Raw genomic sequence first — 45,701 nt, 5'->3', positions numbered from 1 at the left:
CCCCTGCCCACCCGCCGATGCACACGAGCGCCCGCCCCCGGACTCCGGACGGGCGGTCAGGGTTGCCTCAGCGACACAGATCACCGCACGTCCGACTACAGTGCGGCGGAGGATGGGGGTAGTCTCGGACAGACTGATTAAGTTACCGCTTAGTAATATCTCACCCCTCGCAGGCCCGAGGAGCCCCAAATGCAACTCGCCGCGATCATCGTGTCGCTGGTCCTGATGGTGGTCGGCGTGGCACTGTTCGGCCGCGCCGTCCTGCAGATCGTCACGTACATGCGCCTGGGCCAGCCCGTGCCGGCCGGAACGCGGACCAACGACCCCGTGGACCGCACCGTCACCGTGGTCAGGGAGTTCCTCGGCCACACCCGGATGAACCGCTGGGGCGTCGTCGGGGTCGCGCACTGGTTCGTGGCGGTGGGCTTCTTCACCCTGCTGCTGACGATCGTCAACGCCGTCGGCCAGCTCTTCCAGGCCGACTGGCTGCTGCCCGTCATCGGCGACTGGACGCCGTACAACGTCTTCGTCGAGTTCATCGGCACCATGACCGTGCTCGGCATCCTGGTCCTGATCGGCATCCGGCAGCTGTCCCACCCGCGCAGGCCGGGCCGCAAGTCCCGCTTCGCCGGCTCCAACTTCGGCCAGGCGTACTTCGTCGAGGCCGTCATCCTGATCGTCGGCGTCTGCATCTTCATGCTGCACGCGCTGGAGGGCGCCCAGCACCACGTGGACGGCTACGAGGCCTCCTTCTTCCTCTCGTACCCGGTGGTGTCGGCGCTGGAGGGCACGGACCTCGCCACGCTCCAGAACCTCACCTACTTCTTCGCCGCGCTGAAGATCGCCACGTCCTTCATCTGGATGATCACCGTCGCCCTGAAGACCGACATGGGCGTGGCCTGGCACCGCTTCCTGGCCTTCCCCAACATCTGGTTCAAGCGCGACGCGAAGGGCGGCACCGCGCTCGGCGGGCTGCTGCCGATGACCTCGGGCGGCGAGCCGATCGACTTCACCGACCCCGGCGAGGACGACGTCTTCGGCGTCTCCCAGGTCGAGCAGTTCTCCTGGAAGGGCCTGCTCGACTTCTCCACCTGCACCGAGTGCGGCCGCTGCCAGTCGCAGTGCCCCGCCTGGAACACCGGCAAGCCGCTCTCCCCCAAGCTCCTGATCATGTCCCTGCGCGACCACGCGCACGCCAAGGCCCCCTACCTGCTGGCCGGCGGCGGCAAGACCATGGAGGGCGAGGAGAAGGCGTCCGGGGAGCAGCTCGCCCAGGTGCCCGCGGCGGCACTGGCGGAGGCCGAACGCCCGCTGGTCGGCACCCTCGAGGCTGCATCCGACAGCGGCTTCGCCGCGGGGGGCGTCATCGACCCCGACGTCCTGTGGTCCTGCACCACCTGCGGCGCCTGCGTCGAGCAGTGCCCCGTCGACATCGAGCACGTCGACCACATCGTCGACATGCGCCGCTACCAGGTCATGATCGAGTCGGCGTTCCCCTCCGAGGCCGGCACGATGCTCAAGAACCTGGAGAAGAAGGGCAACCCCTGGGGCCTGGCGAAGAAGCAGCGCCTGGAGTGGCTCAAGGAGCTGGACTTCGAGGTCCCGGTCGTCGGCAAGGACATCGAGGACCTCACCGAGGTCGAGTACCTGTACTGGGTCGGCTGCGCCGGCGCCCTGGAGGACCGCGCCAAGAAGACCACCAAGGCCTTCGCCGAGCTGCTCCACATCGCGGGCGTCAAGTTCGCCATCATGGGCGGCGACGAGAAGTGCACCGGCGACTCCGCCCGCCGCCTGGGCAACGAGCCCCTGTTCCAGGAGCTCGGCATGGAGAACGTCATGACCCTCAACGCCGCCTTCGGCGAGGAGACGGACGACGACGGCAGGGTCACCGACGCGTCCAGGAAGCCCAAGTCGGCCAAGAAGATCGTCGCCACCTGCCCGCACTGCCTCAACACCCTCGGCAACGAGTACCCGCAGCTCGGCGGCGACTACGAGGTCGTCCACCACACCCAGCTGCTCCAGCACCTCGTCGACGAGGGCAAGCTGACCCCGGTCACCCCGGTCGAGGGCATCATCACGTACCACGACCCGTGCTACCTGGGCCGCCACAACAAGATCTACACCCCGCCCCGCGAGATCATCGCCGCCGTCCCCGGCGTCCGCAACGAGGAGATGCACCGCCACAAGGAGCGCGGCTTCTGCTGCGGCGCCGGCGGCGCCCGGATGTGGATGGAGGAGCGGATCGGCAAGCGCATCAACAACGAACGCGTCGACGAGGCCCTCTCCGTCAACCCCGACATCGTCTCCACGGCCTGCCCGTTCTGCCTCGTCATGCTCACCGACTCCGTCAACGGCAAGAAGAACGACGGCAAGGCCAAGGAATCCATCCAGGTCGTCGACGTCGCCCAGCTCCTCCTGGACTCCGTCAAGACCCCGGCCGACCCGACCGGCGAACCGGAGCCGGAGACCGAGCCGACCCCGGAGCCGGTGAAGTAGCACCGCCCCTCTCCCGACTCCCCAACGGCACCCCCGGGTTCGTCCGAACCCGGGGGTGCCGCCGTACGTCGAACACGTGCATCATTACCCGGTCGCCGGCAGGACCGGTGAGACACTCGGTCACCGGCGGGACCGGTGAGACACTCGGTCACCGGCGGGACCGGTGAGACGGCTCGACACGGACGAGGTGAACGGTGCGACGCCCTCGAAGAAGCACCCTGACCGGCACGGCCGCCGCCGGCTGCCTGCTGCTCCTCACCGCCTGCGGCCACGGCGGCCGGGCACCCGCGGGCGCCGCCTCCACCCCCGTCCGCGCCGCCCAGGCCCCCGCCCTCCTCCCGGTCCCCCGCGGCGAGGGCAGCAGGACCCCGGACGACTTCAACGGCGACGGCCACCGCGACCTCCTCCTCGACGACCTGGTCAAGGCCCAGAGCCACGCCGACGACGCGGGCATCGGCATCGTCTACGGCTCCTCGCACGGACTGGTCCCGGGCACCAGGCAGTTGCTCACCCCGAAGCAGTACGCGGCGCCGACGGACGGCCAGTTGCCGGCGGTCTTCGAGACGGCGGCGACCTGCGACCTCGACGGCGACGGCTTCACCGACCTGGTGGTCACCACCGACCCGCCCTACGACGGCCAGGGCCGCCCACCCGTCCCGCTCCAGCTCCTCTTCGGCTCCCCGTCGGGCCCCGCCGACCGCGCCGTCCCCCTCGTCGTCCCCGACCAGGCACGCCTGGGCAACGACTGGCCCGAGCGCCCGGTCTGCGGCGACTTCGACGGCGACGGCGCCCAGGATCTGGTCGTCCACGCCTCGGCAGGTCACCTCAGCTACCTGCGCGGCCCCTTCACCCGCAAGGGCGCCCCGCGCGCGGCCGCCGACCCCCTCCCCTCCCCCGGCGAGGCGCCGACCGGCCCCGCCGCCGACGTGAACCGCGACGGGTACGACGACCTGGTCGTCCGCGCCTCCACGGGCCCCGGCAAGGCGTCCGTCGTCCTCGGCGGCCCGAACGGCCCGACCCGCACCGGGGCCACCCTCCCCACCGGCACCGACATCGCCCTCGGCGCCTTCGGCCGGGGCAAGGCACTGGACGCGGCCGTGGGCAGCCCGTCCGGCACCTCACTCCGCTACGACCTCCCCACCGCGGCCCGCGGCACCGTCGACGCCCCCGGCCCGCGACTCCACGCCGCCGACTTCGACGGCGACGGCCTGAGCGAGCTGACCACCGAGGCCTCGGGAGAGGTCCGCGTACTCCCGGGCAGCAGGACCGGCCCCACCCCCCGGGGCACGGTCACGGTGAAGCCCGCCGCGCCCGGCACGACGCGGGTCCTCACGGCGGCCGACTTCGACGGCGACGGACGCGCGGACCTGATCCTGCGCACATACCGGGACGAAACGAAGGACACGATCGAGATCCACCCCGGCACGCCGAAGACCCTGCTGTCGCCCGCCCCCTCCCTCACCTTCTCGACCTCCCAGTTCCTCACCCCCTAAGGGCCGCGCGCCCAAACCCCGAGGCACCGCCCCCACCAACCCCGAGGGACACCGGGAAACCCCCGTAAGGGATGTCACAGCTCGGCCGCAAGAAGGCCCCGAACGGCCGCGCCCGGCACGTGACTCTCCGGGACCAGGTACGTTCGAAGGCGTGGCTGGATTCAGGATCGGACGCGGCCGGGACAACGGCGCTCCACACACGCGACCGCAACGCCCGCCGTACGGACAGCAGGCACCCCAGGGACCGTCGTACGGCGGCCCCGCGACGCCTGGTCACCCGTACCCGCAGCAGCCGTACGGAGGTGGCGCCCCCGGTCACGGCCCCGGCCCCGGCGGTTCCCCCTGGCCGCAGGCGCACGGCGGCGGGCACGGCGAGCCGGAGTACTTCGGCGACGGCGGCCACCACCCCGGCCCGCACGGCGGCCACGCCCCGCAGCAGGCCCCGTACGACCCGTACGCGGCCAACAACCCGGGCCACACCCAGGCGTTCACGGTCGACGATCCCTACAACCAGGGCGACACCTACCGCGCCGGCTCCGCCCCGGCCCCCGGCCCGATCGGCCCCCGCCTGCACTGGAAGGACCTCCTGAAGGGCGTCGTCCTCGCGCCCAACCAGACCTTCCTCCAGATGCGGGACTACGCGATGTGGGTCCCGGCGCTCATCGTGACCTTCCTCTACGGCCTGCTCGCGGTCTTCGGCTTCGACGGCGCCCGCGAGGAGGCCATCAACGCGACCCTCTCCAACGCGATCCCGATCGTCCTGACCACGGCGGTCGCGCTGGTGCTGAGCGCCTTCGTCCTGGGCGTGGTCACCCACACGCTGGCCCGCCAGCTCGGCGGCGACGGCGCCTGGCAGCCGACGGTCGGCCTCTCCATGCTGATCATGTCCATCACGGACGCCCCGCGCCTGCTCGTCGCGATGTTCGCCGGCGGCGACGCACCCTTCGTCCAGATCCTCGGCTGGGCCACCTGGGTCGCTGCGGGCGCCCTGCTGACCCTGATGGTCAGCCGCTCCCACGACCTCCCCTGGCCGAAGGCGCTCGGCGCCTGTGCGATCCAGCTGATCGCCCTGCTGTCGATCGTGAAGCTCGGCACGTTCTAGCTCGGCCCGCACACGACAAAGGGCCCAGGCGCGCGATACGCCCGGGCCCTTCCCCTTGTGTCCTCTTTCCGATCCTCTCCCCACCCGTCAGGCGTCGAGCACCTGCCCCTGCCGCCGCACGACGGGCGGCAGGACGGACCACGGAAAATTGATCCAGTCGTCGGTCCGCCTCCACACGTACTCGCACTGGACGAGCGAGTGGGACTTCTCGTAGATCACCGCGCTGCGCACCTCGGCGACGGTGTCGAGGCAGAAGTCGCGCACCAGCTTGAGGGTCTTGCCGGTGTCGGCGACGTCGTCGGTGATGAGGACCTTCTTGTCGGAGAAGTCGATGACGTTGGGGACGGGCGCAAGCATGACGGGCATGTCCAGCGTGGTCCCGACACCGGTGTAGAACTCCACGTTCACGAGGTGGATGTTCTTGCAGCCGAGCGCGTAGGCCAGCCCGCCCGCGACGAAGACGCCCCCGCGGGCGATGGAGAGCACGATGTCGGGCTCGTACCCGTCGTCGGCGACGGCCTGCGCCAGCTCGCGCACGGCGACACCGAACTGCTCGTAGGTCAGGTTCTCCCGGACATCACTCATGCGCGCGCCCTGCTCGTCACTGGCTTCATACCTGGGTCCGATGGAAGTTGAGGAAGGACCGGGAGGCGGTCGGCCCCCGCTGCCCCTGGTAACGGGACCCGTAGCGCTCGCTGCCGTACGGATGCTCGGCGGGCGAGGTGAGCCGGAACATGCACAGCTGCCCGATCTTCATGCCCGGCCACAGCTTGATGGGCAGGGTCGCGAGATTGCTCAGCTCCAGCGTCACGTGCCCCGAGAAACCCGGGTCGATGAACCCGGCCGTGGAGTGCGTGACGAGCCCGAGCCGGCCGAGCGAACTCTTCCCCTCCAGCCGCGAGGCCAGGTCGTCGGGGAGCGTGATGACCTCGTACGTACTGGCCAGCACGAACTCACCGGGGTGCAGGATGAACGGCTCGTCCCCCTCCGGCTCCACGAGCCGGGTCAGATCCACCTGCTCGACGGAGGGGTCGATGTGCGGGTACCGGTGATTCTCGAACACCCGGAAGTAGCGGTCGAGGCGTACGTCGATGCTCGACGGCTGCACCATGGAGTCGTCGAGCGGATCGATGCGCACCCGCCCGTTGTCGATCTCGGCACGGATGTCCTTGTCTGAGAGAAGCACGCACCGAGGATACGCAAGGCGCGCGGAGCAGCGACAACCGCCGCCGCGCCGCGCGCCAGGACCGTACTGCTACCGCTTGTCCGAACCCACCGGCACGGCACTCCGCAGCCGCGCACACCGCGGACATCGGACGAGCCGACCGGGGCCGAGTCGCTCGGCCTGCTGCATCGGGAACGAGCTGGCGGTGAACACGTGCCCATCGGCACAGCGGACGACGGTGCGCTCCATCAAGTCCTTCAAGTCCCTTCCCCAAGAGCCGCGTCTGGCTGACTACCCTGACGACAAAAGCCACAGTACGGGATGAAAGAGACGACCTTCCAGGCGGCACTCCGCCGTCACGCACACCCTCACGCACACCCTTTTCGAGCGCCCCACCGTACGCCCCAACTCGCCCCCACGGCAGCCGCATCCCACCCCCGAAACGACCGCGGCCCCACGGCGCGAACACCGGGGGCCAGCGATGGGGTAGAGTGAACGAGCGTCCGGACACCGACCGTGGTCGGCGTCTCACGCGGGTGTAGTTTAATGGTAGAACATCAGCTTCCCAAGCTGAGAGCGCGAGTTCGATTCTCGTCACCCGCTCCATGGAGAAGGCCCAGTTCAGAAACGTGGGCCTTCTTGGTGTTCCCGGTGATCACTCGTCGCGCGGAAAGCCTGTGAGGCCGCGCCTCACCATCGGCCCCTGGACCTCGACTTCCGCGATGAGGCAGCCCTCACCGCAGGTGCGTAGGTCAGTGGGTCACGAAGCGGTCAGGTGGTAAAGCATCGGCGGGACTTCGGTTTCGTGGTCTGGTGCCGATGATTCGCCAGTGGCGAGGAACAGGAACGTCTCGGTTTCCTCATCGCGTTCGGCCGGAGATCGTCTCTCGATGAGGTCGAGTGCCGCGTGGACTCCTGCCTCATGTCGGCCATGCGTCCGGCGAACGCCTCACTGCTGGTCCTGAACGCGGCAGCCGGCTCGGCGCAGCCGTGGAGAACTTCTTGACGAGCTCGAGCCGGGCGCCCGCCGCAGATTGGCCGCGTTCATTTCCGGAGTGCATTCCCGCGCCACCACGCCGATCCGCATCGGCGCCTCACCCATGGCTTCCATGTCCGTGAGGACGGAGTCCGTCTGGGTCTCGGCCTGCGCCAGCCGGTCGACGATGCCTGGCCCGTCGCCGCCGTCGTCTCCGTCGTCGGCCGGCGGGGGGGGGGGCGGAGACAGCCGCGTTGGCGTAGGGCACGCTCCTGGGCCCGCAGGTGATTCCCTACTGGTAGACGCGGCTCAACTGGTCGCGGGCTTCGTGAAGGCTCGACTCGGTCCTCCGGAAGCGGATGGTCCGCAACCGGGCCATGTCGAACGGCAGGTCACCACTCCCGCCAATGAGGATCACCGGCTTCCCTCGGCCGATACGGAAGCCCAGCTCGTACATGACGTTGGCGTTCGCGCCGCTGACGTCGGCGATCACGATGTCGTCCTCGTGAAGCCACCGGTGGATCTGGTCCGTGACCTCCCCGATGGCGTCGGCACGCAACGGAATGGTTCCCTGGTCCCGGCAGGCTGCACGGACGACCTCGTCGTAGACGCGCAGCGCACCCTCGTACAGGAGACGCTTCGGACTTCCGTACTCCGCGTGCTTGTCGCCGATGGGGCGCTCAACCAAGATCCCCGGCAGCGTCACTACCTCCGGCCCCGCTTGCTCAGCTGTTCGGCAGGCCGATATGACGACGGTCCGGCATACGACGACGGCCCGGCCTGTGACGAGGACCCCGCATGCGAATACCCGTAGCTACTGGAAAGATATGACCCCGTTGGCACCGGGTTCGCCGGATAGCCCTCGCCAGAATAACCACCGACTCCACCAGCCGTCCCCTGCACAGCGGAAGTACCCCAGGCAGACGAACTCCCAGGATACGACGAGGGAGGTTCGGAAGCAGTGATCGACATGCCGGCCATTCCCTGAGACACCTCAGCAACCCGACCTATTTCAGTCCTCTGATTACACCTTCCACCCGCCGCGTGTTTGTCAATGTGAATTCTGCCATTTTGGTCTTGGGTCAGTGTCAGACCTGCCTCCTGCAATGCCGCCGCCTCCAACGGTCCCGCCCTGTAGTCACTGCGGGTGAGGTCGTGCAGCCGATACCGCATTTCCTTTTCGAACTCACTGGCACCCTGCGGCACATATCCACTCGGCAGATGTCCCCGGGGCACGATGGGTACGCTTCCGTCGAGGCCGTAGAAGGCACGGACGGAAGCGGCTCGTTGCTCATCTGTCGGTTTAGGCATGAAGCCCTCCATGGCAAATAGCGGACATCGTCATCACTCAACGCACCAGCCGACCCTCTGGTTCAGAATTTCGGCGTGATCGGCCGTCGTCCGGTTTGACTACTCAGGTTGAATCGGCGACGTCCGGGCGGTTCAGGGCGGTTGCAAGTTCCGGGGTGTGCGGCTGGTCGGGTCGTGACGGCGAGGAGGTCGAGGGCGAGCTGGACGATCTCCAGCCGGATCTGTTCGTCGGACGATCCAGCGCAGGCCAAGGAGCGACAACGGGATTGCTGCACCAAGCTGGGGACCTGGCGGGACACCGCGCACGCCACGACAACCGGCGAGCCGGACGCCGATGCCGGTGACGGACAGAGTGTCCAGTCGCCCGAGTTCGACAACACCGAATCGGCAGGGCATACGGTCATCGAGGCCTCGAAAGGGCTTGACCGGGCAAGCCTGGAACTCGGTGGTACCGACATCGTCGATGACACCGTCAACGCGGTCGGCGGCGACGTCGGGGCCGAGGGTCGTGCAGTGTCTTATTGCGACAGCTCAGGCTTCGAGACCTTGGTCAGGTCGGCTGGGTAGTGCCGTGAGCGCATGGGGTTCGCCGGGTCGTTCAGGCCACGGCGGCGAGAGAGATTGTCCAGGATGACGTAGATCGGGGCGCGGTCCGGGCACGCGGCCCGGATCGACCTCCGTGCGGCCAGGGTGTTCACCGCACCCCTCTTGCGGCGGTTGACACCCCACAGCCGGTCGTCGCCGACGGAGTAGCAGCCGTGGAAGTACCGCACCCTGTGTGTGCGGCGGTAGGTCGCGGGATGGCGCTCGGGGCGACCGGCGGGAGCCCAGCCGGCTCCGGCGGTGGGCGGATGCCGAGCGGCCCGAACTCGTCGAACGCGAACACGCGGTCCGGGAAGCGTTCCAGCACCTCCTCGATACGGTCCAGCTTGGCGTCACGCTCGGGGTCGGGCGACTCCTTCCAGGTCTTGGTGCACTGGAAGGTGACGCCGTGTCAGGCGAGCAGGCGCCGTAACGCCTCGCGGCCGACCCGGACTGGCAGGACGGCCCTGGTGACCGGCGCGTCGCGCGGCACAGGACGAGCGATCGCGGTCCGGTTGGCGGCGAAGGGAGCCGCGGTCGTCGTGCACTTCGGCGCGGACGAAGACGCTGCGGCAGCGACGCCGAAGAGATCGGGCGTGCCGGTGGAACCGCGATCACCGTCCGGGCGGAACTGGGCGTGGACGACGACGTCGACACCCTCTTCACGGGAGTCGAGGCCGCACTGGCCGGGCGGCCGCTCGACGTCCTCGTCAACAACGCGGCAACCGCGCCCGCCGGGCCGATCGGGAGCACGACGCGCAAGGAGTTCGACCGCCTCTTCGCGGTGAACGTGCGAGCGCCCTGCTTCATCGTCCAACGCGCGCTGGGCCTGCTCCCCGACGGCGGCCGCTTCACCACGATCTCCTCCGTGGCGACCCGGATGGCCAACCCCTCCCAGACCTCCTTCGCCATGACCAAGGGAGCGGTCGAGACCATGAGCAAGACGCTGGCCAACGAACTGGACGTACGGGGGATCACGGTGAACGCGGTTGCTCCCGGCGCCACCCGGACCGCGACCAACGGGGCGTCCTTCGAAGCACCGGGCCTGGCGGAGCTCATCGCCCGGCACGACGTCGCTCGACCGGCTGGGCGGGCCCGACGACGTCGCCGACGTGGTCGCGTTCCTCGCCACAGACGCGGCACGCTGGATCACCGGGCAGGTCATCGACGCGAGCGGTGGCCTGTTTCTCGGACCGCGCGTCTGAGTGAGCTTCTTCAGCGGTGCCACTCCAGGGTGACTACGGCTTCGGCGATTGACGTCATGCGGTCCGGGCCGCAGCGGGCGCGGCCCCGGCGTCGGCAGACCGCCTTGTTGGGGCCCTCGACCGCTCGGACCCGCCTGGTCAGCGCGCGACGTGGGCAAGCAGTCAGGCCCCCGTGCCCGCGAGGCCGTCCGGTGAACCGGGGTGCCCGGTGTGCCCACCGAACCGGGAGGCGCCGCGGTCAGACCTGCGCCTGCCCTCCGTCGGCGAACCAGTCGGCGCCGTTGACGAAACTGGAGGCGTCCGAGGCCAGGAACGTCGCCACGGCGGCGATCTCGTCCGGGCGGCCGATCCTGCCGAGCGGCACATCCGAGGCGAGCTGGTGGTGGTCCGGGCCCACGGCACCGACCAGGCCCGGGGTCTCGGTCGGGCCGGGGCTCAGCACGTTCACCCGGAACTTGCGTTCCTGCGCGCCGAGCGCCCAGCTGCGCACCAGGTTGCGCACCGCTGCCTTCGACGCTCCGTAGACTTCCAGGCCCGGTCCGGGGCGGAGGGTGCTGGTCGATCCCGTGACCACGATCGAGGCGCCGTCCGACAGCAGGGGCAGCGCCTTCTGCACGGTGAAGACCGTGCCCTTCACGTTCGTACCGAAGGTCGCGTCGATGGCTTCCTCCGTGATCTCACCGAGACGCTGGGGGACGGCGCTGCCGGCGTTGGCGACAAGCACGTCGATGCGGCCCGCCTCCTCGCGCACGACCGAGTAGAGGTGATCGAGGTCCGCCTGTACCGAAACGTCCGTCCTCACGCCGGTGGCCGCCGGCCCGATCTCGGCGACGGCCGCGTCGAGCGGCTCCTGACGGCGACCGGCCAGGAACACCCGTGCCCCCTCCGCGGCGAACCGCTTGGCGATGGCGAGCCCGATGCCGCTGTTGGCTCCGGTGACCACCGCCACCTTGCCTGCGAGTACTCCCGTCATGGCGCACCTACTCCTTAGTTCTTGACTGGTTCGTCCATAACGCTAGCCGTTATGGACGAACCAGTCAAGAATGGGTAGGCTGGTCTCATGGCACGACCCAGGAAGTTCGACGAGCAGCAGGTACTGGAAACTGCCCGGGAGCGGTTCTGGTCGGGTGGGTACGCCGCCACGCGCATGGAGGACATCGCCGAGGCGACGGGGCTCGGCAAAGGCAGCCTGTACGGCGCGTTCGGCGGCAAACAGGAACTGTTCCACCGCGTGTTCGACGACTACTGCGGCTCCGTCGTCGATGCCGTGAGCCGGCAGCTGCGCGGCAACGACGCGGACGCCTACGCGCGGCTGTCCGCCCACGTGTACGCGGTGGCGGCCGCGACTGCCGCAGACACCGCCCACCGCGGATGCCTGTTGGCCAAGGGCGCCGCCGAGCTGGCCGAACACGACGAGACGGTGGCCAGGCGGGCGCGCGCGGCCATCGAGGCACTGCAGGCGCTGCTGGAGGGCGACATCGCAGCCTGCCAGCGCAATGGCGACATCGCCGCGGACGCGGACCCGGGAAAGCTGGCCGCGCTGGTGCTCGCCGTACTGCGCGGCATCGAAGCGCTGGGCAAGGCCGGAGCGAGCGAGGAAACGCTGACCGGTATCGCCCGGACAGCCCTTGCTGTCCTGCCCCGCCCCGCCCGCTGAGCTTCCTCGGTCCGGCCACCGGAGCGCGAGTTCGGCTCTCCCCACCGCTCTGCAGGAACTCCGGGCGGGTGGGACGGCGCTCGCTCACCTGGTGTCCCGGTGGCGCAACGTGACGTATCCGGTGGTGAGGGCCTCGGCGCTCCACAGGGCAAGGATGGCCGTACCGGTCCACGGACCGTACGCGCGCTCGAACGTCCGCCCGCTCTCGGGCACGCAACAGGGAGCGAACGCGTTCGTTACGATCGGTCCATGACTGCGAGGAAAGAGCCGATCAGCCGCCGGGAGCGGCCCGCGAAGCCTGCTCTGTCCCGGCGCTGGATCGTGGACACCGCCGTGCGGGTCATGCGCGCCGAGGGACTGGCGAAGGTCACCATGCGCCGGCTGGCCAAGGAGCTGGACACCGGTCCGGCCTCGCTGTACGTCTACGTGGCCAACACTGCGGAACTGCACGCGGCCGTGCTCGACGCCCTGCTGGGCGAGGTCGACCTGACCGGCTCGGGCGCGGGGGGCGACTGGCGCGAGCAGCTCCGCGCCGTACTGGCCTCCTACACCTCCGTGCTGTTCGCGCACCCGCAGCTCGCCCGGTCCGCCCTGGTGGCGCGTCCCAGCGGCGAGAACTACCTGCGCCTGGTGGAGCGCGTCCTGGACCTGCTGTCCCGCAGCGGCGCCTCCCGGGAGCAGGTCGCCTGGGGCGTGGACAAGCTGCTCCAGGACGCCACGGCCACCGCCGCCGAGCAGTCGGCGCAGGAACAGGACCCCATGGCCGAGGACGACTGGAACGCCACCACCCGGGCCCTGCGCTCCGTGGACGAGACCCGTCCGGCCATCAGGGCGCACATGCCCGCCCTGGTCAGCGGCTCGCCCGAGGACCGCATGGGCTGGAGTTTCGACGTTCTGGTCAACGGCATCACGCACACCCCCGTCCCCGGCACGAACGGCTGAAGGCCCCCGGCGCGAACGACTGAAGCCCCGCCGGCCGACTGGCCGCCCGCGAACGGGCCGGCGGCGGTCGCGTCGCGACACACCTTCTTGCGAACTTGTACGTGACGAACATGTTCGTTATCGTGGAGGCGTAACGGCCGGACCGCCGCACGCCCGACCGTTCCGTCGCCCCGCGGCGGGGCGGGCGGTGCGGGCTCCGGACCCCTTCCCGAGCTGCGGGTTCGTGCGCGCTCGGTCGATCAGTCGGAGGACCCCATGAGCACCCATCACCCCGTCGCGATCATCGGTGGGGGCCTCGGCGGCCTCACCGCCGCCCGCGTCCTGCACGTCCACGGCGTCCAGGCCGCCGTCTTCGAACTGGAGGCGTCCGCCACGGCCCGTACCCAGGGCGGCATGCTCGACATCCACGAGGAGAGCGGCCAGAAGGCGCTGCACGCCGCCGGACTCCACGAGGACTTCCTCGAGATCGTCCACGGGGGCGGCCAGGAGATGCGCCTGGTCGGCCCGGACGCCACCGTTCACGTCCGCGAGAAGGACGACGGAACCGGCGCCCGTCCGGAGGTGGACCGCGGCGACCTGCGCGACCTGCTCCTGAACTCGCTGCCCGACGGCACGGTCCGCTGGGGCAGGAAGGTCACCGCCGCCCGGGCGCTGGGCGACGGCCGCCACGAGGTGACGTTCGCCGACGGCTCCACTCTCACCACCGACCTCCTGATCGGCGCCGACGGGGCCTGGTCCCGGGTGCGGCCCCTGCTCTCCGACGCCACGCCCGCCTACACCGGCGTCTCCTTCGCCGAGACCGACCTGCACGACGCCGACGCCCGCCACCCGCGCAGCGCCGCCCTCGTCGGGGGCGGTTTCTTCATCAGCCTGGGCGGTCGGCGCGGTTTCCTCGCGCACCGCGAGACCGACGGCAGCCTCCACGTCTACGCCGCTCTGAAGGCCGACGAGGGCTGGCTGGACACCGTCGACTTCACCGACCTCGCCGCCGCCAAGGCCGCCGTCCTCACCCAATTCGAAGGCTGGCACGAGGATCTGCGCGGCCTGGTCGCCGACGCGGACACGGTCACCCCGCGCCGTATCCACGCCCTGCCCGTCGGACACCGCTGGGAACGGACCGCGGGTGTGACGCTCCTCGGTGACGCCGCCCACCTCATGTCCCCCTTCGCCGGCGAGGGCGCCAACCTGGCCATGCTCGACGGTGCGGAACTCGCCGAGGCGATCGCCGCCCGCCCCGGCGACACCGAGGCCGCGCTCGCCTCCTACGAACAGGCCCTCTTCCCGCGCAGCGAGGCGTCCGCGGCCGAGTCCGCCGCCAGCCTGGAGACGATGTTCGGCGACCGGGGACTGGAGCAGATGATCGAGTTCTTCACCGCCGGACCGGCCGCCGGGTGACCACCGCCGACAGCGCCATCGGCCACACCGCTGACCGCACCACCGACCACACCACCGGCCACACCGCCGACCGCACCACCGGCAGCGTCCACGCGATCCGGGAGAAAACATGACCGCGCCCGTCCCACGAGTCGTCACCGTACGGTCCGGCCTCGATCTGACCGTACGGGAGGCCGGAGAGGGCGGCCCGGTACTCGTCCTGCACGGCGCGCCCGGTCCCGCCGGCCTCACCCCCCTCGTCGACCACCTCGCCGCCGGGCACCGGGTCCTGGCACCCACCCATCCGGGCTGGGACGGCACCGTGAGACCCGCCGCGCTCGACTCCGTGGCCGCCCTCGCCGCCACGTACCACGCCCTGCTCGACCGGCGGGAGTTGGACGGCGTGACCGTGGTCGGCACCTCCTTCGGCGGCTGGATCGCCGCCCGGATGGCCGTGGACGACCGCGCCGGCCGCATCTCCCGGCTCGTCCTCATGGACGCCATCGGGCCCGAGATCCCAGGCCATCGAGTCAACCTGCCCAGTGGGCCGCCGCCCGGCACCCGCACGCCGGCGGCACCCGGCGGTCCGCCCGCCCGGACGCCCACCGCCCTGCGCGCCTACACCGGCCCGGACCTGCACGACCCGGGACTACTGGCACGCCTGTCCACGGTCACCTGTCCCGTTCTCGTGATCTGGGGCGCCGACGACACGGTCGTCACCCCCGACTTCGGCCGCGCCTACGCGGCCGCGTTTCCCTCTGGGCGTTTCACGCTCGTCCCCGGCGCGGGACACCTGCCCCTCCGCGAGGAACCCGAGGCAGTCTTCACCGCCCTCGACCGCTTCCTCGCCGAGCCCACCGCCTGAACCGCCCGGCCAAGCGCTCCCCGCCTCCCGGCCTCGGACGCCGACCCCGACCTCCACTGCCGACTGCCGTGTTCCGGCGTACTGGCGTACTGGCGGTCAGGCCGTGTCGGCTATCAGTGGGAGGTTCCGGTTGTCCAGGGGGATCGCTCCCGGTTCGCCGGTCGGGGCGGCCTCCGGTTTCGAGCACCTGCCTGCCGGAGCGACCGCGGGGTATCCCGTGGCTACCGTGACGCGGTATGCCAACCTTCTTATCTGCTTCGCGCTTGTCTGCTTCGCACTTGTCCGTTTCGCGGAACGGCAGGCGTTTCGGGCTCCTTGCCCTCGTGACGGCGACCGTGCTGGCCACCGGCCCGGCGGCGAGTGCGCGGGCGCCGGGCGAGTCCAGCGACAGCGGCTGCGGCGGGCAGGACGAGACCCGCCGGGCGCTGCGCCTCCTCACCGAGCACGACGGCATCACCGGAGCCGCGGTTCTGGTGACCGACCCTGCCGAGGACGGGCGTTGCGGACGCTGGTCCGAGGCCGCCGGGACGGCGGACCTGCGTACCGGACGGCCGATGGACACCGGTGACCGGCTGCGCGTCGGCAGTGTGACCAAGACCTTCACCGCGGCGCTCGTCCTCCAACTCGTCGCCGAGCAGCGGCTCTCGCTGGACGAGTCCGTCGACCGCCGGCTGCCCAGACTGATCCGGGGGCACGGTCACGACGGGAGCCGGATCACCGTGCGCCAACTCCTGCGGCACACCAGCGGACTGCCCGACTACCTCGAGAGTCCCGAGTGGGAACGCCCCGAGCAACTGCGGTACCGGCACTTCGAACCGCGCGACCTCGTGCGGCGCGCTCTTGAACTCCCGCGCCCGGAGGGCACCTGGCACTACGCCACCACCAACTACCTCGTCCTCGGCCTGCTCGTCCGCGAGGTGACCGGCCGTACCCCCGAGGCGGAGATCGACCGCCGTTTCATCAAGCCCCTGGGACTGCACGACACCTACTGGCCCGGTGACGACACCCGCGTCCACGGCCCCCACTCCCGCAGCTACTTCGTCGACGGCGACGGCCGGCGCGTCGACGGCACCGACTGGAACATGACCTTCGCCGGTGCCGGCGGCGCCCTGGTCTCGTCGCCGGGCGACCTGACGCGGTTCGCCACCGCCCTGTTCGACGGACGGCTGCTGCCCGCGGCCCAACTGGCCGAGATGCGGCGCACGGTGGAGGCCGACCCCGACCGGGTGTGGCCGGGCGCCCGCTACGGACTGGGCCTGATCTCGACGCCGCTGTCCTGCGGCGGAGTGTGGTGGGGGCACGCCGGTACGGTGCCCGGCGGTCACCGTGCCCTCGTCGCCGTCGGCCCCGGCGGCCGGAGCGCCGCCGTCGCCCTGAACCAAGTGCCCGACTCGCTCGAGGCCGAACTCGACTTCCTCGACGTCGTCGACAAGTCCCTCTGCGAGGGCAGGTCTTCCGGAAGGACGCCCGCATGACCACCCGTTTCCCGCACCGGCTCCGCTCACGCACCGCGGCCGGCGTCGCCCTGTGCCTGGCCGGGGCGTTCGCCGTCACCGCGTCGCCCGCGGCAGCGACCGGGACCGTGCCCACGACCGCCCGCACTGCCCCGGCCGGGCCCGCGACCGCGGACCCGCTCGCCCGCTACCACCGGCAGCACCTCGACTGGAGGAGCTGCCTGCTCGGGCCCGAGGACGAGACCGGCAAGGAACTCCAACAGGCGGGCGCCCAGTGCGCCGACGTCACCGTCCCGTTGAACTACGACGAACCGGACGGCCGCACCATCACCGTCGCGATCTCGCGGATCCGGGCCACGGACACCGCACACCGCGTGGGCGCGCTGCTGCTCAACGGCGGCGGCCCCGGCGGGCAGTCGCTCGGCGACCCGCCGTGGGTGCGCGCGGCGATGCGGCAGGTCGGGGAGCGGTACGACGTGGTGGGCGTCGACCCCCGTTTTGTCGGCCGGAGCACACCGCTGGACTGCCACTGGCCCACCGGCTCCTTCATACACGGGGCGGGGAAGGACCGCGCGGGCTTCGACCGTTCGGTGGCCGTGGCCGAGGACCTCGCCGATCGCTGCCGGACGTCGCAGGGCGAGGTCCTGCCGTACGTCACGACCCGGAACACCGCCCGCGACATGGACGTCGTCCGCGCCGCGCTCGGCGAGCGCAGGATCTCCTACCTCGGGTACTCCTACGGCACCTACCTGGGCCAGGTGTACGCCACGATGTTCCCCGGCCGCACCGACCGGGTCGTGCTCGACGGCGTCCTCGCGCCCGACCGCTACAGCCCCCGCCTGCTGCGCGGCACGGAACCGGCCAACCGGCACGCCCTCAAGGGCTGGGCCGCGTGGGCGGCAGCCCGCGACGCCGCCTACGGTCTGGGCCGTACCCCGGGCCGGGTGCTCGCGACCGTGGAGCGCGTCCAGGCGGCGGCCGGACACACGCCGCTGCCGATCGGCGGACACCGGGTGGACGACCAGCTGGTGCCCGTCCTCGTCCTCAACGGCCTCTCGCAGGACAACGACGCCGCCTACGCCGATCTCGCCCGCGCCGTACGGGACATGCGCCGCGCCGCCGACGGCCGCACGGTCACGCCCTCGCCCTGGCTGGGCGAGACGCTCGACTTCCTGCTGAGCGGATCCGACTCCGCGTACGGCAGTGTGCAGACGGCGGTCCTGTGCGGGGACGTGGCCGCGCCGCGCTCCCCCGAGGTGTACTGGCGCGATGTCCAACGGTCCCGCGCGAGCGACCCGTTCTTCGGTCCCGTGGCCAACAACATCACTCCGTGCGCCTTCTGGGACCCGCCGCGCGAACGCCCGACCACGGTGCGCGACGACTTCCCGGCCCTGCTCGTCAACGCGACCGGCGACCCGCGGACCACCTACCGGAGCGCGCAGTCGCTGCGCCGCATGTGGCCCTCGTCCCGCCTGGTCACCCTCCGCGGCGCGGACCAGCACGCCGTATACGGCGTCTTCGGCAACTCCTGTGCCGACGCGACGGTCAACACCTACCTGGCCACCGGCCGCCTGCCGACCGCGGACGTCACCTGCGACCGGTCGTCCGGCTGAGGGGAGCGGGGGGAGGGGGCGCGGCGGGGCGCCGTGGCGGCCGGTGGGTCGTGGTGGTCACCGGGCCGTGTCCCGCTTGGGCGTTGGCGGGCGGGACGCCTCGCGGACGGCTCGTTCTGCGTCTGTCAGGCGTTCGATCGGGGCGGTGTCCCGAAGCCCCGGTACGCACACCACGTCGTCGGCGTCCAGCGCTGCCAGTGAAGCGTCGACGACCTGGTCCACCGGCATGCCGCCCTCTTCGTGCACCCGCTGTTCGCGGCCCCCGACCGGCTCCTCGCCGCGCGAGCGGTGGAACTCGGTCGCGGTCAGGCCGGGGCAGAGCACCTGGACGTGCAGGGGTGTGCCGGCCAGTTCGGCGGCGAGGGTGCGGGTGAAGGTGACCACGTAGCCCTTCGTACCGCCGTACACCGCGCGCTCGGGCAGCGGTCCCGGCGGCAGGGAGCCGGCGAAGGCCAGTTGCGAGGCCACGTTGACGAGGGTGCCGTGTCCGCGCTCCCGCATGGCCGCGACCGCCGCCCGGGCCAGGACGGTGACGGCGAGGACGTTGATGTCCAGCACCTTCCGCAGCAGGGCCGGGTCGAGGTCGGTGAACGGGCCGTAGCCGTTGATCCCCGCGTTGTTGAGGAGGAAACCGATGTCGTCGCCGGCGGCCCGTTGCGCCACCCGCTCCAGGTCCGCGGGGTCCGAGAGGTCGGCCACCAGGGTCTCCACGCGGATGCCCGTACCGTCCTCCCGCAGTTGTCGGGCGAGGTCGTCGAGCCGCTGTGCCCTCCTGGCCACCAGGACGGTGTCCCACCCCCGTGCGGCGAGCCGCCGTGCGTACGCCGCGCCGATGCCGGAGGAGGCTCCCGTCACCAGGGCCGTGCCCTGCCGTGTGCTCCCGGTGCTCACAGTGCCTGCGGTGCCTGCGGTGCCTGCGGTGTCTGGGGTGTCTGGGGTGTCTGCGGTGCTCACTTGTGCGTCGCTCCTTGCTCTCCCGGCTCTCCTGCTCCCGCTCCGGCCTGCGGGGTGCCGCCGCCGTCCGGGCCGGGTACCACCTCCGGGCCGTCGAAGGCCTCGCGGGCGCGGGTGACGGCGGGCATGTGTTCCGCGGCCCAGGCGAGCAGCGCGTCGACGGGAGGTCGCAGGGTCTTGCCGAGGGGCGTGATGCGGTAGCTGACCGCCACGGGACGGGTGGACACGACCTCGCGTTCGATCACGCCGTTGCGCTCCAGGCGCCGCAGGGTCGCGGTCAGCGACTTCTGGGTCACCTGCGGTACGGCCCTGCGCAGCTCGTTGAAGCGGCACGGGCGTTCGCACAGTTCGCTGAGGACGCTGAGCGACCACTTGTCGAGCACCTGGTCGAGCAGTTCGCGGTGCGGAGGGGAGATGCGAACGGTGTCCATGGGGGAACCTGGTTTCGTTGAAGTGTCCTTCTTCCACCAAGTAGCTTACGGATACCTGGATCGGACCGAACAACAGGAGAGCGTCCATGGCCGTTCGGCACTTCACTCCGCGAGGCATGCTGCAACCGACTCCGTACCACCACGTGGCCGTCGGGACCGGCGCGACGCACGTCCATGTCAGCGGGCAGATCGCGCGCCGGGCCGACGGGACGCCGGTCGCGCCCGGCGATCTGGCCGGGCAGGTCTCCCAGGCGCTGCGCAACACCGCGGTCGGGCTGACGGGCGCGGGTGCGTCGTTCGCGGACGTGCTGCGGCTGACGTTCTACGTGACCGGGTGGCGTCCGGAGAAGATCGACGCCTTCATGGCCGGCGTGGAGGCCGTCGCCGGGGAGATCGGGCTCCCGCTCCCCATGCCGCCGGCGTCCCTGATCGGCGTGGACTACCTGTTCGAGCCGGACGTGCTCGTCGAGGTCGAGGCGACGGCGCTGGTCGGCTGAACGGGTCCTGCGGCGGGGCTCCCGGGGGGCCAGGGCGGGCACAGGGCGTGCGTAGGGCCTGCGCAGGGCAGCGTACGCACGGCGAGCGTGCGCAGGACGGGCGGACGTAGGGCGGGCGTGCGCAGGGCGGGCGTGCGCAGGGCGGGGTCAGGCCTCGACCGGTCCGGGGACGATGACGACCTTGCCGGCGACGGTGCGGGACTCGGCCAGCCGCAGGGCGGCGGCCGCGTCGGCCAGCGGGAAGGTCCCGGCGATCTGCGGGGTCACGCTGCCGTCGGCCAGCAGGCGCAGGACGCTGCCGAGGTCCTCGGCCAGGCGGCGCTGCCAGGAGGACCGGCAACGGCGGCTGCCCGCCCAGAAGTTGTAGAAGTGGGCGCTCCTGCCGTTGGGCATGGCGTTCCAGGCGCCGAGGCGGGCGAAGAGCTTGAGGACGGGGGCCTGGGAGTTGCCCTCCTCGTCCTTGGTCGCCGCGGTGCCGTAGGAGACGAGGGTGCCGCCGCGGCGCAGCAGCTTCCAGGAGTCCTCGATGCCGGGGCCGCCGACGTGGTCGAAGACCGCGTCCACTCCGTCCGGGGCGAGCTTGCGGATGCGGGCGTACATGTCCGGGTCGCGGTAGTCGACGGGGGTGACGCCGAGCCCCCGCAGCGCGTCGTGGTGGCGGGGGGAGGCGGTGCCGATCACGGTGATGCCGGCGTGGCGGGCGAGCTGGACGAGGATGGAGCCGACGCCGCCGTTGGCGCCCAGGACCACGATCGTGCCGCCGGCCTCGACCTCGGCGGTGCGGTGCAGCATCTGCCAGGCGGTGATGCCGTTGACGACGACCGTCTCGGCGGCGGACGGGTCGATGCCGTCGGGCACCGGCATCAGGTCGGCGGCGTCGACGAGGAGGTGGCTGGCCCAGGCGCCGGTCTTGGTGACCGCGGCGAAACGGCGCCCGACGAGCGCCGGGTCGGCCTGGGGGCCCGTCCTGACGACGGTGCCGACCAGGTCGTAGCCCGGCACGAAGGGGAACGGCGGCTGGTCGAAGTACTTGCCGCGGCGCATCTGCTGCTCGGCGAAGGAGACGCCGGTCGCCTCCATCCGCAGGACGACCTGGCCCTTGGCCGGAGCCGGCAGCTCGTGCGTGCGCAGCTGAAGGCCCTCGGGCTCGACCTCGCCCGGCAGCAGGATCTCGGTCGCGGTGACGGCGGTGCGGGCGGCAGCCGCAGTGCCTGCGGCACCGGCGGTGCGGGCGGTTGTGCTGTGGTTCATGGCGTTCCCCTTGTGACCGATCCGGTTCGGCAGCGAGTGTTTGCTTACAGTTGTAACCCTACGACCGTGCGGCCGACGCACGCAAGAGAGAACGCGGATAAGTTTTCGGCCGTAAGGTTACGGAGGATCGGTCGTCCGCTCCCGGGTGCCGTCGGGTTGTCCGCGAACCTCTCCAGAACTGTCCGCGAACCTCTCCGGGACTGTCCGCGATCCGTAACGGACGGATCGCCGGGCAACCTTTCGTCGTCCTGCCTGGTGGACTCGAGGTGATCGAGGGCGGGCGAGCAACTGCGGGAAGGCGGGGCGGACATGGCGCGGCACGGGGCGGGACGGGGCTGGTACGGCAAGGTGGTCGGGGGCGCACTCGGGGTGACGCTGCTGGCCGTCGGGGCGTCGGTGTGGACCGCGCAGGCCGACTCCGTCGGCAGTGCGGCACCGAAGCCGTCCGCGTCCGCCGGCCAGGGCGGCCCGGCCGAGTCCGTCGACGTGTCCATCGTGCACGCCTCGGACGCGGGGGCGCGCGGCGTCAACATCACCATCGACGACGGCCCCGACCCGACGTGGACCCCCCAAGTGCTGGACCTGCTCGACGAGTACGGGGTGAAGGCCACGTTCTGCGTGACGGGCGTCCAGGCGCAGACCTATCCGGACCTCGTGAAGCAGGTCGTCGCGGCCGGGCACCGGCTGTGCGACCACACCGTCTCCCACGACACGGCCATGGACAGGAAGCCCGAGTCCTACCAGTCGAAGGAGATCCTCGACGCCGAGCGCATGATCATCAAGGCGTCCGGGGGCGTACGGCCCCAGTACTACCGGGCGCCCGGCGGCGCCTTCACCCCCTACAGCCGCAAGCTCGCCGCCTCGCACGGGATGCGGCCGCTCGGCTGGAACGTGGACACCAAGGACTTCGAGCGGCCGGGCACGGAGGCCATCGTCGAGACCGTGAAGCGCGAGCTCTCCAACGGGCCGACGGTGCTCTTCCACGACGCGGGCGGCGACCGCACCCAGACCGTCGAGGCCCTGCGTCAGGTCCTGCCCTGGCTCAAGGAGCAGGGCTACTCCTTCGGGTTCCCGGTGCGCTGAGCCCCGGCGTCCTCCGGCTGGCACCGGGGACACCACACCGTGCCGCGGCCGCCGGTGCGCCCGCGACGCAGACCGGTGCCGCAGCGCGGGCAGACCGCGTCCGGGTCGTCGCGGTGGCCGGTGAGCCAGGAGCCGCGCGGCGGGACCCGGCCCTCGGGGACCGCGGCGCGCAGGGTGCGGCGCATGTCGGTGTGCAGGCGGCGGCGGTCGGCCGCGGTGAGGTCGGGCACCGGGTGGGTGGGGCGCAGCCGGGACCGCCACAGGATCTCGTCGGCCAGGAGGTTGCCGAGCCCGGCCAGGACGGTCTGGTCGGTGAGGGCGGTCTTGACGCTGCCGCGGCGCGCGGCCAGCGCGGCGTCGAACCCCTCACGGTCCACCGTCAGCGCGTCGGGACCCTGGCGGCCGAGCAGCCCGGCGACGCCCTCCTCGTCGTGGGCCAGCCACAGGCCCTTGAGCTTGCGCTGGTCGCGGTAGCGGAGCCGGTGGCCCCGGGAGAGGGTGAACAGGACCCGGTCGTGCGGGTGGAGGGGGTCGTCGGGGCGGCAGCAGAGCAGGCGGCCCGTCATGCCGAAGTGCAGCAGCAGGGTGGGGCCGCCGGTGCGCGCGAGCAGCCACTTGCCGTGGCGTTGCGCCCCGGTGAAGCGCCGGCCCTCCAGCGCGTCGTGCAGGCCACGCGCGCTCACTCCGTGCAGGACGCCCGTGTCACGGACCTCGACGTGGCGTACGGTCCTGCCCGTCGCGCAGGACTCGAACACCGCGCGGAAGCCTTCCACGTCCGGCAGTTCCGGCACGGGTGCCCCCTCTCCCGACGCCGCTCCCGGTTCCTGTCCCGGTTCCTGTGCTGACTCCTGTCCCGGTTCCTGTGCTGACTCCTGTCCCGGTTCCTGTGCTGACTCCTGTCCCGGTTCCGGTGCTGGTCCTGGTCCCGCCCGGTCCCGGTCCCGGTCCCGGTCCCGGTCCCATGGTGCGCCTGTCGTGGGCCGTGTGCATTCCGCCCGCCGGAGGTCGCCTATGTTGGCGGCCATGCAGGCATACACGATCGGCCAGGCGGCCCGGCTGCTCGGCGTGAGTCCGGACACCGCCCGGCGGTGGGCGGACGCGGGCCGGGTGGCGACCCACCGGGACGAGGGTGGCAGGCGGCTCATCGACGGGAAGGACCTCGCCGCCTTCTCCGTGGAACTGGCGCAGGGCGGCGGGAGCGGCGAGGAGGAGGTGTCCTACACGTCGGTGCGCAACGCCTTCCCCGGCATCGTCACCGCCGTCAAGCTCGGTGACGTGGCGGCGCAGGTCGAGATCCAGGCCGGCCCGCACCGGCTGGTGTCGCTGCTGACGCGGGAGGCCGTGGAGGAGCTGGCCCTGGAGGTGGGGATGGAGGCCACGGCCCGCGTGAAGTCCACGAACGTGCACATCGACCGCGTGTGAGCACCTCGCCACGCGTCACGGGCCGGGCGCCGGCCCCCGGCTCCGGAACGCCGCGTCCCGTGCGGGGAAGCGGCCGCACACCTGGACCGCCTCGACGCCACTGACGTACCGGCCCCCGCAACGGTCCTGGGGCAGCACCAGCTGGGATCCGGCGCGGTCGAGCGGGGTGCCGTCGAGGGTGGCCGCGAGGAGGACGGGAGCGCGGCCGAAGTCCGGGTCGATCTCCGCCCAGGACAGCAGGGCGTGGTGGCCGTCGGCCCCGCTCACGGCGATCAGGAAGCGCAGCCGGTCCTTGCGGCGACGGGGGTCGAAGTCGGGAGCGGCGTCGGTGAGGACGTCGTACAGCAGGGGGCCGGTGAAGCGGTGGTGCCGGACGCCGCTGGTCGCGCACTCGAAGGCGACCTGCGCCGTGTGCTGGGGCCAGGCGAGGAGGTCGGGGACCTTCAGCCGGGCCGGACGGTGCAGATCGCCGGTGATGACCATCTCTGCCGTCGGACCGGCGGCCGACACGGCGGCTGCGAGGGACTGGCTCACGGCTCCCACCTCCTTCCTGACGGTACCCGACACAGCACCCCGTACAAACGCACATGCCAGGCGATAGATCAATTGCGCCTGCTCATGCGAAGAGACAGGTGACTTACGGATGGCATCTGCGGCACTATCATCGGGATGACGGCGGGTTCCTTCGGGACCCGAGGCAGGACCTGAGGGAGTGGACCCGTGATGACCCGTTCCGCGCGCCGGACCCGCCGGACGCTTCAGCTGGCCGGAGCGGGTGCCGCCGCGCTGCTGGCGCTGAGTGCCTGCTCGTCCTCCGACTCCGGCTCCGGCTCCGACGCCGGTTCGGGCTCCGGGTCCGGGTCCGGCGGCTCGGACCAGGTGTCCGGGACCGTGAACGTCTTCGCCGCGGCCTCGCTCACGGAGAGCTTCACCGAGCTGGGCAAGACCTTCGAGAAGCAGCACCCGGGCACCAAGGTCGTCTTCAACTTCGGCGGCAGCGACTCGCTCGCCGCGGGGATCACCAGCGGGGCGCCTGCGGACGTGTTCGCCTCCGCCAGTCCGAAGACGATGAAGGTCGTCACGGACGCCGACGCCGCCGCCGGGACGCCCGCCACCTTCGTGCACAACCGGCTGGAGATCGCCACCCTGCCCGGCAACCCCGACGGCGTCTCCTCCCTCGGGGATCTCACCGGCGACGGTCTGAAGGTCGTGCTGTGCGACAAGACCGTGCCGTGCGGCGCCGCCGCACAGAAGGCGCTGACCTCCGCCGGTCTCGAACTGACCCCGGTCTCCTACGAGGAGGACGTGAAGTCGGCGCTGAACAAGGTCGTGCTCAAGGAGGCCGACGCGGCGGTCGTGTACAGGACCGACGTACAGGCCGCCGGTGACAAGGTGGAGGGTGTGGAGTTCCCCGAGGCGGCGAAGGCCGTCAACGACTATCCGATCACCCTGCTCAAGGACGCGCCCAACTCGGCGGCGGGCGAGGCGTTCATGGAGCTGGTGCGGTCCGCCGAGGGTCAGAAGGTGCTGACCGGGGCCGGGTTCACCGCGCCGTGACCCGTACGGATGGTCCCCGTACGAATGGCTCCCGTATGAATGTTTCTCGTACGGATAGTCCCCGTACGGCAGGTTCCCGTACGGAAGGACGGCCGCGGCGCCGTCGGTCTGTCGGGGGCGGGGCTCCGCTGCCGCTGCTGGTGCCCGCGCTGATCGGGCTGGCGTTCCTCGTGCTACCGCTGGTCGCCCTGCTGATCCGGGCGCCCTGGACGAGCATGCCCGAGCTGCTGACCAGTACCGAGGTCTGGCAGGCGCTCAGGCTCTCGCTGATCTGCGCCACGGCGGCGACCCTGGTGAGCATGGTGATCGGCGTGCCGCTGGCCTGGCTGCTCGCCCGGGTGGAGTTCCCGGGACGCGGACTCGTCCGGGCCCTGGTGACACTGCCGCTGGTGCTGCCGCCGGTGGTGGGTGGCGTCGCCCTGCTCATGGCGCTGGGCCGCAACGGGGTCGTCGGGCAGTGGCTGGACTCCTGGTTCGGCATCACACTGCCGTTCACCACCACCGGCGTGATCCTCGCGGAGGCGTTCGTGGCGATGCCGTTCCTCGTCATCAGCGTCGAGGGCACCCTGCGCGCCGCCGACCCCCGCTACGAGGAGGCGGCCACCACGCTCGGCGCCTCCCGCTTCACCGCGTTCCGCCGGGTCACGCTGCCGCTGATCGCGCCCGGTATCGCCGCCGGTGCCGTACTGGCCTGGGCGCGGGCGCTCGGCGAGTTCGGGGCGACGATCACCTTCGCCGGCAACTTCCCCGGCCGTACCCAGACCATGCCGCTGGCGGTCTACCTCGCCCTGCAGAGCGACCCGGAGGCCGCCATCGCCCTCAGTCTGGTGCTGCTGGCCGTGTCCGTCGCCGTACTCGCCGGACTGCGCGACCGCTGGATGACCGCCTCATGATCGACAACACCGACAACACCAACAACACCGCCAGCACCGCCAGCACCGCCAACATCGAGAACACCGAGAACATCGCCCCCGGGGACACGGCCGACGGGAACACCGCCGCCGGGGCCGACGCCGGTGCCCCGGCCGCCGGCGGGCTCGACGCGCGGCTCGTCGTCGAGCGCGGGGCCTTCCGGCTCGACGTGGCGCTGACGGCCGCGCCCGGTGACGTCGTCGCGCTGCTCGGCCCCAACGGCGCGGGCAAGACCACCGCCCTGCGCGCCCTCGCCGGCCTCGTCCCGCTCTCGGACGGCCACCTGCGGCTCGACGGTACGGAGTTGGACCGTACGCCGCCCGAGGCCCGGCCGGTCGGCGTGGTCTTCCAGGACTACCTGCTCTTCCCCCACCTGACCGCGCTGGACAACGTGGCGTTCGGGCCCCGCTGCCAGGGCGCGTCCAAGGCGCAGGCACGGGAGCGGGCCGCCGGGTGGCTGGAGCGGCTGGGCCTCGCCGAGCACGCCGGCGCCAAGCCGCGCCGGCTCTCCGGCGGCCAGGCCCAGCGCGTCGCCCTCGCCCGCGCCCTGGCCACCCGGCCCCGGCTGCTGCTCCTGGACGAACCGCTCGCCGCCCTCGACGCCCGCACCCGCCTGGACGTCCGCGCCCAGCTCCGGCACCACCTGGCCGACTTCGAGGCCGTGGCCGTACTCGTCACGCACGACCCGCTGGACGCCATGGTCCTCGCCGACCACCTCGTCGTCGTCGAGGACGGCCACGTCGTCCAGGAGGGCGCCCCCTCCCACATCGCCCGCCGTCCGCGCACCGACTACATCGCCCACCTGGTGGGCCTCAACCTCTACCGGGGGCGGGCCGAGGGGCACACGGTACGACTCGACGGCGGGGCCGCGATCACGGCCGGCGAGGAACTGACCGGGCCGGCGTTCGTCGCCTTCCCGCCCAGCGCGGTCACCCTGCACCGGGAGCGGCCCACGGGTTCCAGCGCCCGCAACCTCTGGCGCTGCGAGGTGGCGGGCCTGGAGACCCACGGCGACCGGATCCGCGCCGACCTCACCGGCGAACTCCCGCTCGCCGCCGACCTGACGACGGTCGCGGCCGCCGAACTCGGCCTGCATCCGGGGGTCACCGTCTGGGCCACCGTCAAGGCGACCCAGACCCACGCCTACCGGGACTGAGCGACCGCGGCAGGGGCGGCCGGTCACTTCCGGCCGCTCTTGTCGAAGACCGAGCGCGACCAGAAGTAGCCGAGTGCGCAGAGCGCCAGGCACCAGGCGGGCGCGAGCCACCCGTTGTGGCCGATCTCCGTGCCGAGGAGCAGGCCGCGCAGGGTCTCGATGGCGGGCGTGAAGGGCTGGTACTCGGCGACCGGCTGGATCCAGCCCGGCATCGCGTCGATGGGCACGAAGGTGCTGGAGACGAGCGGCAGGAAGATCAGCGGCAGCGCGTTGTTGCTGGCGGCCTCGGCGTTCGGGCTGATCAGGCCCATGCCGACGGCGATCCAGGTGAGGGCCGTGGCGAACAGCGTGAGCAGTCCCAGGGCCGCGAGCCACTCCAGGGCGGTGGCGTCCGTGGACCGGAAGCCGATCGCCGCGGCGACGGCCCCGACGAGGACGACACTGACGACCGACTGCAGCACGCTGCCGATCACGTGCCCGGTCAGCACGGAACCGCGGTGGATGGGCATGGTGCGGAAGCGGGCGACGATGCCCTCGGTCATGTCGTTGGAGACGGAGACCGCGGTGCCGACCGTGGTGCTGCCGATGGTCATGAGCAGCAGGCCCGGCACGAGGTAGGCGACGTAGGCGGAGCGGTCCGCGCCACCGGCGCCTCCCGGGCCCGTGCCTGTGCCCATGCCCATGCCCATGCTGCTCATGCTCATGCCCGCGCTCATCGTGTCGCCGAAGACGTAGACGAAGAGCAGCAACAGCATGATCGGGGTGAGCAGCAGGTTCAGGGTGAGGGAGGGGTAGCGGCGCGCGTGCAGGAGGTTGCGGCGCAGCATCGTGGCGGAGTTGCGTACGGCCGGGGCCGGACTGCTCATCGGGCCGTCTCCTTGGTCAGGGCGAAGAACACGTCGTCGAGGTCGGGCGTGTGGACGGTGAGTTCGTCCGCCTCCACGCCCGCGGTGTCGAGGCGGTCGAGGAGCGAGCGCAGCGCGCGCTGGCTGCCGTCGCCGGGGACCTGGAGGGTGAGGTCCGCGTCGTCCCGGGTGCTCTCGGGCAGGGCGGCGGCCGCGGCACGGTAGGCGTCCGGGGCGGTGAAGCGGAGCCGGACGTGGCCGCCGGGGACGAGGCGCTTGAGTTCGCCGGGGGTGCCCTCGGCGGCGATCCGGCCGTTGTTCAGTACGGCGACGCGGTCGGCGAGTTCGTCGGCCTCCTCCAGGTACTGCGTGGTGAGGAAGACGGTGACGCCGTCGGTGACGAGTTCGCGGATGATCTGCCACATGTTGTGGCGCGAACGCGGGTCGAGGCCGGTCGTCGGTTCGTCCAGGAAGATGACGCGCGGACTGCCGACCAGGGTCATGGCGATGTCCAGTCGGCGCCTCATGCCGCCCGAGTACGTGGACGCGGGCTTCCGCGCCACCTCCGTGAGGCCGAAGCGCTCCAGCAGCCCGGCGGCGACGCGCCGTCCCTCGCGCCTGGGGAGCAGGTGCAGGTCGGCCATGAGGAGCATGTTCTCCTCGCCGGTGATCAGCCCGTCCACGGCCGAGAACTGCCCGGTGACTCCGATCGCGGCACGCACCCGCCGACCGGCGGTGGCGAGGTCGTGTCCGGCGACCTGCGCCTGCCCGCCGTCGGCGGAGACGAGGGTGGACAGGATCTGCACGGTGGTGGTCTTGCCGGCTCCGTTGGGTCCCAGCAGGGCGAACACGGAACCGGCCGGGATCCGCAGGTCGATGCCGTCGAGGACGGTCTTGTCGCCGTACGCCTTGCACAGACCGATGGCGGAGACCGCCGATACGGGCGGTAAGGCGGAGACGGAGCCGGAGCCGGAGGCGGCGGAGACGGAAGAAGCCGAAGAGGTGGCCGGGGGCGGCTGTGTGCCGCCGTCGTAGCTGGATGTGGGCATGACAGACACGGGGACGGGTTCCTCCCGTTCGAAGGGTGGGTGAGGCAGTGGGCCGTCGCCCGGGGAGCGGTGCGGTCAGACCCGGGCGCGGCGGACGTCGACGTTGCCGTACCGGGTGCGGGCGCGGATCCTGACGGTCTCCTCGGACTTCTCGGGGGCGCCGGACTCGGTGAGCCCGTTGCGGACGTGCCCGCCGCGGGAGCTGATGTCGAGCCAGGCGGCGGAGCCGTCGCGGACGCCGACCTCGATGGCTCCGTAGGCGGTCTCCAGGCGGACCTCTCCGCGGGCCACTTCGTCCACGCGCAGCGTGCCGTGGGCGGTCGTCGCGACGAGCGAGGCCTCGGCGCGGGCGATGCCGATGTCGCCGTTGGCGTGCTTCACCCGCAGGTCGCCGAGGGCGGCGCCCACGGTCGTGGAGCCGTGCGAGTTCTTGAGGACGGCCGGGCCGTCGACGGTGCCGACGCGCACGCTGCCGGAGCTGGTGGCGATCTCGGCGGCGCCCTCTACCCGGTCCACGGTGACCGAGCCGTGGGAGGCGGTGAGCTTCAGCGGCCCGGTCGTGTCCAGGCGGACGTCGCCGCCCGACGTCCGCACCCGGACCTCGCCGAGCCGGCCCTCGCCGAGCACCTGGGTCCAGGAGCCGTCCATCTCGACGCGTGAGCCCGTGGGCAGTTCCACCGTCACGTCGACCGTGCTCATGGGACCGATGAAGCGGCGCTCCTTGGTGGCGATCGTCAGGACGCCGCCCGCATAGGAGACCGTGGTCTGCTCGGCGGCCCGTACGTCCCGGTCCCGCTTGGGGTCGCCGGGCCGCACCTCGACGACCGTGTCGAGTCGGTCGCTCGCGGCGAACCGGACGGAACCGGCACCCACGTGAGCGGTGACGGCGATCGGTTCGGGAGTGTCGTAAGAAGGCATGGCTGTACCGTCCTCGTGAGTCCTGGGAGCGTCCTCGCTGGTGGGACGCGGTATGACGTACTGCGAAGTGGGCGTGACGCGACGTGGCGTGCGCGGTGCGCGGCTAGCGCACCCAGCCCGTGAAGCTCTGGCCGACGGGACGTACCGGCCCCGTCGCCCGGGGGGTGCCGCCTCCGTCGACCGCGGCCGACACGGCCCGCACCAGCCAGGCGTTGACCGACAGGCCCTCGCGGTTCGCGGCCTCCTCGGCGCGTGTCTTCAGGTGGGCGGGCAGGCGCAGGCTGACGCGGGCGTTGCCGCCTTCGTCGCCGTCGGCGGGCGACTGCGTTCCCGGCGCCTCGACGGGCGCGGCGACCGGCTCCGCAGCTTGGCCGGCATCGGCGGGCGGCGGCGTCACCACGAAGTCGGGGTCGAGCCCGCGCAGCCGTACGTCGACCGAGCCGGGCGCGAGGTCGCGGGTGATCTCGTCCATCGCGGCGGAGAGCACGTTGAGCATGGCCAGCCGGGCGGCCGACTCCAGCGGCGCGACCAGCCGCTCGGCCACTTCACGGGAAGCGTCGCCACCGGCCTCGGCGGCCACCGCGAGGTCTCGGCGAAGGCTGTCGACATACGGGGTGAGGTCCATGACGCCATGGTGGCACCATCATGGCGTCATGCGCAACCCTTCATGGCGCCGCGCGTGGCACCACCACTCCTGCAAGCCTCCAACCTGCGGAAACGCCGGGAAACGCGAAGCGGAAGAGACCCGACAGGCCCCCGAGAGGCGCCACCGCCCCACCATTTGGCGCCACCGTGGCGTCGAGTGACGCCATGTGGCACCACTGTGGGGTCAGGCCGCTTCGAGGCGCGGTTCGGGCCGCGTCACGGCGGGCAGGGTCTCCGGCTCCGCCCAGTTCCTCGTGGTGCGCACATAGCCGTGGACCACCGAGCCCATGGCGAGCAGCAGCAGGGGGCCGAACACCAGGGGATGGCGGGCCATCTCGACCGGCAGCCAGCGGGACGCGGCCAGCACCGCCGCGAAGACGGCCACCCCGTGGGCGACCAGCCGAAGTCCCGCGGGGTCCCAGCCGCGGTCGAAGGAGCGCAGGGCCGCCTCCACGGTGACGGCGAACACCACACCGGCGACGAGGTCGATGCCGTAGTGATAACCGAAGCCCAGCGTCGCGGTGAGCGTGGCGACGAGCCAGAACGTGCCCGCGAAACGCAGAATGCGCGGCCCTTTCCGGGAATGCAGGAAAATCACCGTGGCCCACGCGGTGTGCAGACTGGGCATGCAATTGCGGGGGGTGACCCCGTCGTAGGTCCAGGGTTTGGGCGGGCCGACCGGCGGGAGCGTGTCCGGCCACAGCGGCGCGATCGCCCACTGCTCACCGCCCGTGCCGAAGGCCCCGGAGCCGTAGGTGAAGATCGGACCGACCACGGGGAAGATCATGTAGATGCCGGGCCCGAGCAGGCCTATCAGCAGGAAGGTGCGTACCAGGTGGTGGCGCGGGAAGCGGCGCTCGGCGGCCACGTGACGCAGCTGGTAGAGGGCGACGACGACCGCGGCCACCGCGAGCTGCACGTAGACCCAGTCGAGCAGGTGGGTGCCGACCGGCCCCGAGGCCCTGACCAGCCGGCCCACCAGCCAGGACGGGTTGCCCAGCGCGTGGTCGGCGACGGCCACGTAGGGGTCGAGCACCGCGGGACGGGTCTTCGCGGTGATCAGCAGCCAGGCGTCCCCCGTCTTCCGGCCGGCCACCAGCAGGAGACCCAGTCCGGCGCCCTTGAGCAGGAGGATCCGTTCCGCGCCGGTGCGGCGCGTGAGGGCCGTGACCGCGCAGCCGAGGACCGCCCAGAGCGCCCCGTTGCCGAAGGCGTGGCCGCCGGTGACCGTGGCGTCCGCCATCCACCGCACCAGGGCCACCACGGCGTCGATCCCCAGGGCCGCGGCGAGTGCGACGAACCGCTGCCGCCAGGTCAGCACCACCATCGTCAACGCCAGGCCCGCGTACAGCAGCGGCCCCGACACGGGGGCGAATATCACCTCTTTCGCCTGATTGGTCATCGGCCCGGGCAGGCCGTAGCGCCGTGCGGCGACCTCCAGTGCGACGAGGAACCCGAGGGTCGCCACACCCGCCACGGCCCAGAGTCTTACCCGTGGCCGATGCCAACCTATTCGCGAAAGTATCGGTGAAGGCATGTATCTCAATCTTCATTCTTTTCGGCTGTTTTCAGCCGTTGTGCCAATTCAGCCGATTCAGCCGCTTTCAGGCGGATAATGACCTTTCGGTCAACGGGAATGTTGCCGACCCGTCAGCTGGACAAGACGAAAAGATTACGCCAAGGGTTGCGACCCCCTTCCGCAGCGCACGGCTACAGCACACGGCGCGCACCCGGCAGCCGCCGCAGTCCCGCGGCGAGCAGGAACGCGGCCGGCACCGCGAGGACCGTCACCGTGATCCACAGGCCCGCCGCGGACGAGCTCCGGTCGGCCAGGGCGTACTGCACGGCGACCACCAGCGGCAGATGGACGACGTAGACGCCGTAGGAGTCCGCCGCCAGCTCCCTCGACCAGCGGGTGCCACCGGTCACCGCCGCGCGGAACAGCGTGAGCAGCCCGACGCACAGGGCCACGCACAGCGCGCTCTCGTACGCCGCCCACAGCGCGGCCGGTCCGTTCGCGCCGCCCGGTGCGAAGCTCCCGGCGTCGGCGCCGACCGCGAACAGCACCGCCACCCCGGCCGCTCCGCCGGCCAGCCACGTCCAGCCGACGCGGGCCTCGAAGCGGTCGAGCCAGTCGTGGCGGAAGGCGAGCAGGCCGGCCGTGAAGAAGGTGAGGTACTGCGGCACGCGCGCGGGCTCGACCTGGAGGAAGTCCAGGACGGGCACCCACTCGTCCAGCGGGTACCGCAGCCGGACGAGGAAGGTGGCGGCGGCGACGAAGACGGTCAGCGCGGCGAGCGCGAGATGGCCCGGCGGGGGCAGGCTGCGGCGGACCCGCAGGCGCAGCAGGCCGCCGAGGCGGCGCAGGACGACGTACACGACGGTGCAGGCGAGGAGGTTCTGGACGAACCACAGGTGCCCGAACTGCAGGTCCGGCCAGGAGGGCCCGGTCCAGCCCGCCGGCTTGTCGCCCAGCCCCAGGTACACGTCGGCGAAGTAGCGCGGGAAGGACAGGGACGGGTAGCCGCGGTAGTGCACGTAGTACGCGTACATCAGCCCGGGGACGATCGTCAGCGCGCCGACGAGGACCGGGATGCCCAGCCGTACGAGCCGGCCCGTCAGGAACCGCCGGGCCCCGCGGCGCTCGTACGAGCCGGGGACGAAGACGGCGGAGACGAAGAAGAACAGGCTCATGAAGAAGGCGCCGTCGACGGCCGACAGCGTGGCGAGGGCGGCGTTGCGCGGCTCGCCCTCGACGTACCACCAGTCGGCGGGGCCGTACGGCTGGGCGGCGTGGTGGACCACCACCAGCACGGTCAGGGCGATGCGCAGGTTGTCCAGCCAGTCGAGACGGCGGCCGCCGGGCCGGGGGCCGGAGGAGGGCGGACCCGGACTCCCGGCGCGGGAGGGCTGGTCGCCGGATGCGCGGGAGGGCGCGGGATCGGCGCCCGATTGGTGTGTGTACATGTGTTGAGCATCCTCAACACATGTACACCTCGCACTGGTGCTAGCCCCCGGGCCGCTCCTCCAGTGAGCCGTAGAAGCCCCGCAGGAGCAGGCGCTGGTTGGCCGCGCTGCGGTGCTCCAGGACCTCCGGGGCGAACATCGGGGCCTCCAGGTTGGGCTGCATCACCCGCTCCAGGAGCAGGGGGCCGAGGATCAGGCAGAGCATCTGGAACGGCGCCCACGCGCCGTCGGCGCCGCCGCCCTCCCGCGCGGTGCCGTGCACGGCGGACAGCCGCTCCAGCTCGGCCCGCGCCCCGCTCAGGAGCCGCCCGAACAGCTCCGCACTGGCCTCGCTGTCCTCGAGCAGCACCTGGCGCAGATAGCCCCTGAGTACCGGGTCCGCGCCGAAGAGGCGGGCCGAGGCCGCTCCCAGGGACTCCATCAGGCCGTCCGCCGGTTCGATGCCGGCCAGTTCGCCGCCGATCCGCTCCAGCACGTGCCGGTCGACCGCCGCGCGCAGGCCGTCCTTCGAGCCGAAGTGCCGGGTCACCAGCGCCGGTGAGACACCGGCCGCCGCGGCCACCGCCCGCGTCGAGGTCGCCTCGAAGCCGCGCTCGGCGAACAGTTCCAGGGCCGCCGCGCGCAACCGCGCCCGCCCGGTCAGGTCGCTCTTCTCCACCGCCCGCATGCCCGCAGCGTAGTCAACCGCCGAGGGCACGCCCCGACCGCGGACGCCCGGTCCCGGACGCCCGGCCACGGACACCCGGCCAGGCCCTGTCGGGTCACGCGCCACGCCCCGCCCGTCGCGCTCGTGACAGACCCGCCATATCGGATCCTCGCGGTGCCAGGCAGACTCTGCGCTGTAGGCCCGAAAACGGAGGATGACTCGCGCATGATCACGCTCACCAAGGAAGACGGTCCCGCGGACCTGGACGGGGTCACCCACCTGTCCATCGGCGTCTCCTGGGACCCCACGGCCGGCAGCAGCGGCGGGGTGCTCGGCAAGCTGCGCCGCAAGACCGGCACCGACCTCGACCTGATCGCCGTCGCCATGCAGGGCGCCGACCCCGTGCGCCTGGCCGGTCTCGACTCGCTCGACCCCATGGGCAACGGCTCGCTGCTCCACAGCGGCGACAACCAGACCGGTCACGGCGACGGGGACGACGAGACGGTGACCGTCGAGTTCGCCCGGCTCCCGGACGTCATCACGTCCATCGTGTTCGTCGCCGCCGCGTACAAGAAGGGCAGCTCGTTCCAGAAGGCCCGCAACATCAGCTTCAAGGTGTATGACGCGACCGGCGGGAGCACCCAGCAGGTCGCCGACATCTGGCCGAGCCTGCTGAGCCAGGACAACGGCTGCGCCGTGGCCAAGGCCGTGCGCGTGGGCGGCTCCTGGAAGCTGGAGGTCATCAACGACACCGGCAAGATCAAGCAGGGCGACGAGCACGCCCTGATGCGCTTCGCGGTCAGCAAGTAACCGGCCGGCAGAGGGCGGTGGGGCCGCGGGGGCCCCACCCCTCAGCCGGTCAGACCGAGTTCACCCGCGCGCACCCCGGCCTGGAAGCGCGACCCGGCGTCGAGCGCGGCGAGCAGTTCGGCGACCCGGCGCCGGTAGGTGCGCAGCGACATCCCCAACTCCCGGGCGGCGGCCTCGTCGGTGGCGCCCGAACCCAGCGCCCGCAGCACCGCCCGGCTCCCGGAGTCGAGGTGGGGCTGCTCGCCCCGCAGGAAGGCCGCCAGGTCGGTGGCGGCTTCCCAGGCCGCCTCGAACAGGGCGTACACCCCGCCGACCACGGCGGGATCGGTGGTCACCGTGTACGCGCGGCCGGTGGGCGCGTCGGCTCCGGCGAGGATCGCGTACCGGCGGTCCATGACGATCGTCTCGTGCGGCAGGGCTCCCGCGGCGATCCGCACCTGGGCGCCGGAGCCGGCCAGCTCGACGAGGCCCCGTCGGCTGTCCTCGCCGACCAGCACGGTCGGGCTGAACAGCTTGCGCACCCGCTGCACCGGGCTGGCCCGGACCCGGGCGCGGGCGCTCTCCTGGGAGCGGGGACGCGGCCAGGTGTCGAGATCCCGGGCGGCACAGACGAACTCCTCGCTGACCGAGGAGAACAGGTGCCCGGCCCGTGCCAGCAGGTCCAGCTCACCGTGGATCGTCACACTCTCTGCCATACGGCCATTGTCACCCACCCGGGCGACGGAGGCCCGTGGACGCGGAACGAGGAGACGCGGAACGAGGAGGCACGGAACGCGGAGACGCGGAACGAGGAGACGCGGAACGAGGAGACGCGGAACGAGGAGGCCCGGAACGCGGAGGCACGGACCGGCGGACCCGGAGCGGGGCCCTGGGGGGCGGTTGACCGGAAGGGCCGGGGAGGGGGCAGTGGCCAGGGGTTTGGCAGCTAGTTGCCAGCGGTTCGCGGGGGCGGGGACGGGGCTCGCAGGCTGGAGGCATGACCAACGACTTCCGCCTCGGCGGCGACCTCGCCATCGGCCGGCTCGGCTTCGGAGCCATGCGCCTGTCCACCAACGGCTTCCACGGTCCGGCCCGCGACCCGGAGACCGGACGCGCCGTACTGCGCCGCGCCGTGGAGCTCGGCGTGAACCACATCGACACCGCGGGCTTCTACACCAGCGCCGACGGCACCGTCCGTGCCAACGACCTGATCCGGCAGGCCCTGCACCCCTACCCGGAGAACCTGGTCGTCGCGACCAAGGTGGGCCCCGTGCGCACGCCGGACGGCGGCGCGGAGGCGACCACCGATCCGGCCGCCCTGCGCCCGATGGTCGAGGAGAACCTGGAGGCCCTCGGCCTCGACCGCCTCGACCTGGTCTACTTCCGCGCCGGAGGCATGGGCCCCGCGCCGCGCGGCGAGTCCATCGCCGCGCGCTTCGAGGCACTGGCCGCCTTGCGCGAGGAGGGCCTGATCCGCCACCTGGGCGTGAGCCATGTCGACGCCGGGCATCTCGCAGAGGCCCGGGCGATCGCGCCGGTCGCGGCCGTGCAGAACCACTTCCACGCCGGCAACCGCGACGACGCGGAGGTGCTCGCGGCCTGCGAGGAGGCGGGGATCGCCTACGTGCCGTACTTCCCGCTGGGCGGTGGCCTGAGCGACATCCGCGAGGACCGTGTCACCGAGGTCGCCGCCCGGCACGGGGCGACGGCCCGGCAGATCGCCCTGGCGTGGCTGCTCGCCTCCTCCCCCGTCACCCTGGCCATCCCGGGCACCGGCTCCCCTGACCACCTGGAGGAGAACGTCGCCGCCGGGTCGATCGAGCTCACGGCGGAGGACATCGCCGACCTGGCCTGACCGACCCGCGCGGGTCCCGATCCGGGTCGGGTCGAGGCGGGTCGGGGCGGGTCGGTCTGATGAACCGACCAGCGGATTGTCGTCAGCACCCTCCGATCACGGCGTGCTACTGTCGAGGGAAGTTGCAGTTGTGGTTGCCTGAAGGTTCTTTTCCGACGGGGTGATCATCGCGGCGACCGGAGTTCGCACAGGGCGGGCTCCGAGCACCGTCCCGAAGGAGAAAAAAATGGCATCCGGCACCGTGAAGTGGTTCAACTCGGAAAAGGGCTTCGGCTTCATCGAGCAGGACGGCGGCGGCCCCGACGTCTTCGCCCACTACTCGAACATCGCCGCCCAGGGCTTCCGTGAGCTGCTCGAGGGCCAGAAGGTGACCTTCGACATCGCGCAGGGCCAGAAGGGCCCGACCGCCGAGAACATCGTGGTCGCCTGACACTCACGACGCGCTCTCACACGTCGCAGTAGGGGCCCGCACCTTGGGGTGCGGGCCCTCACTCGCGTTTTCGCTTTTTCTTCATCCTGTCGTTCTGTCGTTCTTCGTTCTGTCGTTCTTCGTTCTTCATTCCCTTCCGGTCTACCGGCCCAGCGTGACAACGACTGTGCCGACAACGACCGAATCCGGCTCGTTCTTGCGATTCTCTGCGCATTTCCTCTGCTGCGGACTCCCTTGATACGCGCCGTCCCGCCGTATGGCTCGCCGTATCGAGGAAGGTTTCCCCATGGACCGCGCACGTACCAGTGACCGCAGGCGCTCCGGCGGCGGCCCCCGCCGCTCCCGGGCCGCGGGCCGCTCCCAGAACCCCGGCCGTCCCCAGAACTCCGGTCGCCGGGCCGCTCCCGCGCCCCAGGGCGGGGAGTTCGCGCTGCCGAAGACCGTCACGCCCGCCCTGCCCGCCGTCGAGGCGTTCGCCGAGCTGGACCTGCCGCCCCGGCTGCTGACCGCGCTGGGCGCCGAGGGCGTGACCGTGCCGTTCCCGATCCAGGCGGCGACCCTGCCGAACTCGCTGGCCGGCCGCGACGTCCTCGGCCGGGGCCGCACCGGCTCCGGCAAGACACTCGCCTTCGGCCTCGCCCTGCTGGCCCGTACCGCCGGCCGGCGTGCCGAGCCGCGGCGACCGCTCGCCCTGGTCCTCGTCCCCACCCGCGAGCTGGCCCAGCAGGTCACCGACGCGCTCACCCCGTACGCCCGCGCCGTGGGCCTGCGCTCGGCCACCGTGGTCGGCGGCATGTCGATCGGCCGGCAGGCCGGCGCGCTGCGGTCCGGCGCGGAGGTCGTCGTCGCGACGCCCGGACGGCTCAAGGACCTCATCGACCGGGGCGACTGCCACCTCGGGGACGTCGCCGTCAGCGTGCTGGACGAGGCCGACCAGATGACCGACATGGGCTTCATGCCGCAGGTCACCGCCCTGCTCGACCAAGTGCGTCCGGACGGGCAGCGGATGCTGTTCTCGGCCACCCTGGACCGCAACGTCGACCGGCTGGTCCGCCGCTACCTCACGGACCCGGTGGTGCACTCCGTCGATCCGTCGGCCGGTGCCGTCACCACGATGGAGCACCACGTGCTGCACGTCCACGACGAGGACAAGCAGCGCGCGACGATCGAGATCGCGGCGCGCGACGGCCGGGTCATCATGTTCCTGGACACCAAGCACCGGGTGGACCGGCTGGTCAAGCACCTGCTCAAGAGCGGCGTGCGCGCGGCCGGCCTGCACGGCGGCAAGTCCCAGCCGCAGCGCACGCGCACCCTGGCCCAGTTCAAGGACGGGCAGGTGACGGCGCTCGTGGCGACCAACGTCGCGGCGCGGGGCATCCACATCGACAACCTCGACCTCGTCGTCAACGTCGACCCGCCCGGCGACCACAAGGACTACCTGCACCGCGGCGGCCGCACGGCACGGGCCGGCGAGTCCGGCACCGTCGTCACGCTGGTCACCCCGGACCAGCGGCGCGAGATGACCCGGCTGATGGCCTCGGCCGGGATCACCCCGCAGGTCACCCCGGTCCGCTCGGGCGAGGCGGAGCTGTCCCGCATCACCGGTGCGCAGGCTCCCTCCGGAGTCCCCGTCGTCATCGCCGCCCCGATCGTGGAGCAGCGCTCCCGCCGCACCGCGTCGGGCGGTTCGTCGTCGGGCGGTTCGTCCGGCGGTGGCTCGTCGTCCCGCGGGCGCCGGGGCCGCGGCGGACAGGGGCGTGGCGGTCAGGGCGCGGCCGCCCAGAGCCGCGGCGCCGCACAGCCCCGTACCGGCCAGGGACGCGGCACCCAGGGGCGGCCCGCCGGTGAGGCCCCGCGCCGCAGGCCCCGCCGTCAGTCCGCCGGCGGATCGGCGGCCTGATCCTCCCTCCGCCCTCCCCGCAGCCCTTGTTCCACCCCTTCTGGCCCCGGCGGCCGTACGGACGCCGGTGAACGGCGGCCCGTGCCGCCCCGTCCCCCTTGTGGAGGCATCATGCGCTGTGTCATCGCCCGGTATCCGTTCGACCTCACCAAGGGCGGAGTGCTGGACTCGATGAAGGGCGTCACGCCCGAGCCCGTCACGGGCGAGTCCGTGACGATCGGCCGCCGCCGCTACCCCGTCAAGCAGGTGGGCGAGGTCGTCACCCGGCAGGACCGCCGCGACTTCTCCGGCGGCGAGGTGACCCGGGCCATGACCCGCCTCGGCTTCACCTGCCACCCCGCTCCGGGCGCCGAACCCGCGCCCGCGCCCGCGGCCGGCGCCACACCGGTCGAGACCGCGTCCGCGCTGCTCGGCGGGGCCGCGCCCGGCCCGTCTCAGGACGCCTGAGGCCGGGCGACCTCCCCCGTCGCCCGTCCCTCGGCGCCGCGGGAGCCTACGGCCGAGTGGGGTCGGCGTCCCACTCGGCCTGCGGCACCACCTGGCGGATCATCGGCCCGTCGCAGCGTCCGCCCCGCGCTCCGCCGTCGGTGTGGCCACGGAGTCGCGGCCTTCCAGGGACTCCCTTTCGGATTCCCAGCGCTCGGTCTCCGGCGCGTCGTTGGTCGGCCGGACCTCCCGCCCGGAGGCGGGCGCGGAGGGGGTGGCGTCCTGCCGCTCCGTGCGCTCCGGGGACGGCCGGACGTCGCTCTCCCTGGGGTCCCGCGTCGCGTCGCTGGGCGCCGGGCCCGGTGGGGACGTCGGCGGTGGGGAGTCGGACGGTGCCGGGGCCAGCGGTGCCGTGGGCCGCGAGGGCTGCGCGGGGGCCGCCCAGTGCAGGGGCAGCGCGATCAGGGCGGCTGCGGCAGCCGTCGCGGCGGCACCGGCGGCGGTCCGCAGCAGGCGCCGGCGGGACGCCGCCCGGCGGATCTCCCGGTAACGGCCGGGCGGCGGGCCCAGGAAGTCGGCGCCCGGACGCAGTACCACCAGCAGCGGGTCCTCGTCGTCCCGCTCGAAACCCGGCTCGTCGTTGACGTTGCCGTTGCCGTTGGCCTGGCCGTGGTCGCGTTCGCGTTCGCGTTCGCGTTCGCCAGGACCGTACGAGCCGTCGTGACCGTCCCAGCGGGTCCCGTCGTTCAGGTCGTTCCGGTCGTTCCGGTCGCTCCAGTCCTTCTGGTCGTCCCGGTTCTTCCGGTTCTTGCGGTTGTTCCAGTCGTCCTGCCCGTCGTGCCCGTCCTCAAGGCGTGTGGTCAAGGCTTCTCCTCAGATGGACGCGGAGCATTTCGCGGGCCGCGTGGAGGTCGGCCTTGACGGTTCCTTCCTTGCGTCCGGTCAGCACGGACACCTCCCGGATCGGCATGTCGGCGTAGTAGTGGAGCAGGATCGGCACCCGCAGCCGCTCCGGCAGGGACTGCACGAGCATCCGCACCGACGGGTCGGCCTGTTCAGTGTGCGGACGCACCGCGACCTCCGCTGTGACCCGGCGCACCGCCCGGCGCTCGCGCTCCATTCTGCGCCAGTGGTCGCGCACCAGGTTGGCGGCGGTGACGTAGAGAAAGCCGCGGGGCTCGTCCACGGACGTCCAGCGGGCCCAGAGCCGGGTGAACGCCTCGGAGGCGATCTCGTGCGCCGTCTCGTCGTCGTCGACGAGACGGCGGCACCAGCCGGCGAGGCGCGGATACAGGGCGGCGAACAGCTCGGACGCCGCCCTGTCACGGGACCGTTTCAACGCTCTCCATGGTCGTGAGGGTAAGCCGTGTGCGGCACGGCCGGTCAGGAGGCCGCGGGGCCTACGTCCCCTTGGTGGCGCTGAGTTCCGCGAAGACGATCACGTTGTCGCGGTACTCCTCGCCGATCCGCGGGCCGCCGCAGGTGATGAGCCGCAGCTCGGGACCGGCCACGTCCCCGTAGACGTCGTCCGTCGGGAACTCGTCCTTCGACACCGTCCGCACGGACGTGACCGTGAACTCTGCGGCCGTGCCGTTCTCCAGGCGCGTCTCGATCCGGTCGCCCGGGTGCAGCCGGGTCAGATGCCGGAAGACGCCGTCGCCGTGGCTGCCCACCGTGACGTGGCCAAGGAGGACGGACGGGCCCACCTGACCCGGAGTCGGCGAGTGGCGGTACCAGCCCGCACGGTCGTCCTCTTCCACGGGCGGGACCTCCACCGTGTTGTCCGCGGCCAGCCCCAGCCGCATCACCGGGGTGTCGACGCCGATGGCCGGGATGCTCAGGCCGACCGGCACCGAACGTTCCAGCGGCGGCACGGACTTGGACGCGGCGTGCGAGGGCGGTGCCGTGGCGGCGGCGCGGTCCGGCGCCGTGCCGGCGTCCCCGCCGCCGCCCCCGGTGCCGCCACCGCAGCCGGCGAGCAGCACCGCCAGCGCGGCGGCGGCGAGAGCGCGCCCGGAGAACCGGATCATGCCCCGGTCGCCGCCCGACGACGGCGCACCACGAAGACGGCCGCGCCGCCCGCGAGGAGCACGGCACCGGCGCCGGCGCCGATGACGCCCTCGTTGCCGCCGGAGGACTCCGACGACGCGACGCCGGTGTCGGCGGCGCCCTCGGGCACGGCGGAGACCTGGCCGCGGCCGCGCTCCCGCTCGTCCGGGACCGTCCGGGAGTCGGCACGGTCCTCGCCCTCGCTCGGCACGACGGTCGGGTCGGTGCGGGGGCTGGCCTGACGCTCGTCCGAGGGGGCGGAGGCGGCGGGGCGCGGGCTGTCGTCGGCGAACGCGGGGGCGGTGCCGGCCAGTACGGCGGTGCACGCCAGGGCCGCGGCGCTGAGGATGGTTCGGCGCATCGGGTTGCTCACTCTCGTCGTGTAGGGGGTGGTGCGGTGGATCGGTCGGAGAGACGAGCCGGCCACCGGTCGGGTTGTAAAGAGATGGCAAAGTCCCGATGAGGGGTGATGCGGGGTGCGCGGAGGGGCGCGGGGGGGGGGCACGGAGGGGGCGTGCGGAAGGGGTGCGCGGGGACCGGTCCTTACGGACCCGTGACGTGCCGGTCGCGGCGCCCGGAACGGGGCTGCGGCGCGCCTAGCGTGGGCGCATGCGCGTACTGGTCACCGGCAGCGCCGGGTTCATCGGGTCCCACGTCGTCGAAGCCCTGCGGGAGCAGGGGCACGAGCCCGTCGGCTACGACGTCCGCGAGGACCCCGGCGCCGACGTGCGCGACCCCGCGGCCGTCGGGCGGGCGCTGGCCGGGGTGGACGCCGTGTGCCACCAGGCGGCGATGGTCGGGCTCGGCAACGGGTTCGCGGACGCCGCGGAGTACGTCTCGCGCAACGACCTCGGCACCGCCGTGCTGCTCGCCGCGATGGCCCGGGCCGGGGTGCGGCGGCTCGTGCTCGCCGGGTCGATGGTCGTGTACGGGGAGGGGCGGTACGAGTGCGCCCGGCACGGGGTGGTGCGTCCGGGACCGCGTGCCGTCGCCGACCTGGACGCGGGCCGGTTCGAGCCGCGGTGCCCGGAGTGCGGCGCGGACCTGGCGCCCGGTCTGGTGGGCGAGGACGCCCCGGCCGACCCGCGCAACGTGTACGCGACCACCAAGCTCGCCCAGGAGCACCTGGCCGCCGCCTGGGCCCGGACGACCGGCGCGACGGCGGTGTCGCTGCGCTACCACAACGTGTACGGCCCCGGGATGCCCCGCGACACCCCGTACGCCGGTGTCGCCTCCTTCTTCCGTTCCGCCCTCGCCCGCGGCGAGGCACCTCGGGTCTTCGAGGACGGCCGCCAGCGGCGGGACTTCGTGCACGTACGGGACGTGGCCGCGGCGAACGTCGCCGCGCTGACGGCGGACCCGCCGGCCGGGACGCTCGGCGCCTACAACACCGGCAGCGGAGACCCGCACACGGTCGGCGAGATGGCCGCCGCGCTGGCCGGCGCGTACGGCGGCCCGGAGCCCGTCGTCACCGGCGAGTACCGCCTCGGCGACGTACGCCACATCACGGCCGACTCGGCCCGGCTGCGGGACCGGCTGGGATGGCGGCCACGGGTCGGGTTCGCGGAGGGCATGCGGGAGTTCGCCCGGTCGGGGCTGCGGGCGCCCGACACCGGCGTCGGCGTCGACACCGGCGCCCCGGGCGAGTAGGCGGGAAGGGCGGCCGGGCCCCGTGGTGGGACGAGACCTCCCGTCAGCGGCCGGGCTCCGCCTCCGCCAGGGGCAGGAGGACCTCGAAGCGGCAGCCGCCCGGGATGTTGCGGACCGTGGCCCGGCCGCGGTGGGCCTCGACGATGCCGCGCACGATGGCGAGGCCGAGGCCCGCCCCGGCCGGAGGCGTACGGGCGTGGGTGCCGCGCCAGCCGGTGTCGAAGACCCGCGGCAGGTCCTCCTCGGGGATGCCGCCGCAGGCGTCGGTCACCGAGACCACGACGCCCTCGGCGGACCGCTCGGCGGCGACCGCGACCGTGCCGTCGGCGGGCGTCCGGCGGATCGCGTTGACCAGCAGGTTGCCCAGGACCCGGCTCATCTCCTTGCCGTCCACCTCGACCGGCACGGCCGCCACCGCGTCACCGACCAGCCGTACGCCGTGCTCGCGCGCCAGCGGGTCCGCACCCGCGAGGGCGTCGCCGACCAGGTCGTAGAGGGAGATCCGGGCGGGGGCGAGGGGGAGCGTGCCGGCGTGGATGCGGGAGAGTTCGAAGAGGTCGCCGACCATGTCGTTGAGGCGTTCCACCTCGGTGCGGATCTGCCGCAGGTAGCGGTCGGGGTCGGTGGCGACGCCGTCCTCCAGGGCCTCGGACATGGCCCGCAGGCCCGCCAGCGGGGTGCGCAGGTCGTGCGAGATCCAGGCGACCAGTTCGCGCCGGGAGGTCTCCAGGGCGCGTTCGCGTTCGCGGGACTCGGTGAGGCGGGCGCTGGTGGCGGCCAGTTCCCGGCTGAGCGCGTCGAGTTCGGCGGTGGCCGGGACCGTGGGTGCCGCGTAGCCGCCGTCGTCGCCGAAGGAGCGGGCGGCGGCGGCCAGTTCGCGGCTTCGGGCGACCACCCAGCGGCCGAGGAGCAGCGCGGTGAGCAGGGAGACGACGGCCGCCATCGCCACCACCGTGGTGACGACGGACAGGTCGTGCGGGGACAGGAACATCGCCCAGGCGACGGCGAGCGTGCCCGCCAGCATCGCGAGGACGGCGACCGCCGCCACCACCGCCAGCGACGCGGTCAGCGAACGCCGCCGGATCAGCCGCAGCACGGCCGCGCCCGCCAGGCCGGTGGCGGCGGCGCCGAGGAAGGCGTAGAGGGCGATGAGGAGCATGTCGTGCACGGTCAGTCCGCCTCCCGCACGGACCGCTCGCCGTGTCCCGACCACTCGTCGTATCCGGACCGCTCGCCGTGTCCGGACCGCTCGGACCGCTCAAACCGCTCGGACCGTTCGCGGCGTCCGGGGCCTCCGGGGCGTCCGGCGGGGTCGAAGCGGTAGCCCACGCCCCACACGGTCTGGATCAGCCCGGGCCGTGCGGGGTCGTCCTCGATCTTGCCGCGCAGCCGCCGGACATGGACGGTGACGGTGGACAGGTCGCCGAAGTCCCAGCCCCACACCTCCCGCATCAGCTCGTCCCGGGCGAAGGCCCGCCCGGGGTGCCGCAGGAAGAAGGCGAGCAGGTCGAACTCGCGGAGGGTGAGGGCGAGTTCCGTGCCGTCCTTGGTGGCGCGGCGGGCGGCCGGGTCGACGGCCAGGCCCGCGGCGGACGGCGGGCGGGCCTCGGGGTGCGGCCGTGCACCGGGGGCGGGCCGGGTGCGGCGCAGTACGGACTCGACCCGCAGGACCAGCTCCCGGGGACTGAACGGCTTGGTCACGTAGTCGTCCGCGCCGACCTCCAGGCCCAGGACGCGGTCGTCCTCGTCGCCGCGGGCGGTCAGCATGATCACCGGTACGGGTCCCGCGCCGCGCAGCCGCCGGCACACCTCCAGGCCGTCCATGCCGGGCAGCATCAGGTCGAGGACCACGAGGTCGGGCCGGTGTGCCGCGGCCCGTTCCAGCGCGGCCGGCCCGTCCCCGGCCCGGTCGACGAGGTGCCCGGCACGCTCCAGGTAACCGGCGACGACCTCGGCGACGGTGGGATCGTCGTCGACGACGAGGACGCGGGCGGGTGCGGGGGCGGGGGCTGAGGCGGAGGCGGAGGGAGGAAC

At 72.3% G+C, this 45,701-nt stretch carries 44 protein-coding genes, 1 tRNA gene and 3 pseudogenes; 24 read left to right on the top strand and 24 right to left on the bottom strand.

All coding sequences use genetic code 11. The annotated features are described in order from the left end of the window. Window positions 1–189: 189 nt before the first annotated feature. The 3 genes and pseudogenes from HZS56_RS22940 (at window position 190) to HZS56_RS22930 (ending at window position 5,091) form a co-directional block, all read left to right on the top strand. A complete protein-coding gene (locus tag HZS56_RS22940) occupies window positions 190–2,496 on the top strand; it encodes a (Fe-S)-binding protein (protein WP_216722661.1) in 2,307 nt (768 codons plus the stop codon). A gap of 194 nt (window positions 2,497–2,690) precedes the next feature. Further along, window positions 2,691–3,989 (top strand): FG-GAP repeat domain-containing protein, encoded by a 1,299-nt coding sequence (locus tag HZS56_RS22935; RefSeq protein WP_216722660.1) that lies wholly within the window; start codon window positions 2,691–2,693, stop codon window positions 3,987–3,989. Between the two features lie 71 nt (window positions 3,990–4,060). Next, window positions 4,061–5,091, top strand: a pseudogene (locus HZS56_RS22930) (Yip1 family protein). A gap of 87 nt (window positions 5,092–5,178) precedes the next feature. Here HZS56_RS22930 and HZS56_RS22925 read toward each other — a convergent pair. Together HZS56_RS22925 and dcd are read right to left on the bottom strand one after the other, a co-directional pair. Next, on the bottom strand, window positions 5,179–5,676 hold the full coding sequence (locus HZS56_RS22925; protein WP_216722658.1) for a phosphoribosyltransferase: 498 nt from the start codon (window positions 5,674–5,676) through the stop codon (window positions 5,179–5,181). A gap of 25 nt (window positions 5,677–5,701) precedes the next feature. After that, the gene (dcd, locus tag HZS56_RS22920) at window positions 5,702–6,277 is read right to left on the bottom strand and encodes a dCTP deaminase (RefSeq protein WP_216722657.1); all 576 of its coding nucleotides are present in this window, start codon (window positions 6,275–6,277) and stop codon (window positions 5,702–5,704) included. Window positions 6,278–6,788: 511 nt separating this feature from the next. Here dcd and HZS56_RS22915 point away from each other — a divergent pair. Continuing rightward, window positions 6,789–6,862: transfer RNA gene (locus HZS56_RS22915), tRNA-Gly, on the top strand. A 662-nt stretch (window positions 6,863–7,524) separates the two neighbouring features. On the opposite strand, the gene HZS56_RS22910 is transcribed toward HZS56_RS22915, so the two are convergent. Beyond that, window positions 7,525–7,920: a TIR domain-containing protein gene (locus HZS56_RS22910; protein WP_216722656.1), complete on the bottom strand. Its 396-nt coding sequence runs from the start codon at window positions 7,918–7,920 to the stop codon at window positions 7,525–7,527. 797 nt (window positions 7,921–8,717) lie between these two features. Between HZS56_RS22910 and HZS56_RS22905 the strand changes: the two genes are divergently transcribed. Continuing rightward, complete coding sequence (locus HZS56_RS22905; protein WP_216722655.1) at window positions 8,718–9,110, top strand: hypothetical protein; 393 nt, start codon at window positions 8,718–8,720, stop codon at window positions 9,108–9,110. Window positions 9,111–9,145: 35 nt separating this feature from the next. Here the strand turns inward: HZS56_RS22905 and HZS56_RS38415 are convergent. Continuing rightward, window positions 9,146–9,636 (bottom strand): annotated as a pseudogene (locus HZS56_RS38415) (transposase); the annotation flags it as partial. Between HZS56_RS38415 and HZS56_RS39110 the strand changes: the two are divergent. After that, window positions 9,629–10,330, top strand: a pseudogene (locus tag HZS56_RS39110) (SDR family oxidoreductase). The pseudogenes HZS56_RS38415 and HZS56_RS39110 sit on opposite strands and share 8 nt — an antisense overlap. A 238-nt stretch (window positions 10,331–10,568) precedes the next feature. Here HZS56_RS39110 and HZS56_RS22895 read toward each other — a convergent pair. Further along, on the bottom strand, window positions 10,569–11,303 hold the full coding sequence (locus HZS56_RS22895) for an SDR family NAD(P)-dependent oxidoreductase (protein ID WP_216722654.1): 735 nt from the start codon (window positions 11,301–11,303) through the stop codon (window positions 10,569–10,571). An 87-nt stretch (window positions 11,304–11,390) separates the two neighbouring features. On the opposite strand from HZS56_RS22895, the gene HZS56_RS22890 reads away from it, so the two are divergent. From HZS56_RS22890 to HZS56_RS22865, 6 genes are all read left to right on the top strand, one after another. Further along, window positions 11,391–11,987, top strand: a complete 597-nt coding sequence (locus HZS56_RS22890) for a TetR/AcrR family transcriptional regulator (RefSeq protein ID WP_216722653.1) — start codon at window positions 11,391–11,393, stop codon at window positions 11,985–11,987. Between the two features lie 249 nt (window positions 11,988–12,236). Further along, window positions 12,237–12,929: a TetR/AcrR family transcriptional regulator gene (locus HZS56_RS22885; protein WP_216722652.1), complete on the top strand. Its 693-nt coding sequence runs from the start codon at window positions 12,237–12,239 to the stop codon at window positions 12,927–12,929. Window positions 12,930–13,184: 255 nt separating this feature from the next. Continuing rightward, window positions 13,185–14,324 (top strand): FAD-dependent oxidoreductase, encoded by a 1,140-nt coding sequence (locus tag HZS56_RS22880; RefSeq protein WP_216722651.1) that lies wholly within the window; start codon window positions 13,185–13,187, stop codon window positions 14,322–14,324. Between the two features lie 109 nt (window positions 14,325–14,433). After that, window positions 14,434–15,168: an alpha/beta fold hydrolase gene (locus HZS56_RS22875; protein ID WP_216722650.1), complete on the top strand. Its 735-nt coding sequence runs from the start codon at window positions 14,434–14,436 to the stop codon at window positions 15,166–15,168. A 236-nt stretch (window positions 15,169–15,404) separates the two neighbouring features. Further along, window positions 15,405–16,643 carry a serine hydrolase domain-containing protein gene (locus tag HZS56_RS22870; protein ID WP_216722649.1) on the top strand — a complete coding sequence of 413 codons (1,239 nt, stop codon included), beginning with the start codon at window positions 15,405–15,407 and terminating at the stop codon, window positions 16,641–16,643. Continuing rightward, complete coding sequence (locus HZS56_RS22865; protein WP_216722648.1) at window positions 16,640–18,235, top strand: alpha/beta fold hydrolase; 1,596 nt, start codon at window positions 16,640–16,642, stop codon at window positions 18,233–18,235. The genes HZS56_RS22870 and HZS56_RS22865 overlap by 4 nt, the downstream gene beginning before the upstream one ends. Before the next feature lie 57 nt (window positions 18,236–18,292). On the opposite strand, the gene HZS56_RS38410 is transcribed toward HZS56_RS22865, so the two are convergent. Together HZS56_RS38410 and HZS56_RS38405 are read right to left on the bottom strand one after the other, a co-directional pair. Continuing rightward, on the bottom strand, window positions 18,293–19,126 hold the full coding sequence (locus tag HZS56_RS38410; RefSeq protein ID WP_308408136.1) for an SDR family NAD(P)-dependent oxidoreductase: 834 nt from the start codon (window positions 19,124–19,126) through the stop codon (window positions 18,293–18,295). A gap of 59 nt (window positions 19,127–19,185) precedes the next feature. Beyond that, a complete protein-coding gene (locus HZS56_RS38405; RefSeq protein ID WP_253914698.1) occupies window positions 19,186–19,620 on the bottom strand; it encodes a winged helix-turn-helix transcriptional regulator in 435 nt (144 codons plus the stop codon). An 86-nt stretch (window positions 19,621–19,706) separates the two neighbouring features. On the opposite strand from HZS56_RS38405, the gene HZS56_RS22855 reads away from it, so the two are divergent. Then, complete coding sequence (locus HZS56_RS22855) at window positions 19,707–20,117, top strand: RidA family protein (RefSeq protein ID WP_216722646.1); 411 nt, start codon at window positions 19,707–19,709, stop codon at window positions 20,115–20,117. Window positions 20,118–20,264: 147 nt separating this feature from the next. Here the strand turns inward: HZS56_RS22855 and HZS56_RS22850 are convergent, their stop codons facing one another. Continuing rightward, window positions 20,265–21,368 (bottom strand): medium chain dehydrogenase/reductase family protein, encoded by a 1,104-nt coding sequence (locus tag HZS56_RS22850; protein ID WP_216722645.1) that lies wholly within the window; start codon window positions 21,366–21,368, stop codon window positions 20,265–20,267. A gap of 309 nt (window positions 21,369–21,677) precedes the next feature. Here HZS56_RS22850 and HZS56_RS22845 point away from each other — a divergent pair, with 309 nt between their 5' ends. After that, complete coding sequence (locus HZS56_RS22845) at window positions 21,678–22,451, top strand: polysaccharide deacetylase family protein (protein WP_216722644.1); 774 nt, start codon at window positions 21,678–21,680, stop codon at window positions 22,449–22,451. Here HZS56_RS22845 and HZS56_RS22840 read toward each other — a convergent pair. Continuing rightward, window positions 22,424–23,242 carry an Fpg/Nei family DNA glycosylase gene (locus HZS56_RS22840; protein ID WP_216722643.1) on the bottom strand — a complete coding sequence of 273 codons (819 nt, stop codon included), beginning with the start codon at window positions 23,240–23,242 and terminating at the stop codon, window positions 22,424–22,426. The genes HZS56_RS22845 and HZS56_RS22840 overlap by 28 nt on opposite strands. Before the next feature lie 232 nt (window positions 23,243–23,474). Here HZS56_RS22840 and HZS56_RS22835 point away from each other — a divergent pair, with 232 nt between their 5' ends. Next, entirely contained in the window at window positions 23,475–23,873 is a 399-nt protein-coding gene (locus HZS56_RS22835) for a TOBE domain-containing protein (protein WP_216722642.1), read from the top strand. Window positions 23,874–23,888: 15 nt separating this feature from the next. Here HZS56_RS22835 and HZS56_RS22830 read toward each other — a convergent pair whose 3' ends face one another. Then, entirely contained in the window at window positions 23,889–24,407 is a 519-nt protein-coding gene (locus HZS56_RS22830; protein WP_216722641.1) for a molybdopterin-dependent oxidoreductase, read from the bottom strand. Between the two features lie 189 nt (window positions 24,408–24,596). Between HZS56_RS22830 and modA the strand changes: the two genes are divergently transcribed. Genes modA through HZS56_RS22815 form a run of 3 tightly spaced genes read left to right on the top strand, consistent with a single transcriptional unit; the run spans window position 24,597 to window position 27,498 of the window. Continuing rightward, window positions 24,597–25,430, top strand: coding sequence for a molybdate ABC transporter substrate-binding protein (modA, locus tag HZS56_RS22825; protein ID WP_216722640.1), 834 nt, complete (start codon window positions 24,597–24,599; stop codon window positions 25,428–25,430). Between the two features lie 35 nt (window positions 25,431–25,465). After that, window positions 25,466–26,323, top strand: coding sequence for a molybdate ABC transporter permease subunit (gene modB / locus HZS56_RS22820; RefSeq protein ID WP_216722639.1), 858 nt, complete (start codon window positions 25,466–25,468; stop codon window positions 26,321–26,323). Beyond that, window positions 26,320–27,498 (top strand): ABC transporter ATP-binding protein, encoded by a 1,179-nt coding sequence (locus tag HZS56_RS22815; RefSeq protein WP_253914697.1) that lies wholly within the window; start codon window positions 26,320–26,322, stop codon window positions 27,496–27,498. The genes modB and HZS56_RS22815 overlap by 4 nt, the downstream gene beginning before the upstream one ends. Before the next feature lie 23 nt (window positions 27,499–27,521). Here HZS56_RS22815 and HZS56_RS22810 read toward each other — a convergent pair whose 3' ends face one another. From HZS56_RS22810 to HZS56_RS22780, 7 genes are all read right to left on the bottom strand, one after another. Next, window positions 27,522–28,364: an ABC transporter permease gene (locus HZS56_RS22810; protein WP_216722638.1), complete on the bottom strand. Its 843-nt coding sequence runs from the start codon at window positions 28,362–28,364 to the stop codon at window positions 27,522–27,524. Beyond that, the gene (locus tag HZS56_RS22805) at window positions 28,361–29,392 is read right to left on the bottom strand and encodes an ATP-binding cassette domain-containing protein (RefSeq protein WP_216722637.1); all 1,032 of its coding nucleotides are present in this window, start codon (window positions 29,390–29,392) and stop codon (window positions 28,361–28,363) included. The genes HZS56_RS22810 and HZS56_RS22805 overlap by 4 nt, the downstream gene beginning before the upstream one ends. Before the next feature lie 75 nt (window positions 29,393–29,467). Further along, a complete protein-coding gene (locus HZS56_RS22800; protein WP_216722636.1) occupies window positions 29,468–30,310 on the bottom strand; it encodes a DUF4097 family beta strand repeat-containing protein in 843 nt (280 codons plus the stop codon). A 103-nt stretch (window positions 30,311–30,413) separates the two neighbouring features. Continuing rightward, complete coding sequence (locus HZS56_RS22795; protein ID WP_216722635.1) at window positions 30,414–30,935, bottom strand: hypothetical protein; 522 nt, start codon at window positions 30,933–30,935, stop codon at window positions 30,414–30,416. A gap of 204 nt (window positions 30,936–31,139) precedes the next feature. Continuing rightward, window positions 31,140–32,432, bottom strand: a complete 1,293-nt coding sequence (locus tag HZS56_RS22790; protein ID WP_308408135.1) for a phosphatase PAP2 family protein — start codon at window positions 32,430–32,432, stop codon at window positions 31,140–31,142. A gap of 233 nt (window positions 32,433–32,665) precedes the next feature. Next, the gene (locus HZS56_RS22785; RefSeq protein ID WP_216722633.1) at window positions 32,666–33,922 is read right to left on the bottom strand and encodes an acyltransferase family protein; all 1,257 of its coding nucleotides are present in this window, start codon (window positions 33,920–33,922) and stop codon (window positions 32,666–32,668) included. A gap of 40 nt (window positions 33,923–33,962) precedes the next feature. Continuing rightward, a complete protein-coding gene (locus tag HZS56_RS22780; RefSeq protein WP_216722632.1) occupies window positions 33,963–34,589 on the bottom strand; it encodes a TetR/AcrR family transcriptional regulator in 627 nt (208 codons plus the stop codon). Window positions 34,590–34,793: 204 nt separating this feature from the next. On the opposite strand from HZS56_RS22780, the gene HZS56_RS22775 reads away from it, so the two are divergent. After that, complete coding sequence (locus tag HZS56_RS22775) at window positions 34,794–35,378, top strand: TerD family protein (protein WP_216722631.1); 585 nt, start codon at window positions 34,794–34,796, stop codon at window positions 35,376–35,378. 41 nt (window positions 35,379–35,419) lie between these two features. Here HZS56_RS22775 and HZS56_RS22770 read toward each other — a convergent pair whose 3' ends face one another. Beyond that, entirely contained in the window at window positions 35,420–36,073 is a 654-nt protein-coding gene (locus HZS56_RS22770; RefSeq protein ID WP_216722630.1) for a helix-turn-helix domain-containing protein, read from the bottom strand. Between the two features lie 281 nt (window positions 36,074–36,354). Between HZS56_RS22770 and HZS56_RS22765 the strand changes: the two genes are divergently transcribed. The 4 genes from HZS56_RS22765 (at window position 36,355) to HZS56_RS22750 (ending at window position 39,989) form a co-directional block, all read left to right on the top strand. Continuing rightward, on the top strand, window positions 36,355–37,212 hold the full coding sequence (locus tag HZS56_RS22765; protein WP_216722629.1) for an aldo/keto reductase: 858 nt from the start codon (window positions 36,355–36,357) through the stop codon (window positions 37,210–37,212). Window positions 37,213–37,438: 226 nt separating this feature from the next. Beyond that, on the top strand, window positions 37,439–37,642 hold the full coding sequence (locus HZS56_RS22760; protein WP_019324834.1) for a cold-shock protein: 204 nt from the start codon (window positions 37,439–37,441) through the stop codon (window positions 37,640–37,642). Window positions 37,643–37,928: 286 nt separating this feature from the next. Beyond that, on the top strand, window positions 37,929–39,542 hold the full coding sequence (locus tag HZS56_RS22755) for a DEAD/DEAH box helicase (protein ID WP_216722628.1): 1,614 nt from the start codon (window positions 37,929–37,931) through the stop codon (window positions 39,540–39,542). A 111-nt stretch (window positions 39,543–39,653) separates the two neighbouring features. After that, window positions 39,654–39,989: an SCO5918 family protein gene (locus HZS56_RS22750; RefSeq protein WP_216722627.1), complete on the top strand. Its 336-nt coding sequence runs from the start codon at window positions 39,654–39,656 to the stop codon at window positions 39,987–39,989. Between the two features lie 99 nt (window positions 39,990–40,088). On the opposite strand, the gene HZS56_RS22745 is transcribed toward HZS56_RS22750, so the two are convergent. From HZS56_RS22745 to HZS56_RS22730, 4 genes are all read right to left on the bottom strand, one after another. After that, the gene (locus tag HZS56_RS22745; RefSeq protein ID WP_216722626.1) at window positions 40,089–40,832 is read right to left on the bottom strand and encodes a hypothetical protein; all 744 of its coding nucleotides are present in this window, start codon (window positions 40,830–40,832) and stop codon (window positions 40,089–40,091) included. Beyond that, on the bottom strand, window positions 40,816–41,307 hold the full coding sequence (locus HZS56_RS22740) for an RNA polymerase sigma factor (RefSeq protein ID WP_216722625.1): 492 nt from the start codon (window positions 41,305–41,307) through the stop codon (window positions 40,816–40,818). Before HZS56_RS22740 ends, HZS56_RS22745 begins: the two co-directional genes overlap by 17 nt. A gap of 61 nt (window positions 41,308–41,368) precedes the next feature. Then, window positions 41,369–41,998 (bottom strand): class F sortase, encoded by a 630-nt coding sequence (locus tag HZS56_RS22735; RefSeq protein ID WP_216722624.1) that lies wholly within the window; start codon window positions 41,996–41,998, stop codon window positions 41,369–41,371. Beyond that, on the bottom strand, window positions 41,995–42,378 hold the full coding sequence (locus HZS56_RS22730; RefSeq protein ID WP_216722623.1) for a Tat pathway signal sequence domain protein: 384 nt from the start codon (window positions 42,376–42,378) through the stop codon (window positions 41,995–41,997). The genes HZS56_RS22735 and HZS56_RS22730 overlap by 4 nt, the downstream gene beginning before the upstream one ends. Before the next feature lie 248 nt (window positions 42,379–42,626). Here HZS56_RS22730 and HZS56_RS22725 point away from each other — a divergent pair, with 248 nt between their 5' ends. Continuing rightward, window positions 42,627–43,667, top strand: a complete 1,041-nt coding sequence (locus tag HZS56_RS22725) for an NAD-dependent epimerase/dehydratase family protein (RefSeq protein WP_216722622.1) — start codon at window positions 42,627–42,629, stop codon at window positions 43,665–43,667. Between the two features lie 43 nt (window positions 43,668–43,710). Here the strand turns inward: HZS56_RS22725 and HZS56_RS22720 are convergent, their stop codons facing one another. Beyond that, entirely contained in the window at window positions 43,711–44,835 is a 1,125-nt protein-coding gene (locus HZS56_RS22720; protein ID WP_216722621.1) for a sensor histidine kinase, read from the bottom strand. A gap of 2 nt (window positions 44,836–44,837) precedes the next feature. After that, window positions 44,838–45,701: response regulator transcription factor (locus tag HZS56_RS22715; protein WP_216722620.1), on the bottom strand; the 864-nt coding region annotated here is incomplete at its 5' end.

The organism is Streptomyces mayonensis, assembly GCF_018982965.1.
Lineage (GTDB): Bacteria > Actinomycetota > Actinomycetes > Streptomycetales > Streptomycetaceae > Streptomyces > Streptomyces mayonensis.
Note: the sequence above shows the minus strand (reverse complement) of the source record. Positions and strands in the feature narration are given on the sequence as shown.

Coding starts and splice junctions, on each gene's coding strand:
- HZS56_RS22940 (WP_216722661.1), top strand. CDS start 190: ATGCAACTCGCCGCGATCATCGTGTCGCTGGTCCTGATGGTGGTCGGC.
- HZS56_RS22925 (WP_216722658.1), bottom strand. CDS start 5,676: ATGAGTGATGTCCGGGAGAACCTGACCTACGAGCAGTTCGGTGTCGCC.
- HZS56_RS22895 (WP_216722654.1), bottom strand. CDS start 11,303: ATGACGGGAGTACTCGCAGGCAAGGTGGCGGTGGTCACCGGAGCCAAC.
- HZS56_RS22890 (WP_216722653.1), top strand. CDS start 11,391: ATGGCACGACCCAGGAAGTTCGACGAGCAGCAGGTACTGGAAACTGCC.
- HZS56_RS22885 (WP_216722652.1), top strand. CDS start 12,237: ATGACTGCGAGGAAAGAGCCGATCAGCCGCCGGGAGCGGCCCGCGAAG.
- HZS56_RS22880 (WP_216722651.1), top strand. CDS start 13,185: ATGAGCACCCATCACCCCGTCGCGATCATCGGTGGGGGCCTCGGCGGC.
- HZS56_RS22875 (WP_216722650.1), top strand. CDS start 14,434: ATGACCGCGCCCGTCCCACGAGTCGTCACCGTACGGTCCGGCCTCGAT.
- HZS56_RS22870 (WP_216722649.1), top strand. CDS start 15,405: ATGCCAACCTTCTTATCTGCTTCGCGCTTGTCTGCTTCGCACTTGTCC.
- HZS56_RS22865 (WP_216722648.1), top strand. CDS start 16,640: ATGACCACCCGTTTCCCGCACCGGCTCCGCTCACGCACCGCGGCCGGC.
- HZS56_RS38405 (WP_253914698.1), bottom strand. CDS start 19,620: ATGGACACCGTTCGCATCTCCCCTCCGCACCGCGAACTGCTCGACCAG.
- HZS56_RS22855 (WP_216722646.1), top strand. CDS start 19,707: ATGGCCGTTCGGCACTTCACTCCGCGAGGCATGCTGCAACCGACTCCG.
- HZS56_RS22850 (WP_216722645.1), bottom strand. CDS start 21,368: ATGAACCACAGCACAACCGCCCGCACCGCCGGTGCCGCAGGCACTGCG.
- HZS56_RS22845 (WP_216722644.1), top strand. CDS start 21,678: ATGGCGCGGCACGGGGCGGGACGGGGCTGGTACGGCAAGGTGGTCGGG.
- HZS56_RS22835 (WP_216722642.1), top strand. CDS start 23,475: ATGCAGGCATACACGATCGGCCAGGCGGCCCGGCTGCTCGGCGTGAGT.
- modA (WP_216722640.1), top strand. CDS start 24,597: ATGACCCGTTCCGCGCGCCGGACCCGCCGGACGCTTCAGCTGGCCGGA.
- modB (WP_216722639.1), top strand. CDS start 25,466: ATGAATGTTTCTCGTACGGATAGTCCCCGTACGGCAGGTTCCCGTACG.
- HZS56_RS22815 (WP_253914697.1), top strand. CDS start 26,320: ATGATCGACAACACCGACAACACCAACAACACCGCCAGCACCGCCAGC.
- HZS56_RS22810 (WP_216722638.1), bottom strand. CDS start 28,364: ATGAGCAGTCCGGCCCCGGCCGTACGCAACTCCGCCACGATGCTGCGC.
- HZS56_RS22805 (WP_216722637.1), bottom strand. CDS start 29,392: ATGCCCACATCCAGCTACGACGGCGGCACACAGCCGCCCCCGGCCACC.
- HZS56_RS22800 (WP_216722636.1), bottom strand. CDS start 30,310: ATGCCTTCTTACGACACTCCCGAACCGATCGCCGTCACCGCTCACGTG.
- HZS56_RS22795 (WP_216722635.1), bottom strand. CDS start 30,935: ATGGACCTCACCCCGTATGTCGACAGCCTTCGCCGAGACCTCGCGGTG.
- HZS56_RS22785 (WP_216722633.1), bottom strand. CDS start 33,922: ATGTACACACACCAATCGGGCGCCGATCCCGCGCCCTCCCGCGCATCC.
- HZS56_RS22780 (WP_216722632.1), bottom strand. CDS start 34,589: ATGCGGGCGGTGGAGAAGAGCGACCTGACCGGGCGGGCGCGGTTGCGC.
- HZS56_RS22775 (WP_216722631.1), top strand. CDS start 34,794: ATGATCACGCTCACCAAGGAAGACGGTCCCGCGGACCTGGACGGGGTC.
- HZS56_RS22770 (WP_216722630.1), bottom strand. CDS start 36,073: ATGGCAGAGAGTGTGACGATCCACGGTGAGCTGGACCTGCTGGCACGG.
- HZS56_RS22765 (WP_216722629.1), top strand. CDS start 36,355: ATGACCAACGACTTCCGCCTCGGCGGCGACCTCGCCATCGGCCGGCTC.
- HZS56_RS22760 (WP_019324834.1), top strand. CDS start 37,439: ATGGCATCCGGCACCGTGAAGTGGTTCAACTCGGAAAAGGGCTTCGGC.
- HZS56_RS22755 (WP_216722628.1), top strand. CDS start 37,929: ATGGACCGCGCACGTACCAGTGACCGCAGGCGCTCCGGCGGCGGCCCC.
- HZS56_RS22750 (WP_216722627.1), top strand. CDS start 39,654: ATGCGCTGTGTCATCGCCCGGTATCCGTTCGACCTCACCAAGGGCGGA.
- HZS56_RS22735 (WP_216722624.1), bottom strand. CDS start 41,998: ATGATCCGGTTCTCCGGGCGCGCTCTCGCCGCCGCCGCGCTGGCGGTG.
- HZS56_RS22730 (WP_216722623.1), bottom strand. CDS start 42,378: ATGCGCCGAACCATCCTCAGCGCCGCGGCCCTGGCGTGCACCGCCGTA.
- HZS56_RS22725 (WP_216722622.1), top strand. CDS start 42,627: ATGCGCGTACTGGTCACCGGCAGCGCCGGGTTCATCGGGTCCCACGTC.